Source organism: Azospirillum sp. TSO22-1 (assembly GCF_003116015.1).
Lineage (GTDB): Bacteria > Pseudomonadota > Alphaproteobacteria > Azospirillales > Azospirillaceae > Azospirillum.
Window position 1 is genome coordinate 1 of sequence record NZ_LGQZ01000010.1, and the last position, 53,578, is coordinate 53,578.

Here is a 53,578-nt window from a genome sequence, read left to right on the forward strand (position 1 = left end):
GGGTGGGGGGTGATGCTGCTGGCCTGGCTGCCCTGCCCGCCGATCTCGCGGATCGAGGCGGAGAGCTGTTCGGAGGCCGAGGCGACGGTCTGAGCGTTGCTCAGCGCCTGCGCGGCGGCGGCGGCGACGTCCTGCGCGTTGCTGCCGACTCGGGATGCCGACTCCGCCATCTGGCCGGAGTTGGCGTCCATCGCCTGGGTGTGCTGGGCGACGCGCTCGACGGCGTCGCGGCTCTCGCGCTCGACCGTCTCGGCCATCATCTCCAGCGCGCGGTGTTTCTGCTCCTCGGCCTCCTCGCGCTGGCGCTCCTGCTCGGCGCGCAGGCGCTCGGCCTCGGCCATGCCGTCGCGGAAGACGACCACGGCGCGCGCCATGTTGCCGATCTCGTCGCCGCGGCCGGTGCCGTCGATGGGGGCGTTCAGGTCGCCGCACGACAGCGCGTCCATCGCCCGCTTCAGCGTGCCCAGCGGCCGCAGCAGCCGGCGCAGCAAAAGGTAGCCCGGGAACGCCAGCACCACCGCGAAGCCGGCCACGCCCAGCGCCGCCAGCCGCATGTTGCCGTTGAAGCTCTGGAAGACGACGCTCTTCTTGATGCCGACGTAGAGGATGCCGACGACCTGTCCGTTGCGGTCCTTCAGCGGGTCGTAGGCGGCGAAGTAGTCTTCGCCGAGGATCTGCACGACGCCGCGGTACGGCACGCCCTGGCGGAGCACGGCGTCGTAGGCCGGGCCGGCGGCCAGCTTGGTGCCGATGGCGCGGCTGCCGTCGTCCTTCAGCACGTTGGTGGCGACGCGGGTGTCGCCCTGGAACAGGGTGGCGGTGCCGCCGGTGATCTGCTTGATGTTGTCGACGATCTCGTAATTCTCGTTCAGCACGGCGTCGCCGCGCTTCAGCTTGCCGTCGGCGATGGCGAAGTCGCCGCCCAGGCGGTTCAAGGCGCTCCAGGCGATCTGCATGGACAGCGTCTGCATGTCCACCGCCTGCCGCTCCAGGTCGCGGGCCAGCACCTGGCCGATGACGATCAGCACCGCGGCGCTGAGCAGCAGCATGCCGGCGAGGTTGAGGATCGTGACCTTGGTCGAGATGGAGATCCGGGAGATCAGCTGCATGATGGCGCCACACCGTTCCGCATATGCCCTATCGGCAGGGGAATACGGACCCTAACAGAACCATCGGTACGCGCATAGCTGGATTGCCGGTAAAATTCGCGTCAAATTGCTGCGAGACGAGCGTGAAAAGCGGGGGCCGGTGCAGGTCCGGCCCCCGCGCCGCGTGCGTTACTGCTTGACGGTGCCGCTGCCCTGGTTGCGGCTGCGGTTGTACGACACCGCGTTGTCGCCGTACTTGAATTCGGGCATTGCCTTGGCCTGGGCCTCGGTCACCTGCTTGGCGACCAGGCGGTCGCCCTCCATGCCGAGCAGGGTGTAGTCGATGGCGAAGCTCTTGCCGCCGATGCCGAGCAGGCCGCCGCGCTCGATCACCGCCAGTTGCGCCTTGCCGGTCTGCGGGTCGAGGATGATGTCTTCGACCGAGCCGATCTTATTGCCCTCGGCGCCGTAGACGTCCTTGCCCATCATGTGGTCGAGCGAGGCGGCGGTGCCCATACCCGCCTTGTCGCCGACGGCGTTCGGCGCCATGGACGGGTTCTGCTGCTGCTGGGTGATGCCCTGCTGGGTGGCGCTGTTCGGCTGCTGGGCGGGGTTCGTCTGCGCCATGGCGCCGGTGGCGGCCATCAGGGTGGCCACCGCGCCGAGGAGAAGCGTGCGCTTCATCGTCTGTCTCCTTTGGGGTGCGTGGAAACGCGTGCGGACGGCACCCCCGGCACCGCCCGTCGTCACCCCGCCAACCTTACGGAGACGGTAAAGGTTCCGCTCAGCGCGTCTCGTAGACCCGCATGCCGGCGCTGCCGCCGAACAGCACCACCTGGTACGGGTCCTTGGCGCCGGTCTCCATGCCCGGCGAGCCCTGCGGCATGCCCGGCACCGCCAGGCCCTTGGCGGCCGGGCGTTCGCGCAGCAGGCGGGCGACGCTGTCGGCCGGGACGTGGCCCTCCAGCACGTAGCCGTCCACCTCCGCCGTGTGGCAGGACTGCAGCCGCTCCGGCACGCCCAGGCGCGCCTTCACAGGGTCCACGTCGTCCACCACGTGCACGGTCACCGGGAAGCCGGCGTTGCGCATGTGGTCCACCCAGCCGCCGCAGCAGCCGCAGCTTGCCGCCTTCCACACCGTCACCGCCGGTGCGGCGTCGGCCGGGGAGGTCATCCCGCGCAGCAGCGCCAGCGCACCGCCGGCGGCCACCGTGCCCAGCAGGGCGGTCATCAGCGTCCGTCGCGACATCGTCATGGTCGTGCACCTCTCGAATGCTGGTGCGACGGTAATGGCCCGGCGTGGTGGCCGCCTTGATCAAGCTCAAGTACATCCCGTCCGAACGGGGGGTATGCTGCAACGCTGAAGCTAAGCCTATTGATATAGGCTGATTGTCTCGGTATCTCTGGACGGTTCCCCACGGGATTCCCTCTGCATGTGGCAGACCTACGGCCAAGCCCTGTTCTACGCGCTGGCGTTCTCCGGCGTCGCCTTCGGCATCGCCAGACTGGTGGTCGTCGTGGGCGAGCGGATGATCGAGCAGAAGCACGGCTCGCTGGGTGTGCGCGACATGCTGGTGCGCCGCGCCCGGCTGGAGCAGGGGCTGGAGGCGCGCCGCGAGGAACGCCGCAAGGAGATCAAGGCGGTCCACGACGCGACCAGCGAGGTGGCGCGCCGCCGCGGCCAGCTGGAGCGGCAGGTCGCCGACCTGCTGCGCAGCGGCGAGCGGGTGGTCCACCTGATCGGCGAGGAGGTCAAGGGCCTGCACTGTTTCCACGCCCAGGTGCTGAACAAGTACGTTGGCTCCGCCGCGCAGACCCAGCACGCCTTCATCGACGCCCGCTGGGCGCAGCCGCAGGACATGGAGATCTGGGCGCCGGCGCTGGCCGACGCGCGCAAGATGATCGAGGCGCGCTACCCGCCGGCCTTCGGCTACCACATCGTCTCGCTGTTCGAGGTGGGCACCCCGGCGGCCGGGGAGGGCAAGGCGGCATGATGGCGTTCGTCTTCGCCGGCATGGTCGGCGCCACCGCGATGGCCTTCGCCATGAGCCAGGCGACCAAGCGCCTGCGCGAGACCGCGGCGATGATCGACAAGGCGCAGGCGCGCCGGCAGCAGCAGGTCGAGCGCATCAAGCGCGCCGCCCGCCAGACCCTCGGCCTCCGGCGCGAGCTGACCGCCGCCAGGCGCCGCAAGACCGCCATGGAGTTCGCCTGCGAGGAGCTGGAAGAGCGGCTGCGCGCGCTGGGCGCGGTGGATCGGCGCATCTTCGTGCTCGACGACCGGCACACGCAGAACGACCTGGGCTGGCTGGTGAGGATCTCCAACGCTTCCTACGCCGAGAAGGTCAACGCCAACCTGGAGCGCCCGGCGCTCGACAGCTGGAAGCGGGGCCGGCGCTTTCTGGTGTGGGGTCTGGACGAGCACAAGGCGCGCGAGAAGGTGGCCGCCCGCTTCCCGCACGCGAAGGGCTTCACCATCCAGTCCATCGAGCCGCGGGCGGAGTAGGGCGGCAAAAAAAAACCGTCACGCTCCCGCCGTGTCCACTTTTTTGTCCACCTCTTGTCAACGATTTGGCCCGACCATCGTTATGAAGGGTCAAGGAGGTGTCCGCATGGATCTGCTTGTGTTCGGTGCGACGATGGGGCTGGCGCTCGCCGGCATGGTGGTGGCCGCCGGCTCGCGGAACCTGAAGCCGGTGCGCATCCGCACCCGGGACCGGCGGCGCGTTCGCCGCTGATCCTCACTGCTTCTTCCTCACCGCTTTTCCAGGTCGCGGAAGGCGCGGTTCAGTTCGTACTCCTTGGAGGCGACGTAGGCCTCCAGGCCGACGACGCGCTTCTCGACGTCGCGGAAGCGCTGCGCCAGCCCGGCGAGCGAGCGGTCGGGCTTGATGGCGACGGTACGCCAGAACTCCTCGTCCTCCTGCGAGCGGTACAGCCGCTCCGGCCGCGGCGGCAGCGCCAGCGCGGCGATGACGTAGGCGATCAGCACCGGCACGCTGAAGACGAACACCCCGATCACCACGGCCAGGCGGATCAGGAACGACTGGATCCCGAAATAGTCGGCGATGCCCGCGCACACGCCGGCGACGTAGCCGTTCCGCGGATTGCGGTACAGTCGGTGCGGGTTCGGTGAGTCAAATGGAGATGGCCCCGAATTTCGATTGTCTTGGGTCATGACGGCCCCTCCCTTCAGACCTTGGCGCGCCAGCCCGGCGCCTCGGCGTCGAGCACGCGTTCCAGCGTGTGGATGCGGGTTTCCAGACGGTTGGCGGTGTCCCACAGCTCGGCCAGCAGCCGTTCGTCCTGGGCGGACAGGCCGCGCTGGGTGCGCCATTTGGTGACGTAGTGGAAGACGATCCACACCGGGAGCACGACGGTGACGAGGAGGATCGACAGCACGAAGCCGAAGAAGCCCATGGCGGATTGAGCCTTTGGTTGGGTCGGTCGACGCAGATGTGAGGATGGTCGCGCCCGGAAAAAGAGGCCCCCACCCCGGTGAACAGCGGGGGATAACCAGGGAGGGGGCGAGGGATCCTTACGAGCCCTTGCGGGCCGCGACGCGGGCCTTCAGCGCGGCGAGTTCCTCGTCGAGCTTGTGGGTGGCCTCAAGCTCGGCGATCTCCTCGGCGACCGACTTGCGGCGGCCCAGGTCGTGCGCCTCGACGCGGCCTTCCAGCTCGTCCAGGTTCCGTTCCACCTGCTCGAAGCGTGACAATGCCTCGTTGATGCGGTCGTCGTTCAGGCGCTCGCGCACCTTGACGCGGTTGGCGGCGGTCTTGGTGCGCGCCACCAGCGCCTTCTCGCGGTTCTTGGCGTCGGTCAGCTTGGCCTGCAGACGGCCGATGTCGTCGTTGGCCTTGGCCAGCGCCGCCTCGACCTGGATCAGCTGCTCGGTCAGCGTGTCGACCTCCTCGGCGGCGCGGGTGCGCAGGCGCAGCGCCTCCTTGGCAAGGTCCTCGCGGTCGCGGCCCAGCGCGATCTCGGCCTTGCGCTCCCACTCGTCGCGCTCGCGGGTGAGATCGCCGACACGGCGCTCGATCTCCTTCTTCTCCGCGATGATCTTGACGGTGGAGGAGCGCACCTCGACCAGCGTGTCCTCCATTTCCTGGATGATCAGGCGGATCAGCTTCTCCGGCTCCTCGGCGCGGTCGAGCAGCGCGTTGATGTTGGACTGCACGATGTCCGTCAGGCGCGAAAAGATGCTCATGGGGATCGGTCCTTACCCGAGGATGGCGCCGGCGACGATGCCGGCGAAGAAGAACAGCCAGGACTCGGTCGGCCGGCTGCGCAGGTAGGCGCGCACCCGCGCCAGCGTGTCGGACCAGTCCGGGCGGCGATGGGTGCGATAACGGTCGGTGGTGTCGCTCATAGCGGTCTCCTTGACGTGCACCCTCCATCGCAACCGCCGTGCCAGACGCCGGACTCCAGGGATTCCTTGATCTGCGACGATGATGTGCTTAGCTGTATTGGCGAGATATTGGTTTATTCCACGAATTCATCGCCGATCTCACCATGATGCCCGTTAGCCCGCCGCCGCTGATCGGCCAGTCGCCGGCCTTCCAGGCCGCGCTGGCGCACGTCTCGCGGGTGGCGCCGCTGGAGCGGCCGGTGCTGGTGATCGGCGAGCGCGGCACCGGCAAGGAGCTGATCGCCGCCCGCCTGCACTACCTGTCGCGGCGCTGGGACCGGCCCTTCGTCAAGGTGAACTGCGCAGCACTCCCGGAGACGCTGCTGGATTCCGAGCTGTTCGGCCACGAGGCGGGGGCCTTCACCGGCGCCACCCGCCGCCACACCGGCCGGGTCGAGCAGGCGGACGGCGGCACCCTGTTCCTCGACGAACTGGCGACCTCCAGCGCCGCCGTTCAGGAAAAGCTGCTGCGCGCCGTCGAGTATGGCGAGATCGAGCGGGTCGGGGGCCGCACGCAGACGGTGGACGTGCGCGTGGTGGGCGCCACCAACGCCGACCTGCCGGCGCTGGCCGAGGCCGGCCGCTTCCGCGCCGATCTGCTGGACCGCCTCGCCTTCGACGTGGTGCATCTGCCGCCGCTGCGGTCGCGGCCGGAGGACATCCCGGTGCTGGCCGAGCATTTCGCGCTGGGCATGGTGCGCGAACTGGACCGGCCGCTGTTCCCCGGCTTCACGCCGCGGGCGCTGGACGACCTGCGCGGGCACGGTTGGCCCGGCAACGTGCGCGAGCTGCGCAACGCGGTGGAGCGCTCGGTGGCGGCGGCCGATCCCGACGCGCCGGTGGACGCCATCGTGCTGGATCCCTTCCGCCCGGCGTGGCGCCCGCCGCCGCCGGCCCCCGCGGCCGATCCGCCGGAGGATCCCGGCGGCCCGTTCCTGGAGCGCGTGACGGCGTTCGAGACGGCGATGCTCAAGGCGGCGCTGGAGCGCAACCGCTTCAACCAGCGCCGCACCGCCGACGACCTCGGCCTGAGCTACCACCAGCTGCGCGGCTACCTGCGCAAGTACGGGCTGGTCGGGTGAGAGGGCCGCGATCCCAAAATCCACGCGGTGACAGCGATAAACACGGAGACACAGAGACACGGAGGAACACAGAGGAAATCCGTCTCTGTGTTCCTCCGTGTCTCTGTGTCTCTGTGGTAAATCCTGGCGTCGCGAGGATTTCCCCCTCTCCCATCGAAGGAGAGGGGCTTGATGCTGTTACGCCGCGCGCCCGGACAGCCGCGTCAGCATGGTGCCCAGCGCCCGGATGGCGCGATCGTCCGGATCGCGGAAACGGACGTGCAGGCGGCCGGAGGAGATCGAGCAGACCTCGAAGCGCACCTCCAGCCCGAACTCCGCCACATACAGGATGCCGGTCTGGCCGACGTCGGTGCCGGCGAACCCGGCCAGGGTGGCGCCGCCCTCCGAGATGTCGCTGAGCGTGCCGCGCTGCTCGCCGGTCGCCGTGCGGACGGTGCAGGCGGTGTTGCAGCGGTAGCGCGCCGACATGCGGCGGTCGGTCTCCTTGGTCGAGGTGCGCACCACGCGCACCAGCACCTGGCGCAGCGTCTGGATGCCCTCGGACACCTCGTCGGAGGTGGAGTGCACGCCGACCGCCTGGCCGCGCGTCTCGTCGGCGTCGCGCGATACCGAGGAGATCAGCGAGGCCACCTCCTGCGCCGCGGCGCTGGTCTCGGCGACGTTGCGGCTGATTTCCTGGGTGGCGGCGGCCTGCTCCTCCATGGCGGCGGCGATGGAGGCGGAGATGTGGTCGATGTCGCCGATGGTGCGGCCGATGCCCGACACCGCGGCCACCGCGTCGCGGGTGGCGGCCTGGATCTCCTGGATCTGGCGGGTGATCTCCTCGGTCGAGCGCGCCGTCTGGTTGGCGAGGTTCTTCACCTCGCCGGCCACCACGGCGAAGCCCTTGCCGGCCTCGCCCGCCCGCGCCGCCTCGATGGTGGCGTTGAGCGCCAGCAGGTTGGTCTGCGCCGCGATGTCCTGGATCAGCCCGGCGACCTCGCCGATGCGGCCGACCGCGTCGGACAGCGAGACGATGGCCTGCTCCGACTGCTTGCTGTCGCCCACCGCCGACTTGGTGACCGAGCCGGCGTGCGCCACCTGGCCGGTGATCTCGCGGATCGAAGCGGCGAGCTGCTCGGTGGCGGCGGCGACCGCCTGGGCGTTGGCCAGCGCCTCCTCGGCCGCGGCGGCCACGCCCTGCGAGTGCTGGCTGACCCGGTCGGCGGAATTGGCCATGGTGTCGGCGCCCTGCGCCATGGCGCGGGTGCGCATCGCCACCTGTTCCACCGCGGCGCCGGCCTCCGTCTCGACGGTGTTGGCCATCTCCAGCAGCGCCTTGCGGCGGTCCTCGGCGGCCTGACGCTCGCGCTCGGCGCGTTCCTGGATCGAGTAGGCGATGGTTGCCTTCATGGTGCGCAGCAGCGCGCTCAGGCGGCGGAACTCCGGCGTGGCGGCGGTCTCCACCTCGTGCATCAGCTCGCCGCGGGCGACGTGGTCGAGATGGTCCTCGAAGCGGCGCAGCGGTGTGCGCACGGTGGCCACCAGCGCCGCCGCCAGCGCGCCGGCCAGCGCCAGCGCGCCGGCCGCCGCTCCGACCGCGGCCATGCCGTCCAGCGCCGAGGCGCCGGCCCAGGCCAGCAGCGTGCCCATCAGCGCGAAGGCGCCGACCGTCCGTCCGGCGACGCTGGCGCACAGGTCGTCCAGGCGGGCCCGGATGCCCTTCGACGCCACCACGCCCTCGCGCACCGTCAGGTTGCCGGCGCGCCCGGTGCGGAACAGCTCGTAGATCCGTTCGGCCTCGGCGATCTGGGCGCGCGACGGCTTGGAGCGGATGGAGATGTAGCCGGTGATCTGGCCGTTCTCGAGGGTCGGCGTGACGTTGGCGCGCACCCAGTAGTGGTCGCCGGACTTCGTGCGGTTCTTGACCAGCCCTTCCCAGGGCCGCCCGGCCTTGATGGTGGCCCACAGGTCGGCGAAGGCGCCGGCCGGCATGTGGGGGTGACGCAGGATGTTGTGCGGCGCGCCGATCAGCTCCTCCTCGGAGAAGCCGCTGATATCGACGAACGTCTTGTTGACGAAGGTGATCTTGCCCTTGGGATCGGTGCGCGACACGATCAGGTCGCCGTCACCCAGTTCCACTTCCCGGTTGGTGATGGGGCCGTTGTCGCGCACGCTGCAATCCTCCGCCGATGAGCCTGGCCGATGGTGATACCACCTATTCGTTAACGGAGACAGCTGAGCATTTGAGACAATTTGGCGCAGATTTCTGCGTGCGGCCCGAATCTTGACAACAACCCTATGTCTGCGCTGCCCTTTTCCCATCGGCAGCGGGGAGCGAGCGCCATGCCCGAAATGACGGCCGCCTGGGTGCGGCAATCCGCGCACGACCTGGAGCACGCCCACGCCGCGCTGGCGGCGGGGCACCATGACTGGGCCTGCCTCGCCGCCGCGGAGGCGGCGGGCAAGGCGATCAAGGCGGTGCTGGTGGCGCACGACGGCCGGGTCCTGGGACAGCAGAACCTGCTCCTGCTGCTCGGCCGGGTGCGGGACGAGGCGGGAATGGTGGTGTCCGAGGACCTGATGGAGGACGGACACATCCTGATGTCCGCGCTGGCCGTGCTGAGCGGCCAGTGCAGCTACGAAGGCGTGGCGCCGTTCGAGCTGGTCACGCGTACCCAGGCCGAGGGCGCGGTCGCGGCGGCGGAGCGGATCCGTGCGTGCATGGCGGCGGCACCCGCCGCGCCGGCGTCGTAGCTTCTTTCTGTCGGGAAGCTCTCGCTCACGCGCTCCTGTGGCCCGTCTCCAGGGCGTTGACCCGATCCTCGAGGGCCTTCAGGCGGTCGGCGAGGCTGTCGGCCGCCAGTTGCTCGCCGGCGAGCCAGGAGAGCAGGCGTGCCGCCGTGATCCCCCCCTCACGCAGGGCGCGCGCGGTCTCGCGCAGGGCGCGTCGTGTCTCTGGGCAGGCCGGGACCCTCAAGCTCATCGTCGGTGTAACACCCATGTAGCACACACCCTGCCTTCATCTTGCAGATCAGAACAAACCAAAACGTAGTGTCTGTGATACAGCGGGGCCAATTCAAAGACCTGAATACTAGTCTCGTGATACAGGCTGTGTTTCGCTGGCCGCACTTTGCAATGCTAGCTAACGTTACCGAAAATGGGAATCGGAATCAAACCGAAACCTTTTGATTGCGTTGTAAGAACGATTGCGCGGGATGGTGAAGGGGCTGGCATTGGACCTTCGCGGAAGCGTCCTTCAGTGCCGGATGCGGCGAGGTGTCTATGAACGATGGGCCGCCGGGGCGGGATTTTCTTGTCCTGCCCGACAGCACCTCTCCAGGCTCCGTCACGGCGGCCTTCGACGGGGGCTTGTCGCCGGCATCGACGCGTCTTGCCTTCCGCCCGCGAACACCACAGGGTAGCGGTTCTGATTCGCGGCGGGAGTGCGGGTGTTGGTGACGGACGTGGTGCCTGGAAAGGGTTTCAATGACCATCCTTGAGACCGACGTCGTGGTGATCGGCGCCGGCCCGGCCGGGCTGATGGCGGCCGAGGTGATCGCCGGCAGCGGCCGTTCCGTCGCCGTGTTCGAGCGCATGCCCTCGCCGGCGCGCAAGCTGCTGCTGGCCGGGCGCGGCGGGCTGAACCTGACGCATTCCGAACCGCTGGACTCCTTCGTCGGCCGCTACGGCGAGAGCGCCGGGTTCTTCGCGGACTGCCTCGCCGGCTTCACGCCGGACGACCTGCGCGCCTGGGCGGCGGGACTGGGAATCGAGACCTTCGTCGGCTCCAGCGGCCGGGTGTTTCCCACGGGGATGAAGGCGTCCACGCTGGTGCGCGCGTGGCTGCGCCGTCTGGCCGGGCTCGGCGTGACGCTGCACGCCCGGCACCGCTGGCTGGGCTGGGGCGAGGACGGCGCGCTGCGCGTCTCCGGGCCCGACGGCGCTCCCGTCGCCGTGACGGCCAGGGCGGTGGTGCTGGCGCTGGGCGGGGCGAGTTGGCCGCGCACCGGTTCCGACGGCGCCTGGACCGGGATCCTGCAGGCCTGCGGCATCGACGTGGCGCCGCTGCGCCCGTCCAACATGGGCGTCGAGGTGCCGTGGTCGGAGCACCTGCGCACCCGCTTCGCCGGCGAGCCGGTGAAGAGCGTCGCGCTGTCCTTCGGCGAGCGTCGGGTGAAGGGCGAGTTCGTCGTCACCGAGACCGGCATCGAGGGCGGCGCCGTCTACGCGCTCAGCGCGCCGATCCGCGATGCCATCGAGCGCGACGGCTGGGCGGCGCTGACCATCGACCTGATGCCGGAGCGCCGCGAGGAGGACCTGCGCAAGCGCCTGCGCGGGCGCGGGGCGGAATCGCTGTCCACCTTCCTGAAGAAGGCGCTGAACCTGACCGGCGTGCGCGCCGCCCTGCTGCGCGAGTTCGCGCCGGTGGCCGACCTGTCCGACCCTGCGGCGCTGGCCGGGCACATCAAGGCGCTTTCGGTGCCGCTGACCGCCGTGCGTCCCGTCGAGCGCGCCATCTCCTCGGCCGGCGGCGTGCGCTTCGACGCGGTGGACGACCGGCTGATGCTGACCGGCCTGCCGGGCGTCTTCGTCGCCGGCGAGATGCTGGACTGGGAGGCGCCGACCGGCGGCTACCTGCTGCAGGGCTGCTTCGCGACGGGGGTGAAGGCGGGGAAGGGCGTGGTGGACTGGCTGGGCGCAGCCTAATCCATCGTCTCCGCCATCGACCGGGTGTTCTTCACCAGGATCCGCAGCAGCGCCCGGATGAAGGGATCGGCCTTCTCCAGCTTCTCGCGGAAGGCCGCGGGCGGGATGACGAGGCAGACCGTGGTCTCGGCCGCGATGGCGTCGGCCATGCGCGGGCTGTTGTCGATCAGCGCCATCTCGCCGAAGATGCCGCCCGGCCTGACCGCGCCGAGCAACCGGCGGCTCGCCCCCTGGCCTCGGAAGATCTCCACCTTGCCGGACTGCACCACGTAGGCGCAGCCGGGCGGGTCGCCCTCGCGGAAGAGGAAGGCGCCCTCCTCGAAGCGGCGGGGCGGGAACGCCTTGGGTTCGAAGGCCGGCGGCGACACGCGCGCCCCCGTCACCGGGTGTGGCTGGGCAGGTCGGCGCGGACCACCGGCGCGCCGGGCGCCGAGGCGCCGCCGAGCAGCCGGTCGATCAGCCCGCCGATGCCGCCGCCCCCACCGCCACCGCCGGACGGTGCCGGCTTGCCGTGCGCCGGCTCGCCCGCCGGCAGCGGGGCGGCGGCGACGTAGGCCGGGCCGGCGACGCCGTCCATGCCGGGCAGCGGCCGCGGCGGCAGGCCGGCGTGGGCGTCGGCCATGAAGGCGTGCCACAGCTTGGCAGGCAGGCTGCCGCCGGTGACGCGCTTCATCTCGGCGTTGTTGTCGTTGCCCAGCCAGACGCCGGCCACCAGGTCGGCGGTGAAGCCCATGAACCAGGCGTCGTGGTAGTCCTGCGTGGTGCCGGTCTTGCCGGCCACCGGGCGGTCGAGCTTCGCCGACTTGCCGGTGCCGACTTCCACCACGCCGGTCATCATGCGGACCAGCTGTCCCACCTGCGCCGGATCGGCCACCGGGTCGGCGCCGCCGCCCTGGCGGCGGTAGAGCACGTTGCCCTGGCGGTCGGTGATCTCGGTGATGGCGTAGGGCAGCACCGGCACGCCGCGGTTGGCGAGGCCGGCGTAGGCGCGCGTCAGTTCCAGCAGCGTCACCTCGCTGGTGCCCAGCGCCAGCGACAGGTCGCGCCCGAGCGGCGAGCCGACGCCGAACGAGGCCGCCAGCTGCCGCACCCGGTCCACGCCGACCCGCTCGATCAGGCGGACGGTGCCGACGTTGGAGGAATGCGCGAGCGCGGTGGCCAGCGTGACGCTGCCGCGGAACTTGCCCTCGTAGTTGCTCGGCGCCCAGGTGCCGATGCGCAGCGGCGTGTCCTCGATGGTGCTGTCCGGGCTCCAGCCCTGCTGCAGGGCGGCGAGGTAGACGAACGGCTTGAAGGACGAGCCCGGCTGCCGGCGCGCCTGGGTGGCGCGGTTGAACTCGCTGGCGTCGTAGTCGCGGCCGCCGACCAGTGCGCGCACCGCGCCGTCCGGCGCCATGGCGACCACCGCGGCCTGCCCGACGTTCTGCTGCGCGCCGGGGCCGGTCAGGATCTCCTGCACCCGGTTCTCGGCGGCGCGCTGCATCTTGAGGTCCAACGTCGTCCTCACCACCACGTCGCCGTGCTCGGCGCCGATGAAGCCGTTGACCAGTTCGGTCACCCAGTCGGCGAAGTAGCGGCCGTCGCCGCCCGGCTTGCGCTTCGGCGCCGGCGGGGTGGACTTGGCGACCTCCAGTTCCTGCGCGGTGATGAAGCCGCCGTCCACCATGGCGCCCATCACCACCTTGGCGCGCTCCGCCGCCTCGTCGGGGTTGGCGCTGGGGGCGTAGCGCGACGGCGCCTTGAGCAGCCCGGCGATGATCGCCGCCTCGCGCACGTCCACCTGCGTCGCCGGCTTGCCGAAATAGGTGCGCGCCGCGGCGTCGACGCCGTAGGTGCCGGCCCCCAGGTAGACGCGGTTCAGGTAGGCGGTGAGGATCTGGTCCTTGCTGAAGCGGCGCTCCAGCCACAGCGCCAGCATCGCCTCCTGGATCTTGCGCCTGAGCGACTTCTCCGCCGTCAGGAACAGGTTCTTGGCGAGCTGCTGGGTGATGGTCGAGCCGCCCTGCACCGCCCGCCCGGACCGCCAATTGACGTAGACCGCGCGCGCCAGGCCGATCGGATCGATACCGAAATGGTAATAGAAGCGCCGGTCCTCGATCGCCAGCACGGCGTTGACGAGGTGCGGCGGCAGTTCCTTGACGGTCAGCACGGTGCCGTGCAGGTCGCCGAAGCGGGCGAACTCGGTACCGTCGCCGGCCAGCACGATGACCGCCGGCCGCCGCTCGGCCTGTGCCACGGCGCCGATGTCCGGCAGGTCGTAGGCGAAGTAGGCGAGCACAGCGCCCGCCGCCATGCCGCCCCAGATCCCCGCCACCACCGTCCAGGTGCCCAGCGTGCGCAGCCAGGAGCGCCGGCGCGCCGCCGGCTTCGGCTTCTGTGCCTTGGGGCGCGGCGGGGGCGGCGGCTGGTGGCCTCCGGAGGGGCGCTCCGGCTTCGGCCGCTTGGCGCGGCGGGTCAGCTTGAGCTTGGGGAGTTTCGGCAGCTTCGGCTTGGGCAGGCGGAGCGGCTTGTCCTCCTCGTGCGAGTGGACGGGACGCAATCCCGCAAACAGTTCGTCCGACCGGTTCGATGTCACGGCGCTGCCGCTGCCTTTCCGTCAACCCACCCCGGCGTGATATACGCCGCACCCGCGCTGCGCGAAAGAGGTGGGCTACCCCGTCCGAGTTTTGTCCCCGGAACGTGGCGAAACGGTGACGCTGTGGCTCGATCACCCCAGTTCGAAGGTCGTGATGCCGAACACCCGGCCGTCCGCCACCGGGCGCACCGGCGCGGTGTACATGCGCGCCGTCTCGAACACGGGCGCCAGGGCGCGCGACCGCGCGAGATCCACCGCCGCCGCGTTCGGCTCCGGCACGTCGAGGAAGACCGGACCGCCGCCGGCCGCCGCGGTCAGCGCGTCGAACAGCGTCTCGGCCGCCGGGCGGTCGTCGGCGAACAGCGGGCCGATCTTGTGGCCTTCGCGGCAGGGGCGGGCGACGCCGTAGCCGGCCAGCCGGCCGCCGCGCAGCAGGGCCAGCGCGTGGTGCCCCGGCGCGGTGGTCCAGGCGCGCAGGAACGCCGGCCGCTCCGCCGGGAAGCATCGGGAATCGTAGGCGGCGAGGTCGGCGAAGGGCACCTCCGCCACCGGCACCACCGCCGGGTCATGCCGTCCCGGCGCCACCGTGCCGCCGTAGCGGATGTTGCGGTGCGCCAGGACGAAGCCGGACTTGCGGTAGTTGTCCTGCTGCGCCACCACGCCGTCGAGCCCGACCGGCCGCGCGCCGGCGTGCGCCAGCCCTGCACGCCACGTCGCCATGCCCCAGCCGCGCCCGCGCCGGTCCGGCCGTACGATGTAGAGGCCGAGGAAGGCGAGGGCGTCGCCGTAGTTCACCACCGACACGGCGGAGACCGGCGCGCCGTCCTCAATGCCGACGAAGAAACCCGCCGGGTCCTGGGTGCGGAAGCACGCGGCGTCGCCGGTGCCGGGGTTCCAGCCCTCGGCGGCGGCCCAATCCACGATCAGCGCCACCTCGTCGGCCGTCGCCACCCGCACCGCCCGGTCCCCGCCCGCCATGCCGTCCTCCCTCCGGATGTCTGCCATACCAGGATATCTTACGTTAACCGGGGCGTGCTAGGCTGCGCCGGTCAGCCTTCCTGGAGCCGCATGTCCGCAGCCCCGCCCTTCGACGACCTGATCCTCGCGGTGGCGCGCCATCGCGACCGGGCGGCGTTCGACGCGCTGTACCGGCACTTCGCGCCGAAGATCGAGGCGTACGTGCTGAGGCTCGGCTCCGACCGCTCGGTGGCGGAGGAACTGGTGCAGGATGTCATGCTGACGCTGTGGCTGCGTGCCGAGACGTTCGACCCGGTGCAGGCCTCGGCGGCAACCTGGGTGTTCACCATCGTGCGCAACCGGCGCATCGACCGCATCCGCCGCGAGGCGCGCCCGGCGCCCGACCCGCACGACCCGGCCATGGCCACCCTGCCGCCGCCCTCGCCGGAGGAGGAGGCGCAGGTCGCCCTGGATGGACGTTTCGTGCGTGACGCAATGAAAAAGCTGTCGCCCGAACAAACCGAAGCGCTCCGGTTGTCGTATTATGAGGACAAATCGCACAGCGAGATTGCCGAGGAGAGGCGGATCCCGCTTGGCACGGTAAAAACCCGCCTGCGCGCGGCGCTCGCGCAACTCCGGCGGTCGGTGAAGGAGACGGCGTGAGCATGGGTCTGCCCGGCCACCATCCGCAGGACGATCTCCTGTTCGGCTACGCCGGTGGCGGGCTGCGGGAGGCGAGGTCCCTGCTGGTCGCCACGCACCTCGCCTATTGCCCGTCCTGCCGGGAGCGCGTCGCCGCGTTCGAGGCGCAGTGCGGCGCCTGGTTCGACGAGACTCCCTCCGTGTCCGCCGATGGCCACCTGGATGCCATCCTGGAGCGCCTGCACGGCCGGCTCGGCGCCGAGCCCCGGGCGTCCGTCCCGCCGCCGCGTCCGCGGCCGGCCACCGCCGAGGCGGTGCCGGAGCCGCTGCGCTCCTGGCTCGACGGCCCGGTGCGGGACCGCGTCTGGACCGCCATGGTGCCGGGCGTCTGGGTGTCGTCCTGGAGCCGGGGCACCGGCGGCAGCCTGGCCCGCCTGCTGCGCATGGCGCCGGGCGTGACGGTGCCGGCGCACCGGCACGAAGCGGCCGAGATGCTGCTGGTCCTGGAGGGTGCCTTCCGCGACGAGTACGGCCGGTTCCGCCTCGGCGACCTTATCCAGTACGAGCCCGGCTCCGACCACCACGCCACCGGGGACGAGGCGGGAGAGTGCATCTGCCTGCTCCTGGTGGAGGGAGAGGTCGTCTTTCTGGATGAACCGGGGCCGACGGCGTAGGCCGTCTTGAGCGGCGCGCGGCCGGGCCCACCTGTTGGGGGACCACTCGACCTAGGGAGGCCCCATGCGCACCGCCGTGCTGGCCGCCCTCGCCGCGACCCTGATGGGCTGCGCCGGGGCCGGCGCCACCGAACGGACCATCCGCACCGAGAAGGCGACGCTGCGCGTCACCACCGTCGCCGGTGGGCTGGAGCATCCCTGGGGCATGGCCTTCCTGCCCGGCGGCGGCATGCTGGTGACCGAGCGGCCGGGCCGGCTGCGGCTGGTCTCCGCGGCCGGCGCGGTGTCGGAACCGGTCGCCGGCGTGCCCAGGGTGGACGCGCGGGGGCAGGGCGGGCTGCTCGACGTCGCGCTCGATCCCGATTTCGGCCGCAACCGGTTGGTCTATCTGAGCTTTTCCGAGCCGGGGGAGGGCGGCAACTCCACCGCGGTGGCGCGCGGCGCGCTCAACGAGGACGGGCGGTCGCTGCGCGACGTCCGGGTGATCTTCTCGCAGAAGCCCAAGGTGCAGAGCCGGTTGCATTTCGGCTCGCGGCTGGTCTTCGACCGCGCCGGCAACCTCTTCGTGACGCTGGGCGAGCGCTCCGAGCCGCAGTTCCGCACCCGCGCCCAGGACCTGGATTCGCACTTCGGCAAGGTGGTGCGCATCCGCCCCGACGGCTCGGTGCCCAAGGACAACCCGTTCGTCGGCAAGGCCGGCGCGCTGCCGGAGATCTGGTCCTACGGCCACCGCAACATGCAGGGGGCGGCGCTGAACCCGGCGACCGGCGCCCTGTGGACCAGCGAGCACGGCCCGCGCGGCGGCGACGAGATCAACGTGCCGCAGCCAGGGAGGAACTACGGCTGGCCGGTGGTGAGCTACGGCGTCAACTACGACGGCACGCCGGTCGGCACCGGGCAGCAGAAGGCCCCGGGGATGGAGGACCCGATTTATCAGTGGACGCCGGTGATCGCCGCGTCGGGCATGGCGTTCTACACCGCCGACGCGGTGCCCGGCTGGAAGGGCAGCCTGTTCAACGGCGGGCTGGTGTGCCGCTGCGTGGTGCGGCTGGAGTTGGACGGCACGCGCGTGACGCACGAGGAGCGGCTGTTCGGCGAACTGGGCCAACGCATCCGCGACGTGCGGCAGGGACCGGACGGCGCGCTCTACCTGCTGACCGACGAGGACCGCGGGGAGCTGCTGAGGGTGGCGCCGGCGGGGCGGGGCTAGCGCCGCCGCGGCTTGATGACCGGCTCGCCTTCCTCGCCGGGATCCTTGTCCAGGTCGAGCATGCCGCGCAACTGCGCCAGCGTCTCCTCCAGCGACTTCTCCTGCGCCGTCTTCACCGGCGGCGGAGGCGGTTCCTCCGCCGGTTCGTCCTCGACGGCGGCGGCGCGGGCGCGCGGCTTCTTCTTCGGCTCCGGTTCCGGCTCCTCGGCGGCCTTCTCGACCAGCGCGCGCAACGCCGCGAGGCTTTCGTCGAGCGAGCCGTGCTCCGGCGGCGGGCGGCGGTAGGCAGCGAGGTCCAGAGGCTCCTCGTCCTCCGGCTCGTCCTCCTCCGGTTCCTCGTCCAGTTCGTCCGCCGGTTCCGGCGCGGCGCGGGCGTCGGGGTCGCGGATGGCGAAGGACAGGATCTCCTCGTCCGGGATGTCGTCGAGGTCTTCTGGCGGTTCCTCGTCTTCCGGCGGTTCCTCCAGCGCGTCGAGCGCCTCGTCCAGCGCTTCCGCCGTCTCGTCGTACAGCGGGTGCTCGCCCGCGAACTCGTCCGCCGCCTCCTCGTCCTGGGCGTCAGCTTCCGAGGTGAGGGCGCGCAGCGCGGCCAGCGTCTCGTCGAAGGGCGAATCGGCCGGAGCCGGGGGCGGTGGGGGAGGCGGCTCCTCTTCCTCCTCGTCCTTCCCGTCGTCGTCCGCGCGCGCGGCCACCAGCTTGGCGAACAGCTCGTCGAACTCGTCGGTTTCCGGTTCCTCGTGCGTCTCGACGATGGAGGGCGCCTGGGGAGGGGGCGGCGCCTCGTCCTCCTCGGGCTCCTCGACCATGGTGTCGAGCAGGTCGTCGCCCATCAGGTCTTGGACGTCGTCCTTGGGTTCTGAAGGCCTGGGGGCCGGGTCCCCGGGCTCCGGCTGGCCGCGCACCGAATCCAGCAGCCCCTGCAGCGCGCCCAGCGCGCCGCCGAAATCCTCCGGCGTCGCCGGGGCGGCGGAGAAGGCGGCCGACGCGTTCGGTGCCGGGCCGCTCTCGACGTCCTTGGAGTTGCAGCGCGAACAGCGGTAGTGCGGGGCGATCGACAGCACCGGGTAGTTGGGGCCGAACCGCCGCTCCAGATCCGGGCGCGCGAGCACCCCTTCGTGCCCGCAGCCGCGGCAGCGCATCTGGATGTCGACCTGGATGTCGCGTAGGAACAGCATGCGTGACATCGGGGCAGTATACGCACGTGCGCCGGCTTGCCCAGCCGAAACGGCCCGGGCGGAAAAGCGCAGGGCTCTGATTTGCCGCTGAAACGCGCGAAAAGGCGTGCTATAAGCGCTCGCGGCGGCCCCGTAGCTCATCCGGATAGAGCGACGGTTTCCTAAACCGTAGGCAGCTGGTTCGAGTCCAGCCGGGGTCACCACCCTTTCCCGTCCATCGGCCCGTTCGGGCACATCCGGAATCGCGTCGCGGCGTACGCCACCCACGCCGTTGCCCGCGGCGCCGGTCCGCGTACGCTTCACACCGTTGCCACGCGTACGAAGGGGGTGGGGATGACGCCGAGCGAACGGGCCCGACGACTGCGCCAGGCGCTGCAGGGCAGCTTCCGCATCGACCTGTTCTCGGTGGTCGCCGAGCGCACCTTCGAGCGCCTGATCGCCGAAGCGATCCAGGCCGCCGAGCACGATGCCGTCGCGGCGCTCCGCCGGCCTATTTCTCCTTCCGGGGTGGCTGGCCGACCGGATGCCCGGCCTCCTTCCATCCCTTGAAGCCGCCGCCCAGGTGGCAGATCGGCGCCAGTCCCATGGCGCGCAGCGTGTCGGTGGCCAGCGCCGAGCGCCAGCCGCTGGCGCAGTAGAAGACGAAGCGCTTGCCCGACGCGAACACCGGCTTGTGGTATGGGCTCTCCGGATCGACCCAGAACTCCAGCATGCCGCGCGGCGCGTGCAGCGCGCCTGGGACCATGCCGTCGCGCTCCAGTTCGCGCGGGTCGCGGATGTCGACGAAGACCACGTCGGGATCTTTGGACTCGAACCAGACGCGCGCCTGTTCCGCCGTCACCGTCTCGATGCGGGCGTTCGCCTCGGCCAGCAGATCCTTGTAGCCCTTCGTCAACGCCATGGGGGACTCCTCCGGTGGCTTCCTGATTGCCGTTCCCGTCCTTGTAACAGGGCCGGCCACCCCCTTCGATAACAAGAATTTGCCACAATTGCGCGCCGCGTCATGCCAACGCGCCTTGGACAGCCGGGGAAGCGCCGACCATTCTGGCGCCACGCCGCATCGTCCACCGGACCTGGTTAGGGGGCCATGATCCTGCGCACGCTGCTTCTCGCCGACGACGAGTCCGCCCTCGGCCGCACGCTGTGCGACGCGTTGCGCTCCTGGCGCATCGTCGTCACCATCGACCGCGCCAGCGCGGTGGTGGCTGTCAAGGCGCACCGGCCGACGGTCGCCCTGGTGCCGCTCGGCCCGGGCGGCGAGGGGACGGCGACGCTCGGCGCCATCCTGGCGGAGGCGCCGGCCTGCAAGGTGGTCATGCTCGACGGCGGAAGCGACCGCACGGCGGCGGCGCGCGCGGTGGCGCTGGGCGCCCATGACGTGGTGCCGCGGGCCGCCGAGCCCGCTGAACTCGCCGTGGTGATCGAGCGCGCCCATCACCGCAACGCGCTGGAGCAGGAGGGGCGCCGGCTGGCCGGCGACGCGCCGCCGACGCTGCGCGCCGTGCGCGACGCGGCCGAGCGCCGGGCGGTGCTCGACGCGCTGGCGCGGGTGGACGGCAACCTGTCGGCGGCGGCGCGCCTGCTCGAGGTCAGCCGGCCGACGCTCTACAACCTGCTGCGTCAGCACGGGATCCGCACGGCCTGACCGGGCATCGCCGCACTGTTTCGTATGCCCAATTGTTGCGCACGTGACAAGCGCCGGTTCCCCCTCTAAAACGGGAACGGGACCGTCCCCACATATGCGGCGTCCCGCGCTCCGCGGGCCCAACGACGAACGAGCCATGACCCACGACTCCCGTTCCCGACGCACCCGTGCCTTCGCCGCCATCGTGGTGGCGCTGGCCGTCGCCCTGTCGGCCAGCGGCGCCGACGCCCGTGCCGGCAGCTCCAGCTCCAGCGGCAGCCGGGGCTCGCGCACCTACTCCGCGCCTCCGGCCACCAGCACCGCGCCGAGCACCGCCGCCCCCATGGAGCGCTCGATGGCGCAGCCGACCGCGCCGCGCCCCTCGGCCCCGACGGGTGCACCGGCCCCGGCGCCGTCGCGCGGCTGGTTCGGCGGCGGCGGCTTCATGTCCGGCCTGATGGGCGGCCTGATCGGCGCCGGCATCGGCAGCCTGCTGTTCGGCGGCGGCTTCTTCAGCGGCCTGGGCAGCTTCGCCGGCATCCTCGGCTTCATCCTGCAGGTCGTCCTGGTCGTCGTCCTGGTCCGGCTGGCGATCCGCTTCTTCCGCAACCGCAGCGCCGGGCCGTCGCCGGCCTACGCCTCGGCGGCGGCCGAGCCGTTGCGCCGCGAGGGCAACCCGATGGGCGGCGGCCCGTTGGGCGGTGCTCCGCTTGGCGGTGGCGGCCTCGGCGGTGGTAGCGCGCGTCCGCGTGACGAGGTCGGCATCGGCCCGCAGGACTACCAGGAGTTCGAGCGCCTGCTGGTCTCCATCCAGACAGCCTATGCGGCCGAGGACCTCGCCGCGCTGCGCGGTATGGCGACGCCGGAGATGCTCTCGTACTTCTCCGAGGATCTCGCCGCCAACGCCAGCCGCGGCACGGCGAACCGCACCTCCGACGTCCGCCTGCTGCAGGGCGACCTGTCCGAGGCGTGGCGCGAGGGGAACACCGAGTACGCCACGGTCGCCATGCGCTTCTCGCTGATCGACGTGACGGTGGACCGCGCCACCGGCCGTGTCGTCGAGGGCGACCCCAGCCGCCCGACCGAGGCGGCCGAGCTGTGGACCTTCGTCCGCAGCCAGGGCGGCCGCTGGATCCTCTCGGCGATCCAGCAGACCCGCTGAGGGGTGATCCGATAAGGGAAAGGGGCGCCCGGGCGGCGCCCCTTTCTTTTTGCTCCTACGCCCTTTTCGCCTTCGCCAGGAAACGGTCCACGTCCGTCCGCAGCTGCTCCGCCTGCTGCGACAGCACGGAGGCGGCGGAGAACACCTGGCCCGCCGTCTCGCCGGCCTCGCCGGCCGCCTGGCGGACGCTGGCGATGCGGGCGGAGACCTCCTCGGTGCCCTGCGCCGCCTGCTGGACGTTGCGGGCGATCTCGTGCGAGGCCGCCGCCTGCTCCTCCACCGCCGAGGCGATGGTGCCGGCGATGCCGCTCATCTCCAGGATGGCGCCGCCGATCTCGGCGATGGCGGTCACCGCCTCCTGGGTGGCGTGCTGGATCGCCTCGATCTGCTCGCCGATGGAGGTGGTCGCGTGTGCGGTCTGGCTGGCCAACGCCTTCACCTCGCCGGCCACCACGGCGAAGCCCTTGCCCGCCTCGCCGGCCCGCGCCGCCTCGATGGTGGCGTTCAGCGCCAGCAGATTGGTCTGGTGCGCGATGTCGTTGATCAGCCGCACCACGTCGCCGACCTTCTGCGCCGCGTCGGTCAGGCCGCGCACGGTGACGTTGGCGCGCTCGGCGCGCTCGACGCCGGTGCGGGCGATGGTCGAGGTCAGGGTGATCTGGCGGCTGATCTCGCCGATCGAGCAGGACAGCTCCTCCGTCGCGGTCGCCACCGTCTGCACGTTGGCCGAGGCCTGCTCGCCCGCCGCGGCGACGGTGACCGCCTGCTCGCTGGTCTGGCTAGCGGTGCGCGACATGGTCTCGGCGCTGCAGCGCATGTCGCCGGCGGCGCTCGACACGCCGGTGACGATGCCGCCGATGCTGCGCTCGAACTCGCTGGTGTAGGCGGCGAACTCCTCGACTCGTGCCTCCATGCGCTCGGTCGCCTCGTTCAGCGTGCGCGCGGCGGTGCGGAAACTGCCGGGCAGCCCCTGCAGCAGCACCTTGCGGAAGTACTTGCCCTCGGCGACGTAGCGGGCCGAACCGCTGGCCTCGCGCACGAAGGCGTCGGTGATGTCCAGCAGGTTGTTGACGCTGCGCTGCAGGCGGCCGATGTCGCCGGGCTCGGGTGCCGTGAGAATGCGCACCTCCAGGTCGCCGGCCGCCACCGCCTCGCACACCGCCGCCGCGCGGCCGAGGGCGCGCGCCGTCCGCACCAGCTCGACCGCCGCCGCGGCGATCAGCGCCAGCATGACCAGATGTCCGGCCATCCCGGCGTTCAGCAGCCATGGCAGTGCCATGTCGGCCAGCACCGCCGCGGCGGCGAGCGCGGTCAACAGCAGGGCTTTAGAGAGCGAAGACAAATTCGTCATAGTCGACTCCCTTGCTGCGCAGGATGGACATCAGGCGGTCGGTGGAACGCTGCATGCCCTCGGTGGGGCTGGCAGCGGCGCGCTCCTCGTCCAGCAGCGTGCGGTAGAGCGTGCGGGCCGCCTCGACCTGGGGCGCCGCCGGTTTGCGGCGCATGGAGTGGTAGCCGACGATCCGGCCTCTGGCATCGGCGCTCGGCGTGACGTGCGCGAACACCCAGTAGTGATCGCCGTTGCTCGCCAGATTGAGCACGTAGGCGAACATCTCCTTACCGCCAGTCAACCTTTCCCACAAAAGCTTGAAGATGCAGCGTGGCATGTCCGGGTGCCGGATCAGGTTGTGCGGTTTGCCGAGCGCCTCGTCTATGTGAAGATGCGAGACACGAAGAAATATTTCATTGGCGTAGGTGATCAACCCCTTGGTATCTGTCTTTGTTACGATTATTTCATTTTCGGAGAATGGGCTCTCGTGGCCGGTCGGTTGGGTCTTTGGTCTGGCCATCGTCCGGCTCATTATCTGTGTTGTTCACATCAACAACGATAATGGCACAATTTAGATGGGTCCATTGAGCGTATGGCCGATCCGTCCGGGTTGTGCTCTGTACGTCCGCCTATGCTTAGGGGGCTATGCGCAATTACGAGCTGTGCAAGGCACGGTGAGTGCGTCGTTGAAACACGCGCTGAACCGATTACCCGCCGACGCGGGACGCTCTGGCATTTTTCTTGGACACTAGTATACTAGTGTGTGTGCCCGTCGCGGGCGTCCGCAGGGGCACTTCAAACCACAACACGGAGGAAGACATGCCCAGAACCGATCTGATTCCCGCCCGCCGGCGATTTCTCGCCTCGGCCGCCATCGCCATCGCGCTCGCGGTGCCGGCGGTCGTCACCCCGCTGGCCGGTGCCACCGCGCAGGACAGGCAGGGCGATGTGACCAAAGCGGTGGAGGCGCTGCGCGTGGCGATGCTCGCCGGCGACGGTCCGGCGCTGAAGGCGCTGACGATGGAGCCGCTGACCTACGGACACTCCAACGGCCGACTCGAGGACAAAGCCGCCTTTGTCGCCAGCCTGGAAGGAAAGAACGCGTTCAAGACGCTGGACCTGTCCGACCACGCGATCCAGGTGGTCGGCGACACGGCGATCGCCCGGCACACCTTCGACGCGGTGAACAACCTGCCGGATGGCAAGACCAGCACCGCCCACATCAAGGTGCTGCAGGTGTGGAAGAAGGACGGCGGCGCCTGGAAGCTGCTGGCGCGCCAGTCGGCTCCGCTGCCCACCTGAGCGCGGTTGCCGGTCGAGTGTTCATGGTCCGGGGGAGGCGTTGGAGCGGGTGAAGGGAATCGAACCCTCGTCGTAAGCTTGGGAAGCTTCTGCTCTACCATTGAGCTACACCCGCGCCGCCCCCCGTTTATAGGGAACCCCGCCGCCGGTTTCAACAGCCGGTTTCAGGCGGGCGCGTGAACCGGCAGGGCGTGCCACAGGCCGCCCGCCGGCAGCGCCTTAGGAGGGACGGGGACCATCGGGGCCGCCGCCTCCCCGCCGCCGATCCCGCCGTCGCCGTTCCAGCGCCCGACCATGCCGGACACGCCGTCCAGCGCGCCGGGCACCAGCTCCAGCCCGAGGAACCGGTTCAGGTCCACCGGGCCGGGGAACTGCAGGGCCTGCGTCAGGTCCCGCGTGAAGCCGAAGCGCTGGTAGTACGGCGCGTCACCGACCAGCAGCACCGTCCGGTGCCCGGCCGCCGCGGCCTTGTTCAGGGTCATCCGGATCAGCCGGCTGCCCAGGCCGCTGCCCTGCAGCGCCGGGTCCACCGCGATGGGGCCGAGCAGCAGCGCCGGCACCTTGCCCTCGCCGATGCTCACCGGCCAGTAGCGGATGGTGCCCTTCAGCACCTCGTTGCCCAGGTCGTCGTGGCCCAGCGCCACCAGGCACAGCTCAGGGATCGGCGCCACGCCGTCGCGCAGCCGGTAGGCGGTCTTCGACAGCCGGTCGGGACCGAAGGCGGTGTCGAGCAGCGACTCGATCGCGGCGGTGTGCCGCGGCAGTTCAGGGGTGATGATCATCGGCTGGAGTCTCCCGGCGGGAAGATGGGGAAGGTGCGGGTCGCGCCTTCGCCGGGAGGGAGGACCGGATCAGTTCCGGCAAAGCCCCTCGGCTTCCGCACGCGACCCAAGGACGACCGCACCCGCGATGCGCGGGGTGCTGATCCGTCGTCGGAGTCGTAGGGCGTACGGACGCCGCATGGCGCGAACTCTTCGGCCGTTGCAGAAGGATCCGCATATAACATCGGGCCAGGGACGGTGCAAGAGACTGGGACAGGGGGTACGCAAATGGTCTCCGGTGTGTCCCCGCTGCATCGGCCCGCACAGCGCCGGCGCGGACGGCGCCTCCCCTGGACACCACGGCAAACGCACACCTATTCTATGGCTAAGGATGCCGCCGTCGGCGCGGCGGGAGGTCAGGATGTACAGCAAGACGACGCGCTCCATCCGCATCACGGTCAACCCCATGTATCTCGAGGACCAGTCGGCCCCGACGGAGAACCACTTCGTCTGGGCCTACCACGTCCGCATCGAGAACGAGGGCAGCGAGACGGTGCAACTGCGCACCCGCTACTGGCGGATCACCGACAGCTTCGGCCGCGTGCAGGAGGTGCGCGGCCCCGGCGTGGTCGGCGAGCAGCCGGTGCTCGAGCCCGGCGAGGCGTTCGAGTACACCAGCGGCACGCCGCTGGCCGCCCCCTCCGGCATCATGGTCGGCAGCTACCAGATGGAGACCGGGCGCGGCGAGACCTTCGACGTCGCCATCCCCGCCTTCTCGCTCGACAGCCCGCACCAGCCGCGGCAGCTGAACTGATCCGCGCCGCGCACGGGTTGACTCTGCGCGCGCAAGGGTTACCTCCGCACGGGTGGCGGTGATCCGGCCGGGCAGGGCCCGCGTATCATGGCCACGCCCGCGCCAGAGAGAAGGACCGTCACCGTGACCGTTTCCCCGAAGACCCCCGAGGCCGACAACGTGCTGCGTGGCCCCGGCCATCCCCGTGCCGTCCGGCCCGAGGTGGCGCGCCCGACCCGCGCCGAAGCCGAGGAGGCGGTCCGCACGCTGATCCGCTGGGCCGGCGACGATCCGGCGCGCGAGGGGTTGCTTGGCACCCCCGACCGCGTCGTGCGCTCGTACGAGGAGTTCTTCGCCGGCTACGGCATCGACCCGGTCGAGATCCTGCAGCGCACCTTTGAAGAGATCGACGGCTACGACGAGATGGTCGTGCTGCGCGACATCCGCGTCGAATCCTACTGCGAGCACCACATGGTGCCGATCATCGGCAAGGCGCACGTCGCCTACCTGCCGCGCCGCCGCGTGGTCGGCATCTCCAAGCTGGCCCGCCTCGTCGAGGCCTACGCCAAGCGCCTGCAGATCCAGGAGAAGATGACCGCGCAGATCGCCAACACCATCGACGAGGTGCTGCAGCCCGAGGGGGTTGCCGTGGTGGTCGAGGCGGCGCACCAGTGCATGACCACGCGCGGCGTGCACAAGACCGGCGTCACCATGGTGACCAGCCGCATGCTCGGCGCCTTCCGCACCGACCCGTCGACCCGGCGCGAGTTCCTGTCGATGATCGGCAACCCGACCAGCCGGGCGATGGACTGATCCTTACGCGCCCAGCCACTCCCTGACCGTGCGGCGCTGCGCGCGGGCCACCGGCACGGTCAGCCCGCCGCGCAGGGTCAGCGTCAGGCCGGTGCCGCTGCGCGCCGCGCGCTCCACCGCGGTGCGCGCCACCCACCAGGAGCGGTGCACCCGCAACCCGTCCAGTGGCGCCAGTTCGGCCACCGCGTCGCGCATGCGCATCAGCAGGAGGTCGCTGCCGGCCGGGGTGTGGACGCGCAGATAATGGTCCTCGGTCTCCACCGCCAGCAGCTCGCGGCCGAGGTGCGGCGGGATGCGCGCCAGGAAGGGGCTGTCGGAGGGCGGCGTCGTGCCTTCCGGCGATTCGGGGGCCGGTGACGGCGCCGGCTCGCCGCGGCCCCGGCCGAAGACCAGCGCCGCCGGCACCGAGATCGCCACCGACAGCAGGGCCACGTAGCCGAAGAAGACCAGCGGCGACGGCATGACCCGCTCGAACGGGCCGAGCGCCTGCGCCGCGCGGTAGCTGACCAGCGAGCCCGGCACCGCGCCGGCCACGCCGGCGAGCGCCGCCAGCACCGGCGCGGGCCACGCCGCGGTCGCCGGGATGCGGCACAGCGCTTCGCCCAGCAGCACGACCAGCAGCCAGTTCCCCGCCACCAGCACCGTCCACAGCGGCACGCGGACGTATGCCGGCACGTGCTCGAACGACCCGAACGGGCCGAGCACGCCCAGCACCACGCCGAGCAGCACGGCGACCACAGCCTGCCGCCGGAGGGAAATGAGGAATGACCGTTCGCGCATCGTGAACGGCATTCTATGGACCGTTCGCGAAAAGGGAAGACGCCTCCCGAACCCGCGGTGGCGCTGCGGCGTCCTGTCCGTCAGCGTTCGGCCGCGATCCGAATCGACCGAGGAGTCCCCATGCTGCGCCCTGCCATCGTGAGTCTCGTCCTGCTGTTCACCATGCCCGCGACGGCGCTCGACCTGACAGTGGTCGTCGAGGGCGTCGATCCGGCCAAGGGGCCGCTGATGCTGGGCCTGTTCGACCGCGCCGATCTCTTCGACCGCGCCCCCGCCACCCAGAACCAAGCCACGGTCGGCCTGCGCGTCGAGCCCGGCGGCAGCCGCGTGTCGGTGGCGTTGACCGGCCTGCCGCCCGGCCGCTACGCCGCCGCGGTGTTCCAGGACAGCGACCGTAACGGCACGCTGGACGTCAACCTGCTGGGCATCCCGACCGAGCCCTACGGCTTTTCCGCGAAGGTCGGCCTCGGCCGGCCGTCCTTCGACGCCGCGTCGGCGGAGTCGGCGGCCGGCACGCTGCGCGTCCGCATCGGGGAGTGATGACCATGGACGACCGTTACGACGCGCTGGTGATCGGCTCCGGCATCGGCGGGCTGGCGGCGGCGGCGCTGCTGGCGCGCATCCGCGGCTGGCGGGTCTGCGTGCTGGAGCGGCACAGCACCGCCGGCGGCTTCACACACACCTTCCGCCGCCCCGGCGGCTGGGAGTGGGACGTCGGCGTGCACTACGTCGGCGAGATGGCCGAGGGCACGATGCCGCGCCGCCTGATGGACGCCGTCACCGGCGGCGCCGTGGCCTGGGAGCGCCTGCCCGAACTGTTCGACCGCGCCCGCTACCCCGGCCTGGAGTTCGCCTTCGGCGGCGACGAGGAGCGGCAGAAGGCCAGCCTCAAGGCGCTGTTCCCGGCGGAGAGCGCCGGCATCGACGCGTGGCACGGCGACCTGCGGCGCGGCGCGCGCTCCCTGGTGGCCGCGCTGATGGTGCCGGACTTGCCCGCCCCGGTCCGCTGGGCGCTGCGCAAGGCTGGTCTGCTGCCCGATTGGTCCGGTATCGAAACGACCGAGGAGCGGCTGGCGCGCCGCATCGGTGACCCGCGGCTGCGGGGGCTGCTGGCGTCGATGTGGGGCGACTACGGCGTGCCGCCGGGGCGGAGCGCCTTCCCGTTGCACGCGCTGATCGCCCGCCACTACGCGCACGGCGCCTGGTTTCCGCGTGGCGGCGGGGCGGTGTTGGCGCGCGGCGCCGAAGCGGTGATCGCCGAGGCCGGCGGCTGCATCCTGCGCCGCCACGCGGTGACGCGGATTCTTGTGGAAAATGGCCGCGCCGCGGGGGTGGAGGTGGCGACTCGCGCCGCCGGGCAGGACCGCACGCTGGTGCTGCGCGCGCCCGTGGTGATCTCCGACGCCGGGGCGCCCGCCACCTTCGGCCGATTGCTGCCGCCGGAACTGGGCGCCGAGGCGGCGCGGCGGCTGGAGCCGTTCCGCGCGCCGTGCAGTGTGGTGTCGCTCTACCTCGGCCTGACCGACAGCCCGGCGGGCGTCGGGCTGGGCGCCGAGAACCACTGGCTGTTCGACGGCTTCGACCACGACGCGGCGCTGACCGGTGCGGAGTGGGGCGAGACGGTGCGGCCGGCCGGCGCCTTCGTCTCGGTGCCCTCGCTGCGCGCCGGCGACGGCCGGCCGCACACCGCAGAGATCATCGCCGTCGTCCCCGCCGACGCCTTCGCCGCGTGGCGCGACCGGCCGTGGAAGGAGCGCGGCGCCGACTACGACGCGCTGAAGGAGCGCATCGCCGACGCCCTGCTGGCCCTGGTGGAGCGGCACCACCCCGGCTTCTCGGCCCTGGTCGCGTACCGCGAGGTCTCCACCCCGCTGTCGGTCGAGCATTTCACCGGCCACGCGGGCGGCGCCGTCTACGGCTTGGCCGGAACGGCGGAGCGCTACCGGACGCTTGGTCTGCTGGGGGCGCGGACGGCGGTGCCGGGGCTGCTGCTGACCGGGGCCGACGCCTACCTGCCCGGCGTGGTCGGCGCGGCGTTCGGCGGAGCCGCGGCGGCGGGCGCCGCGCTGGGGCGCTTCGGGGTGTTCACGGTGATGCGCTGGCTGCGCGCGGCCGAGGTCACGGCGGTCCCACCGGTATCGCAGACGCCATCGGCAGTGACGCCGTTTCCCAAGACGTCGGGCGGAGGGTGAGTGCGAACCCGTGCCGGTCCACAAAACCTCAAAAAAATTATGGATATGTGATTGCAAATAATTCTCATTCTCATTATGGTGGGTGGTGCAGCGAGACACCGGTCCGGTTCCGGGCCGATCGACCGACATCATCCGTCAAATGAGAGCCGCATCATGAACGTCACGATCATTTATGGTTCCGACGGTGGCGCGACCAAGGCCGTCGCATCGCGAATCGCCAAGAAGATCCAGGCGCGGACCGTCAACGTCGCCGCGGCGAAGGCCGCGGACTTCGAGGATTGCGATCTGCTGATCCTCGGCGCCCCCACTTACGGCGCCGGCGACCTGCAGTCGGACTGGGAAGCGAATTTGGACACCCTGAAGGCCGCCAACCTGAACGGTAAGAAGGTGGCGCTGTTCGGCACCGGCGATCAGGTGACCTACGCCGAATCCTTCGTCGATGCCATGGGCACCCTGTACGATCAGGTGGTGGCGCAGGGCGGCATCGTGGTCGGCTTCACCGACACCGACGGGTACGAGCACTCCGCCTCGACCGCCGAGCGTGACGGCCGGTTCGTCGGCCTCGCGCTCGACCAGGACAACCAGTCCTCCCAATCCGACAAGCGGATCACGGCATGGATCAGCCACCTGATGTGACCTCGCCGGCCATGCACGTCCTGGGGCACCACCTGTACGAATACGACAAGGGGGTGCGCCAAATGGTCCTGATGACGACGAGCGCCCGCGATGTCGATCTGGTGACCCGCCGGCTGACGGAGAGGTGCGTCGATTATTACGTCCAGGCGGTGAGCGCCTCGAAGTTCAACGTGTTCTTCGGGCGCCCCGCCTGGATCGAGACGGTCCGCAACGTCGTGCGCAAGCCGCTGAACCAGCTGTCGGCCGAGGAGGACTTCATGCTGGGAATCCTGCTGGGCTACGACAAGGAGAAGCAGTGCCTGCGCTTCCTCTCCATGACGAAAGCCGGCCGCCGGGCCGGCGCGGCGGCGGAACCGGTCTCCTGAACGAGCCGCGGCTCCTCAGCCCAGCGCCTTCAGCGCCGCCTCCACATCGGCGTGCATGGCGAACAGGCCGGTGAAGCCGCTGGTGTCGAACTCGCGGCGCACGGCGGGCGACAGGCCGGCCAGCACGATGCGGCTGCCGCCGGCGTGCGCCCGCTTCGACGACATCAGCAGCGAGCGCAGCCCGGCCGAGCCGACGCCGCTCACCCCGCCCATGTCGATGACGACGCGCACCTTGCCGGCGGCCACCGTCTGCGCGACGCGCTTTTCGAAGGCCGCGGCGGTGCCGCTGTCGATGCGCCCGGCGGGGCGCAGCACGACGACGCCGTTCCGGGTCTCTTCCTGGATGTCCATGTGACGATGATAGCACACGGCGCGCACCCCGCGTGACCCGAAGGGGGTAGGCTGCTATACCCTTACGCGGAAACGTGAAGAGGTTGGCCCGGTGCCGGACGATACGGCAAGCAAGACGGTGCTTCGCGGCGCGGCCGCCGCCGCGTCCGCGCGCCTGGAGCCCGCCCCCGCCCCCGTGCTGGCGGAATTGAGCGCCGGAGCGTTCCTGCGCGCCTCGTGGAACCCGCTGCTGGCGGCGTCGGCGCCCTTGCTCGACCTTGGTGGGCGGCTGCGCGACCTGCCCAGCCACCCCGACCCCAACGGCCTGCGCGAACGCCTGGTCGCCGAGATCCGCCGGTTCGAGCAGGCGGCCTCCGTCGCCGGCATCGCCCAGGAGGAGATCCGCGTCGGCCGCTTCGCGCTGTGCGCCACGCTGGACGACGTGGTGCTGGCCACGCCCTGGGGGCCGCGCTCGTCCTGGTCGCGCGACGGGCTGGTGGCGACCATCGAGCGCACCAACGGCGCCGCCGACCGCTTCTTCGACTTCCTGGAAGTCATGCTCACCCACCCGCACCTGCACCGGCGTGAGCTGGAGCTGTTCTACGCCTGCCTGTCGCTGGGCTTCGAGGGCAAGTTCCGCGACCGCCCGCGCGGCAGCCACGACCTCAACCACCTGCGCGACAACCTCTACCGCCTGCTGCGGCGCGAGCGCGTGCACGCCGACCGCACGCTCTCCCCGGCGTGGAAGGGCGTGGCGGAGCGGTTCCGGCCGCTGGGCGCCGTCGTCCCGCCCTGGGTGCTGGCCGCGCTGGTCGCCGCGGCGCTGACCGGGCTGTTCCTGGCCCTCGCCGGGCTGGTGACCGAGCGGGCGGACCCGGTGGTCGGCCGCCTCGCCGTGCTGCTGCCCGAGCGGCCCATCGAGATCACCCGCCTCGCCCCGCCGCCGCCGCCCGACGTCGGGCCGGCGCTGGTGACGCGCATCCGCCAGGCGCTGGCGCCGGAGATCGCCACCAACGACATTGAGGTGCTGCCCGCCGAGGACGGCGCGCTGATCGTGCGGGTGCGCGGCGGCAACCTGTTCCCGGCCGGCAGCGATACGCTGCGCGCCCGCTACCGCGCAGTGGTGGAGCGCATCGGCCAGACGCTCGGCCCCATCAACGGCCACCTCGTGGTGGTCGGCCACACCGACGACCTGCACGTGCGCAGCGTCCGCTTCGCCACCCCGCAGGCGCTCACCGAGGCGCAGGCGGAGGCCGTCCGCACCATCCTCGAACGCCATTTCGGTTCCGGCCGCCTGACGTCGGAAGGCCACGGCGGCTCCGAGCCGCTGGTGCCCAACACGTCCGCCACCAGCCGCGCCGCCAACCGGCGCGTCGACCTGCACTTCTACCCGAACTAGGCCCGCATGCCCGCCGCCCCCCAGCCGCATAAGCCAAAGCCGCAGAAGCCCCGCCGCACCGCCACCGCCCGCAGCCGCTGGCTGGTGACGTTGGCCGGTGCCGTGGCGGTGGCCGGCGTGGCGTGGGTGCTGGCGCCGCTGCTGGTGCTGGCCGGTCATCGGCCGCTGGAGGACGCTCTGCCGCGCCTGCTGCTGGGCGTGGTGGTGCTGGCGGCGTGGGCGCTGGCCAACCTGCGCATCGACCGGCGCGAGCGCGCCGCCAACGAGCGTCTCGTCGCCGCCCTGTCGGCCAGTGCCGACGATCCCGACGCGCAGGCCTCGGTCGAGGAGTTGGGCATCCTCCAGGACCGCGCGAAGGAGGCGCTGGAGCGGCTGCGCACCCTGCGCTTCGGCGCGCGCTGGGGCGGGCGCTACGTCTATCAGCTGCCGTGGTACCTGGTGATTGGCGCACCGGGGTCGGGCAAGACGACGGCGCTGTCCTCGGCCGGGCTGGGTTTCCCGGTGGACGGGCAGGCGCACGGCCTGCCGCTGACCGGCGTCGGCGGCACCCGGCACGGCGACTGGTGGTTCACCGAGCGCGCGGTGCTGATCGACACCGCCGGGCGCTACACCACGCAGGACAGCCGGCACGCCGTGGACTCCCGCGTCTGGACCGGCCTGCTGGACATCCTCAAGGAGCATCGGCCGCGCCAGCCGATCAACGGCGTCCTGATCACCGTCAGCCTCGCCGACCTCGCGTCGTGGAGCGACGCCGACCGCCGCGCCCACGCCCAGACCATCCACCGCCGCCTGACCGAGCTGCGCCGCCAGCTGGGCGTGCGCTTCCCGGTCTACGTGCTGTGCACCAAGGCGGACCTCGTCACCGGTTTCAACGGCTTCTTCGACACGCTGACGCCGGAGGAGCGCGCGCAGGTCTGGGGCATGACCTTCCCGGTCGGCGACGGCCCCAACGGCCTCGGCCCCGCCGGCTGGTTCCGCGACAGCTTCCTCGCTCTGCTGCGCCGCCTGGACGAGCGCCTGCTGGAGCGCCTGCACCAGGAGCCGGACGTCGAGCGGCGCAGCCTGAACTTCACCTTCCCCCTGCAGGTCGCCTCGCTGGAGGCACCGCTGGCCGACCTGCTGGAGACCGTCTTCACGCCTCACGACGGCGAGCCGCTGCTGCTGCTGCGCGGCGTCTATCTCAGCTCGGCCACTCAAGGCGGCGTGGCGGTGGACCGGCTGGCGGCGCCCTTCGCCGGCTTCGGCACCGGCCACCCGGGCGGCGCCGACGAGCACGCCGTCAAGCAGAGCTTCTTCCTGGAGCGCCTGTTCCGCGAGCTGATCTTCGCCGAGGCCAATCTGGCCGGCGTTGACGAGGTGCTGGAGCGCCGCCGCCGCCTGCGCGGCCTGGCGCTGGCCGGTGGCACGCTGGCGGCCGGGCTGGCGGTGGCGCTGTTCTGGGCGCGCAGCACCGCCGGCAACCTCGACCTGATCGCCCGCGTCGATGCCGCCGCGGTGAAGGCGGCGCAGGCGCTGGCGGTGCTGGACACGCCGCCGCGCTCGCTGGGCCGGGTGGATGACACCGACTTCGCGGCGATCCTGCCGGCGCTGGACGCGCTGCGCGCCATTCCCACCGGCTACGCCGACGCCCGTCCATGGCCGCCCGTGGAGTTGGCCGGCGGGCTGTACCAGGGCGACCGTCTCGGTCGCCTCGCCGATGGCGCCTACCGCCGGGCGCTGCGCAGCGTCTTCCTGTCGCGCATCGTGCTGCGATTGGAGGAGCAGCTGCGCACCAACTGGGCGCGCCCCGACCAGCTGCGCCTGTCCCTGCGTGCCTACCTGATGCTGGCGGGGCGCGAGCCGCTGGACCTCGCCTTCTTCAACGAGTGGATGGCGGCCGACTGGCAGCGCACGCTGCAAGGCCCGCCCAACGAGGCGCGCCGCCGCGCGCTGGGCGAGCATCTGGCCGCCTTGTTCGTCGTCGGCTTCGCCCCGGTGCCCGCCGACGACGCGCTGCTGGAGCGCGTGCAGGAGGTGCTCCGCCAAGCCCCCCGCCCGCAGGCGCCGGCATGACCTCCTTCGGCCCCGGCTTCCACGGCAAGGTCCCGGCCCGTGGCGACTTCGTGGGATCCGGCCTGCCGCGGTCGTTCGTCGAGCCGTTCGATTCCTGGCTGCAAACCGCGCTGGCGGCCAGCCGCGGCCGCATCGGGGCGGCGTGGGAGCGGCTGTTCGCCGCCAGCCCGGTGTGGCGCTTCGCGCTGGCGACCGGGGTGTGCGGCGAGGCGGCTGTTGCCGGCGTTCTGGTGCCGAGCTGCGACCGGGTGGGCCGGCTCTACCCCTTCGTGATCGCCGCGGCGCTGCCCGCCGACCTCGACCTCGCCAGCGTCCCCTACGCGCTCGCCCCCTGGTTCGCCCAGGCCGAGGAGCTGGCGCTGGAGGCCTGCCGCAGCGACGGCACCGACCCCGACCTGCTGCCCGGCGAGCTGACCTTCCTCGGCCGCCCGCCTGCGCTGTTCGCCGGGGTGAACCCGGTGCACCGCGCCCAGCTCGAGGCGATGGTGGGCGACCTCCCCGAGCGTCCCAGCCTGTGGTGGACGCGCGGGGCGCATTGGGTGATGCCCTCCATGGTCGCCTGCGAGGGCCTGCCGGAGGGCGACCGCTTCACCGCGTTCCTCGACAATGGCTGGGAGCAGTGGGGGTGGAGCGACCGGGATGAGGCGGAGGTGGGGTAGGGAGGCGATGCCGCGTGCCTAGAACCGCGGCAGCCCCGGTGCGTGATTCGTCGACACGGCCACGCCCTCGACCTCGATCAGCCATTCCGGCCGGCAGACGGCGCCGCGGACGATGAGGGTGGGCACCAGCGGCAGGCGCTCGGCGAGATAGGCCTCGACGCGCGGATGGTCGGCGGTGTCGCGCACATAGACGAGCAGATGAGTCATGTCGGCCAAGGCCGCAGCGCCCGGCTTGAGGATCGCTTCGACGTTTTCCAGCGCGCGGCCGAGCTGGGCGATGACGTCTCCGGGGTGCACCACCTGGCCGAGCTTGTCGATGCTTGCGGTGCCGGAGATGAAGGAATGCGCCCGGTCGGCGTAGGCGATGCGGGTGCCGCGCTCGAAGGTGACGTTGTAGTCCTTCGTCGGGCACATGTACTCGAAGTCGTTGAGGAACGACATCTGCTCCGGCGCCATGCCGAGCACCGAGTAGGCGTCCATCGACACCACGTCGTACTGGTGCGCGCACGCCCCCTCGATGCCGGTGCTGGCGATGTAGTGGGTATCGGCGGTGAGGCCCTGGCGGTCGAACACCGCGATCCGGCTCTTCACCATGCCGTGGTAGAAGACGTCGACATCCTTGACGTAGATCCAGGTGCGCACGCAGTGATCGCGCAGGGTGCCGCCCTGACCAGACAGCGTGCCCACCAGTTCGTCGAAGATGCCGCGGGTCTGCGCCTCGGCCGACACGGTCGGGTCGGCACTGCCCGCGCACAGGCGCGTGCTCCACAGGTGACCAAGACCATTCTGCTCCACGAGCACATGGTTGCGCGACAGGCGGCGCTTGACGAGCGCCGCACCGTCCACGTGGTAGGCGAGAAGCGCGATCTTGGAGCCCGGGAGCGGCTGCTGCTGCACCAGCGACACCGCGACCGGGCTGCCGGGGACGTCCTGGGTCAGCGGGCTGGCCTGCACCGCGGCGATCTGGTTCAGCACGTCGCTGACGAAGACGCGGCGGAACACCGCGGTCGCCGGGTCGAGGTTGAGCGCGCGCTGCGCCTCGGCGTAGCGGCGTTCAACGGTGCGGAGCTGATCGGCGAAGGACAGCTCGGCCGGCGCCTCGACCGTGATGTAATGCTCGGTCGTACCGGACGCGCCGGGGAAGCTGCGGACGGCGATGCCGGTGGTGGACATGTGCATGGCGGTGTGTTCCTGCTGCGCTCAGCCGATCGAGACCGGCTGCCCGGGGAAGCAGAGCTGGTCCTTGTCGCGCCAGCTCGGGTGCACGTAGTTGATTTCCAGCAGCCGGCGGATGCCGGTGATCCGGCGCTTCTCGAAGCCGTGCCAGGTGTTCTCGCCGGGAATGAAGATCGCCGCCGAATTGAACGCGGCCGAGGAGCGCCCGACCCAGCGCTTCCGCGCATCATAGATGTCGGTGCCCCAGTCGGCGGTGTCCGGCCCGGTGCACAGGTAGATCACCATGGAGCACAGCTTCTCCGGCACGTCGTGGTGCGGCTCCAGCCACGCGCCGTCGATGTCCTGGATGTACTCGATGCGCAAGTGGCTGCCTTCGGCCTGGAAGCCGCAGACGTCGCCGGCCAGCCGGGCGACCTCCGGGCGCTGCAGCGCCTCGGCCAGCCGCGCGGCGACCGGGAAGCGCGCCTGCATGTCCGGCGTGAAGAAGGAGCGCTTGGAGTTGTCGCGGTCGCGCACGCCGCCGCAGTCGTCGATCAGCAGCGGCAGGATCGGCAGGCTGATGATGCCCAGGCACACGCTTTCCGGCAGCACGTCCTGGAGATTCCAGTGCAGGTACGGGTCTTCGTGGCGCTGCGAGTCGAGCAGGGCGCGGCGGAAATGGCGCGCGATCCTCGCGGGCTCGGGATAGACCAGTGGGTCCATGGGTGCGGTCCTGTTGCTTGGGATCGGCCGGGCGGCGGTCACTTGGCGGCGCGCAGCTTGCGCGGCGCCAGCTCGATGATCTTGCGCAGCGGCGGGATCGACTTGGCGAAGGCGCTGACGCTGTGGCGCCAGTATTCCTTCCTCACGTACCACTCCGAATCCACCCAGCAGAGCTGGAGGCTGGCGCGTTGGCCCTTCTGGGGCAGGAAGCCGTGCCAGGAATGGTCGCAGACCCGGAACATCAGCATCTTGCCGAACTCCGGCGCGAACTCGAAGGCGCAGTCCTCGCGGTCGTTGCTGCGCAGCACCCGCAGGCGGCCGCGCTCGTACGGCCACTCGCGGCTGAAGCCGAGCAGCACGGTGACGATCTTGTGCTTGGAGTCCGGGTGCGCATAGCCCTCGTTGTAGTGGCCGGTGGTGGCGCCCATCATGACGATGCAGCGATGCCGGCTGCTGAGGTCCATGTCGAACTTGTTCTCGATCAGCCGCTCGAAGCGTGGGCTGAGGAGATCCTGGATCACCGCTCCGAATTTGGCGCCATAGCGCAGGCTGGGCAGGCCATAGCTGCCGCGGTGGGGAATCTGCGGGGCGTCGGCGAGCACCTCGTCCTTATGGCGAAGGCCGATCGCTTGATCGACGAACGCATAGTCGTAGGGATCGCGGCGCAGCTCCGATGCGGCGATGGCGCTTTCGTCCAGCATGGAGAATGGGAGATCCTTGTCCGGCATGCGATTTCCCCACGAATAATTTTTTTTCGACAGCTTGCGGACAATACAAGGTGAAGAGTTTCTGAGTTAAGAGGCTTTTTGGGGTTTTGTTTATAAAAATTACGATGGCAACAACAAGGCGTTTGATAAAGATCATTGAGATAGAATGATTATAAATTTTACTTTATGAAGTGGAGCATGGATGATGTGTCGGCATCCCGTTGCCTCGGAGTTTGCGTATGTTTTGGTGCGATCGCGCGGGTGCATGCGATCCACGGTGCCGACGCACCAGGGCTCCGCTGCGGCCGTGAAGGCTATCGGTGGTCTTTCGCTCCTGCCCTCAGCCCCCGCTGGTCGCCGTCATGACGACCGCCTCCACCCCAGGACCGGCGGGGGCGCGGTGCCGGGTGTATCAGCGGCCGATCTCAGCCACCGCCCAGATCATGTGCACGTTTTCGCCGTCGTTCGACAGCGGGAACAGGCCGTGGCCGAGCGTGCGGATGAACTGGTCGTGCCCGACATACTCGACGCTCGAGCGCACCGGCGCGCGGGTGAGGACGACCCGCTCGTGATCGGACCACAGCCGGCCGCCCGTCTCGATGTGTTCCAAATCCGAAAAGCAGCGGCCGCGGTAGTTGGCCTTGACGATGCGGTCGATCTCCGTGCCGAGGAGCCGGTAGCGGAAGTCGAGCGGGTCCCGCAGCACCTCGACCAGGATGGTCAGCGGCAACAGGCGGGGGATGTGCACCGGGTCCAGGTCCGTACGGGAGGGCATCAGCCTCGCTCCCCGCATGCGGTCCCAATGGGCCTGCGCCATGTCGATCGGACGGTCTTCCGGCACGATTCCGCTCTTCACCGTTGTCGGGCCCGATTGTATGACGGTCATGTTACCGGTGGATTTCAAGCCACCAGCCGCCATGCCATCCAGCCGAGCACCCCGGCGTTGACCGCCATGATCACCGGGGCGGCGCGCGCCATCGCGGTGCGCCAGGTGCGGCCGGCGAGGTGGCCGGCGAGGCCGACCGCCAGCAGGCTCGGCACCGTGCCCAGCGCGAACGCCGCCATGCCGAGCGCGCCGCTCAGCGCGCTGCCGCTCGCCGCCGCCACGGCGATGGCGCCGTACAGCAGTCCGCAGGGAATGAAGCCGAGCGCGACGCCGAGGCCGTAGCCGCGCCAGCCCGTCGGGTTGCCGAACAGCGGCCGGGCGACGCGCGACACGCGCTCGCCCCACCAGCGGCGCAGCCGCCCCTCACCCTGCGGCAGCCACGCCGACAGGCCCTTTACTGCATAGCCCAGGAAGAACAGCGCCGCGAACGCCAGCAGCGCCACCGACACCCAGCGCAGCCCCGGCAGCGCCCCGACATGCCCGGCCACCAGCGCCGCCACGGCGCCGAGCAGCGCGTAGGTGGTGGTGCGGCCGAGGTGATAAGGCAGCACCGCGGCGCCGGTCAGCCGGTGCAGCTCGCTCATCCGCGCCACTGGCACCTGCTCCAGGCGCGCGGTGACCTGCGCCAGCACGAAGGGGCCGCACATGCCGGCGCAGTGCGTGGTGCCGCCGACCAGCCCGGCGGTGAGCAGCGCCAGCAGCAGGCCGCCGTCGCGGTCGATCACCACCGTGCAGTGGTTGAGCCCGGCCTGGAGCAGCGAAAGCGCGGAGGAGACGTCCATGCGCGGATAGATAGGGTGCCCCAGCCCGCTTGCCTATGACCTGAATCAACAGGCTTTTCTGTTATACGTGCCCGCCGGTCTGCGGCACCTCGTGCACCTCGACGGGGTGGCTGGTGTGGCGGGCGAGGATCTCGCGCGCCAGCCGCTCGCGCCCGGCATCGCGCAGGCTGACCCACAGCAGGATGCCGCCCTTGCCCAGCTGGTCGCGCAACGGTTCCGCACGCCGGTCGGAGGTTCCGTCAACGTTGGATGGTGACGGCCGGCTGGGCGACGGCGCCGCGCGGCTCCGGCATGGAGGACAGGAACCACCACAGGCCGAAGCCGATCAGCACGGCCTTGACGGCGACGAACAGGGCGACGTGGCGGGCGAGAGGATTGCGCAGCATGGTCTGGTCTTCGGTGGCCGGCTTTGACTAATATGCGCCGACTGTTCGAGCGTTGAAAGGAGAGCGACGTGAAGCGACTGGTCCTGGCTGGCCTGCTGGCCTGCGGGCTCGCGGCGACGGCGCACGCGGAGATCAACATCCTGGCCGCCCCCGACCTGGTGAAGGCGGTGACCAGCAACGACCTGGGCCTCGCCCGCCAGCAGCTGATGCGCGGTGAGAACCCCAACGTCGCCGACATCGGCGGCCGCACGCCGCTGATCCATTCGATCGTCGCGGGCTTTCCGGACATGGCGAAGCTGCTGCTGGACGGCGGTGCCCGGCCGGACCGCGCCGACCGCACCGGCAACCCGCCGATGTACTTCGCCGCCGAGGGCGGCAACCTGGACATGGTCGAGCTGCTGCTCGCCAAGGGGGCCAAGCCGGACCAGGAGAACAAGCAGGGCGTCACGCCGCTGATGGTCGCCGCGCGCAGCGGCAAGGCCGACGTGGTGGAGCGCTTGCTGAAGGCCGGCGCGAAGCCCGACCGTTCCGACTTTACCGGCCGCGACGCGCTGAGCTGGGCGCAGGAGAGCCGCAACTCGCGCGTCGCCACCCTGCTGCGCCAAGCCAAGCGCTGACCGTCCCGCGATGGTCGGCACGCTGTTCGGAGGCTTCGGCGGTCCGGCCACGCCGGTCCTCCTGCTGATCGGCCTGCTGCTGGACGCGGCGGCCGGTCATTGGATCGGCCGTGTGCTGGGCGACCCGTCGGCGTTGTCGGCGCGCGTCTGCGGCCTGCTCGACCGCCGGATCAACCGGCCGGAGCGCGGCGACACCGCGCTGATGATGCGCGGCGCGGTCGTGGTGCTGGCGCTGCTGCTGGCGGCGCTGCTGCTCGGCCTCGCGGTCGAGTGGGCCGGCGGCCAGCCGCAGGGATGGATCCTCGAGCTGGTGGTGGTGCTGGCCTGCGTGCGCGGTCGCGCCGCCTGGGTGCGGGTGCGCGCCGTGCGCCGGGCTCTGGAGGACGGCGGCCTGGCCGCCGCGCGCATGGAGGTGGCGGCGATGACCCGCCGGCCGATCCAGGGCCTGGACGAGCACGGCGTCGTCCGCGCCGCCGTCGAGCATGCCGCAAAGGCCTTCGACCGCAGGGTGGTGGCACCCGCCTTCTGGTACCTGCTGCTCGGCGTGCCGGGGATGCTGGCCTGGGCCTTCATCGACGGCGCCGACCGCGCGCTCGGCCACCCCGGCGTGCGGCACGAGCGCTTCGGCCACACCGCGGCGCGGCTGGACGACGCGCTGAACGCCATTCCGGCGCGGCTGGCCGGCGTGCTGCTGGCGCTGGCCGCCCCTTTCCTCGGCACCGCCAGCGTGGGTGGCGCCTTCCGGACGCTCGGCCGCGACGCCGGCAAGCACCCGTCCTTCAACATGGGCTGGCCGGTGGCGGCGACCGCCGGCGCGCTCGACCTGGCGCTCGGTGGTCCGCACCGCGACGGCGGCGTCACCGTGGACGAGCCGTGGATCGGCCGCGGCAAGGCCCGCGCCACCGCCGCCGACATCGGCCGCGTGCTGGGGCTGACGGCGCTGGGCGACCTGCTGGTGGTGCTGGTGGCCGGGCTGCTGACGGTGGCGACGGCGCTGTAGGCGCTATTTGACGAGCATCTTCTCGATCAGCACGTCCTTGACCATGTCCTGCCCGGTCTCGGTCCGCACGGCGCGGGCCACCGACCGTTTGACGAGGCTGGCCGAACCGGGGCCGAGCAATTCTTCCGGCTCGTGCTGGCGGATGTCGTCGTAGAGGCGGTCGATGATGCGGCGGCTGTAGCGGTCGGCGACCTCGGCGCTGGCCCGGGGCTTCAGCTCCAGCGTCACCTTCAGGTCCATGGAGCGGGCGCCGCCGAGGTTCAGCTCCATCTCCGGCAGCGCGGCGAAGTTGCCCCTGGCGCCCATCATGGTGACGATGCGCTTCTGCTGGGTGGCGCGCTGGTACATGCTGGTGCCGGCCCAGCCGAGCGCCGCCAGGGTGGCCAGCACGGCGATCATGAACAGCACGAGCCGGGCGGCGGAGTGGTCGTGGTTGTGGGGGCGGCGGCGAGTGCGGGCCATGCGGCACCTCCCGGGCCTTGGTGGCCGGTCGAGGTCCAGCTTAGCCCCTTTCCGTTAAAGGATTATTCCCGTCGGGGCGCGTCGCGCAGCGCGTCGCGGATCTCCTCCAGCAGCACCTCCTGTCGGGGCGGCGGCTTGGGCTGGCTGCGCTGGAAGCGGTTGACCTGCTTTACGATGACGAACAGCGCCAGCGAGACGATGAGGAAGTTCAGCACGGCGTTGAGGAACTTGCCGTAGTTGATGGTCGCCGCCCCGGCCGCCTGCGCCGCGGCAAGGCTGTCGTACCGGCCGCCCGACAGGTTGATGAAGTGGCTGGAGAAGTCCAGCCCGCCGGTGAGCCAGCCGATGGGCGGCGTCAGCATGTCCTGCACCAGCGAGTTGACGACGCCGGTGAAGGCGGCGCCGATGATGATGCCGACCGCCAGTTCGACCACGTTGCCGCGGCTGATGAACGCCTTGAATTCCTCGATCATGCCCCACCTCCTGTCCGCAAGGAGGAAACGGTAGCGTGACGGTGGCAGATCCCGGCGCGCTCTTCCGAGGCGCACACAAAGAGGTGTAAGCTGCCGGGTGATGAAGCCGTTCTCCTGGTGCCGCCGCCTGCTGCCGGTCACAATCCTGCTCGCCGCCGCGGCTGCCGCCCAGGCCGGGGAGACATTCGACGCGGGCACGGCGTGGCGCGGCAATGTTGTCCGCGATGGCAACGGCAGATTGGAGAGCTGCGCGGCGATGCGCGAGTTCGACGATGACAGCGTGCTGTCCTTCGCGCTGACCCGCGAGCAGGACTTCTTCATGATCGTCAGCAATCCGCGCACCCGCGTGCCGCCGGGCGGTGTGTTCAGCGTGCGGTACATGGTGGACAACGGTGTCGTCTATCAGGCACCGGCCGAGGCGATGCGACAGAGCGTCGTCGTCGACCTGCCGGACGGCGCCGCGCTCAGGGAACTGCTGAGCAACGGCAACTGGCTGTACCTGAACGAACTCGGCGACGTCGGCTATTCCCTCCAGGGGGCAAAGCAGAGCCTGCGCGCCATGGCGGACTGCGTGGCGCGCCAACTGGCGGCGGAGAATGCGCCGGCCAGGGTGGAGCCGGCGATCGCGGCTGCTCCGGCCCCCGGTGGCGTCGTGGTGGAGTTGGACACCTATGACGTCGAGGAGCGGGCGCGCGCAGACTGGCTGCACATGAAGACGGTGATGGGAGGATTGCTCGACGGCCGCGAGCCGCTGTTCCTGACGCGCACGCGCAGCAAGGACGGCCGCACCTTCACCGTGCTGCACGTCGGCGGCTTCGCCGGCCGCGACGAGGCGGAACGTTTCTGCGCGGCGATGAAGGCCAGGAAGCGGGAGTGTTGGACGAAGCGATAACGTCTACGTCAAACTAAATATCGCTCCTTCCTTCCAATAATTGTCAGGATCGGTTCAAGGCGATTGTGGTATATCTCCGTTAATTCATTTATTTTGTTTGTATCATACAGGCATAAATTTATCTGACGATCCTCTATTATTTCTATTGATTGTTTATCTAGAAAAAAATTTTGCCCAGGTCCATCAATTCTATTTCGCATGATATGCTTCAATTCGCTTATATCAATGTGTGATGGGACCTCAGATCCAAACCCAATATATCGCCATATTTTCTCTATCCAAGAAGCGTAAGATTTGAATACTACGAAATCAACCTGATGATTTGCTGCAATTGCACAGCCCAACGCGTCGGTAGACATGGATTTGGAAGACGGGCGAGCAACATAACACACAGAGTCATCGCGACTCGCTTCAGCGCATTCCGATATATCGACGAGCTTAGGGTGGATACGCACACCCCGCGCGCCCAATGCCTTCATAACAATCTCCGAGTATATTTGTGACATCTCAACACCAATTCTCTGCTGCTCTTGAGCACTAAATCCCAATCGACGGGCTAAATCAATGAACATAAACGCGCCAGTTCCGCCGGCAACAATCCATAATTTTAGATTCGGAATTCTGGACAGTTCATTGCAGGCGTTATATAAATTATCCAAAGCAGTGGTGTCGATACCATAGTTTCTGTATTGCTTAAAGTCATAGATTTCTCCCTCCGCCTTTATCGATTCAAACGTATGATCATATAGCAGATTCCGTACTGGGGCAGACCCCATATCTTTGATCTGACCAAAGCCACCAATTTTAAGCACGATATGATTCCACCCACGGACTGAGAAAATTGGCACAAAACTCTCCGTGTGATTACATAATTTCCGAATTCACCATTGTCTCTGCGCAAAGGCTCCACATTTCACAAATTCACGCGTGCGAAACTCTTAGGGAAGCACAGGACGGCAATATTAAGCATTGCCTTTTCCATGATTTATTTCTATTAAGCCCTTCTCCGCTCGGCTAGCTTCATGAATTGTGTCGCCCCCAATCTTCGATCTTCTTCCTGGGGAGCGCTTTGCCGCGATAAGCCCCAGGTCAGATAGTATTTGTTTGCATACATCAGTCAAATCAAGGGACGATATCTCCTCCAACGAGAACCATCGTACATCTGCAACCTCGTCGTCCCCCGGCTTTATATCGCCAGTCGCTCCATCAGCGTAGAAAACATACCAGCGATGTTTGGTTACTTCATGCCGGCACGTGTCGTCGATCAAATCATGATACCTAATCAATGCCAGCTTTTCTGCGTCTATACCTATCTCTTCCTTTATCTCTCGTCGCATCGCATCCAAAGGGGTTTCGTTTTGATGCAAGTGTCCTGCAACAATACTGAATTTTCCTTGATAGTAAGGTTTGGCTTTCTTTATCAAAAGAAGTTTTCCGTTCTGGGTGAAAATGGCGCCAACTGACACATGAAATTTTCTTCCATTCTGCGCAATTTGCAAATATGGCTCGTCCTCATCCGCCAGTGATCGCTCAAGGTAAGGATAGTGATCATCGCAATATGGTGCGCCAACTCCTCTTTCATGAAACAAATTTACGTTAAATAGTTCTGTGAAAAAGTGACTATACATCCAATTCAATTTTTCAATGTAAATTTGATCCTGCAAAACGAGCTTAGAGTGCAGTTGTGCGCAAATTTTTCCAAAACGACTCCTATCAATACCGTGGAGAATCGCCCACCAATAAAACTCGATGAGAGAGCGATCTATCAAATGATAATATCCATCCCCTCTTATCTCAACTTCGCGTGCCTTCTCTTCCTTAAAATTCTCAAGATAGCGAACCAAATCCCTCAATATAGAGGTATCCCGTAACTCATAGCCGAAGCGATATAGGTTGTTGGCAAACCGAAGCCCACCAACTTTTATCTGCGCATAACCTCTGTTCTGCAGAAGCACTACTTTTATATCAGGATAGGCTTTGCTATACAGAGAAACACTGAGCTTATCCGGGTGTGCATCGCAATGAGCGCGCAACCAGCGGATGGCAGAAATTATCTTCAATATTCTGCGAAGGCGATCTCCTTCCATATCCTGATACAGAAACTGATCGCGTGGAATCGCGAAAGATGGCACCTCATATTCGATGGAAAGGCTCTCGAGTGAACTGTCCGATATGATAAGCGGGCTGACAAGGAAGAAATTTATCCTAGATATTCCATTTTTGTTTCTCTCGAATACCCCCCTAGACCCATCGGATACCTGCGATGTGGCGCTCAAATACCAAATTGCTTCTTGTTGCAATCCGTTTGCTTCGCTATCAAGCTGCAGTTCTCCTGCATCTTCAGGGAGCCGCACGCCAATGAATCCAGCGTGCTTTTCGATAATTTCGTCTGCCAGGGTAGAGCACCTCTCCCTTGGGAAGCCAAGCCCCATCAGCGACCGAATTAAAAGGATCTTCTGGTAGCTGCGGGCGTTTGAGGCCCTAAGCGCCAGTATACCAATGTCCTTTCTTTTCAGGTCAGGAGAAAAGGCGAGCTTTTTCCAGCACTTGCTGATTAGCAGAAGAAGCATCGCGGCTTCGATGCTGTCGGCTGCATCGACGCGGGTTGGGGTGATAATCCCAGGAAATGGCTCCCTGACACGCAGACCAACAAGAGATAACAATAGAGAGTCGCCTTTGAATAACCTTTCCAAATACGAATTGAGCTCGTCACTATTGCCCGTAAGTTCGGCGCCTTCAAATAAAGAAAGAATCTTTCGAAAACGCGCCCGTTTTGTAAAGAGATTTGCCGCAACACTGAACGCTGGAATCAGGAGGGATAAAACAGTGCCTAAAATGACAAGGAAAATATCCTTGTACGTTGGCGCGGCAACGGCAAGGTAAATCAAAGCGCCGCTTATCAACAGGCCAATCGCCAACGTGCGACTTGCTTGGACATTGCCCATAAAAACGCCCCACCAAATCACAAAAGCAGGAACAACAATGGACGAGCCCCCCCCCGCCGACGCGTGCCCATGTCACGAGGGCATCACGTCAAAGCAGGTAGATGATCCACCCTAGCATATCCGGCGAAGAGGCGCACGAGGGATATACCACCGCCAAGACGGTCCCGTGGCCGGGCAGGTGTAGCCGGCAGCCAAGCCGCTTGGCCATGACTATGGAAAAGTATGGTGCGTCGGCGTTTCGGCTCGACAGTACGAAGCCGTGAGAGGCGGTCAACCGATCGTGAGGAGCGCTGCGCGCCTGCCTTCGGAGCGCATGAGAAAGCGGCGCCTGATTATCGAGGGGGGCATCGGCCCCCTCTCGAGTCGGATGTCCTGTGGCGCCTTTACGCCACTTTGCCGTGGCAATGCTTGAACTTCTTGCCCGACCCGCAGGGGCACGGGGCGTTGCGCGGCGTGCTGGCCCAGGTGTCGTCGGTGGCCGCGGCGCCGGCGGAGCGGCGCATGCCCTCGGGCACGTCGTCCTCGCTGCCGCCAGCCATCGCCAGCGCCGGGTCCGTGCGGCTCTCGTGCATCTCCTGCATGCGCTGGGCGAACAGCTCCTCTTCGGTCGGCTGCAGGCGGATCTCGACGTGCATCAGCACGCTGGTCACCGATTCGCGCAGGTTCACCAGCATCGTCTCGAACAGCTCGAACGCTTCGCGCTTGTACTCGTTCAGCGGGTCCTTCTGCGCGTAGGCGCGCAGGCTGATGCCCTGGCGCAGATGGTCGAGTTGCAGCAGGTGGTCCTTCCATTCCTGGTCGAGGATCTGCAGCAGCAGGCTCTTCTCCACGTGGCGCATGGTCTCGGGGCCGTAGTTCGCGACCTTGGCCGCGTACTTGGAATCGGTTGCCTCGCGCACGCGCTCCTCGATCTCCGGCTCGGCGATGCCCTCTTCCTTGGCCCACGCGGCGACCGGCAGGTCGAGCCCGAAGACGCGCTTCACCTCCTCGTGCAGGCCGGACATGTCCCACTGCTCGGAGTAGGAATTAGCCGGGATCGCCGAGGAGACCATCGCGTTGACCACGAAGTGGCGCATCTCCCGGATGGTGTCGCCGATGTCCTCGGCGTCCATGATCTCGCGGCGCTGCTCGTAGATGACCTTGCGCTGGTCGTTCATCACGTTGTCGAACTTCAGCAGGTTCTTGCGCGTCTCGAAGTGGTGCGCCTCGACCTTCTGCTGCGCCTTCTCCAGCGCCTTGTTGATCCAGGGATGGATGATCGCCTCGCCCTCCTTCAGGCCGAGGCGCTGGAGCATGCTGTCCATGCGCTCCGACCCGAAGATGCGCATCAGGTCGTCTTCCAGCGACAGGAAGAACTTGGAGGCACCCGGATCGCCCTGGCGGCCGGAGCGGCCGCGCAGCTGGTTGTCGATGCGGCGGCTCTCGTGCCGCTCGGTGCCGACGACGTAGAGGCCGCCGGCCTGCTTCACCAGCTCGCGCGCCTTTTCGACCTCGGCCTTGATCTGCTCGATGCGCTGCGCGCGTTCGGTCTCGTCGGCGACCTGGGCCAGCTCGGTGCGGATCCGCATATCGACGTTGCCGCCCAGCTGGATGTCGGTGCCGCGGCCGGCCATGTTGGTGGCGACCGTGACGGCGCCGGGGCGGCCGGCCTGCGCCACGATGTAGGCTTCCTGCTCGTGGTGGCGGGCGTTCAGCACGTTGTGCGGGATGCCCTTCCGCTTGAGCAGCGCGGACAGCTCCTCCGACTTCTCGATCGACGTGGTGCCGACCAGCACGGGTTGCTGGCGCTGCCGGGCCTCCTCGATCAGGGCGACGATGGCGTCGTTCTTCTCCGTGGCCTTGCGGTAGACCTCGTCGTCGTGGTCCTTGCGGGAGACCGGCAGGTTGGTCGGGATGTCGACGACCTCCAGGCCGTAGATCTCGCCGAACTCGGCCGCCTCGGTCATCGCCGTGCCGGTCATGCCGGCCAGCTTCGGGTAGAGGCGGAAGTAGTTCTGGAAGGTGATCGAGGCGAGCGTCTGGTTCTCGCGCTGGATCTCCACGCGCTCCTTGGCCTCCAGCGCCTGGTGCAGGCCTTCCGAGTAGCGGCGGCCCTCCATCATGCGGCCGGTGAACTCGTCGATGATGACGACCTTGTCGTCCTTGACGATGTAGTCCTTGTCGCGGGTGAACAGGTGGTGCGCGCGCAGCGCCTGCTGGGCGTGGTGGACCAGCGCCACGTTCTGCAGGTCGTACATGCCGCCGGTCTTCAGCAGGTCGGACTCGCGAAGCAGCTCCTCCATGTGGATCTGGCCGGCCTCGGTGAAGCTGACGGCGCGGTGCTTCTCGTCCTTCTCGTAGTCGGCGGGCGTCAGCTGCGGGATCAGCCGGTCCACCGCCACGTACATCTCGGACGAATCCGTCGAGGGACCGGAGATGATCAGCGGCGTGCGCGCCTCGTCCACCAGGATCGAGTCGACCTCGTCCACGATGGCGAAGTTGAACTCCCGCTGGACGAGGTCCTCCAGCCGGAACTTCATGTTGTCGCGCAGATAGTCGAAGCCGAACTCGTTGTTGGTGCCGTAGGTGATGTCGGCGGCGTAGGCGGCGCGGCGTTCCTCGTCGTCCAGGCCGTGCACGATGCAGCCGACGCTCAGCCCGAGGAAGCGGTAGATGCGGCCCATCCACTCGCTGTCGCGCTGCGCCAGGTAGTCGTTCACGGTGACGACGTGGACGCCCTTGCCCTCGATCGCGTTGAGGTAGCAGGCAAGCGTGGCGACCAGCGTCTTGCCTTCGCCGGTGCGCATCTCCGAGATCTTGCCCTGGTGCAGCACCATGCCGCCCATCAGCTGCACGTCGAAGTGCCGCTGGCCGAGCGCGCGCTTGGCCGCCTCGCGCACGGTGGCGAAGGCGTCGGGCAGGATGTCGTCCAGCGTCTCGCCGTTGCCGAGCCGGCCGCGCAGCCAGTCGGTGCGCCCGCGCAACTCGTCGTCGGAGAGCGCCGCCACCTGCGGCTCCAGGGCGTTGATCTGCGCGACCGGCTTTTGCAGGGCCTTGACCACGCGCGTGTTGGCGGTGCCGAAGATCTTGCGGGCGAGAGCACCGAACATGAAAACCTCAGGTAAACGGACAGAGCAGGACCTGCTTCGAACGGCTGTCACATAGGACCGTTGCCGGGGCGTGTCAACGAGACCCGTCGGCCGGAATCCCTGCCACGAAGCGGCCACACCTTAGTGCAAGCCTCGGACTTCTCCAACGGAACTTTGGGGCGAAAGCGCGGCACGTCGGCGCAACCGACCTTGCCGAGCGGGGTTGAGCCATGCTTAATCGGTCCCAAATACCCGGGCGCGGGGTGCCGGCGGACGGCCCCGCGCCGACTCCTCGACCAAACTCCGCCCGGAAGGAATAGGGATTTCCATGGTGAACCGAGTGCTCCGCAGCGCGCTGCTGTCGTTCGCGGCCTGCGGCCTGGCCCTGGCCGCGCACGCCCAGACTCCCCCGGCGACCCCTCCGGCGCCGGCCGCGACGCAGGCCGCTCCCAACCCGGCCGTCGGCACCGATCCCGTGGTCGCCCGCGTCAACGAGCAGGAAGTCCGCCTCTCCGACCTGATGCGCCTGGTCAGCCAGCTGCCGCCGCAGGTGCAGCAGATGCCGCTCGACATGATCTACGGCGCGCTGGTGGACCAGCTGGTGAACCAGAAGCTGATCAGCGCCGCCGGCTACAAGGACGGCCTGGACAAGACCGACGAGACCAAGGCCGAGCTGAAGCAGGCCGAGGAGCGCATCGTGCAGCGCGCCTTCATCACCAAGTCGGTGCAGTCGCGCATCACGCCCGACAAGCTGGACGCGGCCTACAAGGACTATCTGAAGAACAACCCGCCGCAGGACGAGGTGAAGGCGTCGCACATCCTCGTCGAGAACGAGGCCGAGGCCAAGGACATCATCGCCCAGCTGGGCAAGGGCGGCGACTTCGCCAAGCTGGCCAAGGAGAAGTCGAAGGACACCGTGGCGGCGCAGCAGGGCGGCGACCTCGGTTACTTCACCAAGGAGACGATGGTCGAGCCGTTCGCCAACGCCGCCTTCGCCATGAAGCCCGGCGAGATCAGCAAGGAGCCGGTGAAGACCCAGTTCGGCTATCACGTCATCAAGGTCGAGGACAAGCGCAAGGCGCCGCAGCCGACCCTGGACGAGATGAAGCCGCAGCTGGAGAAGGAGATGTCCAAGGACATCGTCACCGCAGTGATCGACGACCTGCGCAAGGGCGCCAAGGTCGAGACCTTCCAGGTCGACGGCTCGCCGATGCCGAAGGAGGAGCCGGCTCCGGCCGCCAAGCCGGCGGAGCCGACGAAGAAGTAAGCGCCGGCCCTGCTGCCCCCACCCCGACCTCCCCCCGCTGGGCGGGGGGAGGAGCTTAAAAATCCCCTCCTCCGCCCAGCGGGGGAGGGTTAGGGTGGGGGCAAGTGTCCTCATCTTAAGAACTGCCCCACGGACCACCCCATGGCACTGCCCGTCTCCCCGCTCGCCCCGGCCTCGTTCCCGTCGCTGCCCGTCATTGCCGGCGTGCGCTTCGCCACGACCAACAGCGGCATCCGATACAAGGGGCGCGACGACGTCATGCTCGCCGTGCTCGATCCGGGCACCACGGCGGCCGGCGTCCTGACCCGTTCGAAGACCGCGTCGGCGCCCGTGGAGTGGTGCCGCATGGCGCTGGCGCACGGGCAGGCGCGCGCGGTGGTGGTCAACGCCGGCAACGCCAACGCCTTCACCGGCAAGGCCGGCGACGCCACCGTGCAGGCCACCGTCAAGGCCGCCGCGGCGCTGGCCGGCTGCGCCCCGGCCGAGGTCTACCTGTCCTCCACCGGCGTGATCGGCATCCCGCTGGCCGCCGACGCCATCGCCCGCGTGCTCCCCCCCATGGCCGACGGCCTGTCGGAGGGCGCGTGGGAGGGGGCCGCCCGCGCCATCATGACCACCGACACCTTCCCGAAGGGCTCGACCCGCACCGCGGTGCTGTCGGGCAGGACGGTGACCATCAACGGCTTCTGCAAGGGCTCGGGCATGATCGCGCCGGACATGGCGACGATGCTCGGCTACATCTTCACCGACGCGGCGGTCCCGGCGCCGGTGCTGCAGAAGCTGCTGTCGGAGATCAACGAGCGCTCCTTCAACAGCATCACCGTGGACGGCGACACCTCGACCTCCGACACCATGCTGCTGTTCGCCACGGGCAAGGCCGGCAACCCGCCTCCGGCGGTCGCCGAGGATCCGGAGCTGGCGGACTTCCGCCGGGCGCTGGAGGAGGTCTGCCTCGACCTCGCCCAGCAGATCGTGCGCGACGGCGAGGGCGCCACCAAGTTCGTCACCATCACCGTCAAGGGCGCCGACAGCGACGCCGCCGCCAAGCGCATCGCCCTGACCGTCGCCAACTCGCCGCTGGTGAAGACCGCCATCGCCGGCGAGGACGCCAACTGGGGCCGCATCGTCGCCGCGGTGGGCCGCGCCGGCGAGCGCGCCGACCGCGACAAGCTGAAGATCTCCATCGGCGGCGTGCTGATCTGCGCCGACGGCATGGAGGTGCCGGGCTACGACGAGGCGCCGGTCGCTGCGCACATGAAGGGCAAGGAGGTGGACGTCCTGGTCGACCTCGGCCTCGGCGGCAAGGGCACCTCCACCGTGTGGACCTGCGACCTGACGCACGGCTACATCGACATCAACGGCAGCTACCGGAGCTGACGGGCGTGGATCTCGACGAGCCGACCCCCTGCTTCAATCCCAACTCCACCCCGCCGGCCGGCACCAAGCGCGTGGTGCTGGTCGTCGCGGTGGCGCTGGTCGATGCCGACGGGCGCGTGCTGCTGGCACAGCGCCCGCCCGGCAAGACGCTGGCCGGCCTCTGGGAGTTTCCCGGCGGCAAGGTGCACGCCGACGAGACGCCGGAGGCCGCGCTGGTGCGCGAGCTGAAGGAGGAGCTGGACATCGACACGGCGGCCAGCTGCCTTGCCCCCTTCACCTTCGCCTCGCACACCTACGAGGACTTCCACCTGCTGATGCCGCTGTATATCTGCCGGGTGTGGAACGGCACGGTGCGGCCGCTGGAGGGGCAGAAGCTGGCCTGGGTCATCCCGAACCGCATAGGCGACTACCCCATGCCGCCGGCCGACGTGCCGCTGGTGGCGATGCTGCGGGACCTGCTGTAACGCGCCGCGGAAGGGACGTGCTCACCCCAGCGCCGCGTGCGCCAGGGTGCGCACGGCGATCCCCACGCAGGCGCCGCCCACGGCGGGCTTCCACACCGCGGCCACCCGCGGTTCGGCCGACGCCAGCACCGCCACGCCCGCCACGTCCAGCGGGTGGATCAGGAAGCCGGCGCTGCGGTTCAGCGCCTCCGCGCCGATCCGGCCGTGCCGCAGCAACTCGTCCACCACGCCCAGCATGGCCGAGCCGCCGGCCACGTATTTGGTCAGCGCCGGCAGGATCAGCGCCGTGTCGATGCCCAGCAGCCCCAGCCCCGGCGCCAGCAGCCGGGTCAACGCGTCCACCGCGCCGGAGTTGCGCAGAGCGGCCACCACCACCAGCGCCAGCACCATCATCGGCAGCGCGGTCAGCGTGATGCGGAAGGCCTCAGCGCCGGCGCGGTTGATGACGTCCAGCGTGCCCTTCGTGCCTTCCGCCTGGGCGTGGTGCGGGGAATCGTCGGTCAGCCGCTCGGCGGTGGACAGGCGGCGCCCGAAGCCGTGGTAGGTCGCCGCCGTCGCCACCAGCCCGCCGAGCAGCGAGAAGCCCAGCACCGGCCAGACGCGCAGCCCCAGCGCCGCCATGGGGAACACGGCGTTCGCCTGGGCCATGGCGAGCACCATGGCGAAGGCCGCCGCCAGATGCCGGTCGGAGGTGCCGCGCTGCTCCATCATGGCGAGCGTCGCCACCGGAGCGGCGAAGTTGACGAAATTGATCTGCAACGCGGCGAACACGCCGAGCCCGGTCAGCCCGATCGGCCGCAGCACCGGCGCCAGCCGCGCCACCAGCCAGTCCATCGCCCCCTTGGCTTCCAGCAGGCGCATGATGGACAGCATCACCACCATCACCGGCAGCAGCACGAAGAAGGACAGCTCGACCGCCGAGCGGCCGGCGGGGAGGATGACGTCGCCGATGGGGTTCATGGGGTCCGGATTCGCCGTTTCCGCATTCCTAGCGGCTGACGCCGGACGCGCAACCCCGCATCGTGGTCGCGCCGATGTTCCCCTCCCATGCGACATTGCCGCTTCACGAATCGGACATCCTGTGCCACATCATAGGCCTTGTATCGAGGCTGGGCTTACGGCCACCGGATTTAGCATCGGATGAGCGTGGACACGCTGTTCTCCAGAGACACCGACCCAGGTCAGGCCAACGGGGCGCTGGACGTCCTGCGCAGCGTGTTCGGCTACGACGCGTTCCGCGGCCAGCAGGCGGACATCATCAACCACGTGATCGCCGGGAACGACGCGCTGGTGCTGATGCCGACCGGCGGCGGCAAGTCGCTGTGCTACCAGATCCCGGCGCTGGTGCGGACGGGCGTCACCATCGTGGTGTCGCCGCTGATCGCGCTGATGCGCGACCAGGTGACGGCGCTGCGCCAGCTCGGCGTGCGGGCGGCGTTCCTCAACTCGTCGCTGGGCGCCGGCGAGGCGCGCGAGGTCGAGCGCGCCATGGTCAACGGCGACATCGACCTCGTCTACGTGGCGCCCGAGCGTCTGGTCACCGAGCGCTTCCTCGACCTGCTGGACCGCACCGAGCTGGCGCTGTTCGCGCTGGACGAGGCGCACTGCGTGTCGCAGTGGGGGCACGATTTCCGCCCCGAGTACCTGCAGCTGTCGGTGCTGCACGAGCGCCA

General features: G+C 69.1%; 61 protein-coding genes and 2 tRNA genes (1 of these 63 cut by a window edge). 30 read left to right on the forward strand and 33 right to left on the reverse strand.

All coding sequences use genetic code 11. From position 1 onward, the window contains the following. The 3 genes from TSO221_RS02545 to TSO221_RS02555 all read right to left on the reverse strand — a co-directional run. The coding region (locus tag TSO221_RS02545) for a cache domain-containing protein (RefSeq protein WP_146208680.1) at positions 1-1,109 on the reverse strand (1,109 nt) is incomplete at its 3' end. A 168-nt stretch (positions 1,110-1,277) separates the two neighbouring features. Next, positions 1,278-1,772 (reverse strand): PRC-barrel domain-containing protein, encoded by a 495-nt coding sequence (locus TSO221_RS02550; RefSeq protein WP_109116917.1) that lies wholly within the window; start codon positions 1,770-1,772, stop codon positions 1,278-1,280. A 100-nt stretch (positions 1,773-1,872) separates the two neighbouring features. Beyond that, the gene (locus TSO221_RS02555) at positions 1,873-2,343 is read right to left on the reverse strand and encodes a DUF411 domain-containing protein (protein WP_109116918.1); all 471 of its coding nucleotides are present in this window, start codon (positions 2,341-2,343) and stop codon (positions 1,873-1,875) included. A gap of 178 nt (positions 2,344-2,521) precedes the next feature. Between TSO221_RS02555 and TSO221_RS02560 the strand changes: the two genes are divergently transcribed. From TSO221_RS02560 to TSO221_RS36755, 3 genes are all read left to right on the forward strand, one after another. Next, positions 2,522-3,082, forward strand: a complete 561-nt coding sequence (locus TSO221_RS02560) for a hypothetical protein (RefSeq protein ID WP_109116919.1) — start codon at positions 2,522-2,524, stop codon at positions 3,080-3,082. Beyond that, positions 3,079-3,594, forward strand: coding sequence for a hypothetical protein (locus TSO221_RS02565; protein ID WP_109116920.1), 516 nt, complete (start codon positions 3,079-3,081; stop codon positions 3,592-3,594). Before TSO221_RS02560 ends, TSO221_RS02565 begins: the two co-directional genes overlap by 4 nt. 106 nt (positions 3,595-3,700) lie before the next feature. Continuing rightward, positions 3,701-3,826, forward strand: coding sequence for a hypothetical protein (locus TSO221_RS36755; RefSeq protein WP_282187700.1), 126 nt, complete (start codon positions 3,701-3,703; stop codon positions 3,824-3,826). A gap of 17 nt (positions 3,827-3,843) precedes the next feature. Here TSO221_RS36755 and pspC read toward each other — a convergent pair whose 3' ends face one another. The 4 genes from pspC to TSO221_RS35860 form a co-directional block, all read right to left on the reverse strand. Continuing rightward, positions 3,844-4,266, reverse strand: coding sequence for an envelope stress response membrane protein PspC (pspC, locus tag TSO221_RS02570; RefSeq protein ID WP_109116921.1), 423 nt, complete (start codon positions 4,264-4,266; stop codon positions 3,844-3,846). A 14-nt stretch (positions 4,267-4,280) separates the two neighbouring features. Continuing rightward, positions 4,281-4,508, reverse strand: a complete 228-nt coding sequence (gene pspB / locus TSO221_RS02575; RefSeq protein ID WP_109116922.1) for an envelope stress response membrane protein PspB — start codon at positions 4,506-4,508, stop codon at positions 4,281-4,283. 118 nt (positions 4,509-4,626) lie between these two features. Further along, positions 4,627-5,298 carry a phage shock protein PspA gene (pspA, locus tag TSO221_RS02580; protein WP_109116923.1) on the reverse strand — a complete coding sequence of 224 codons (672 nt, stop codon included), beginning with the start codon at positions 5,296-5,298 and terminating at the stop codon, positions 4,627-4,629. 12 nt (positions 5,299-5,310) lie between these two features. After that, positions 5,311-5,460, reverse strand: coding sequence for a hypothetical protein (locus tag TSO221_RS35860; protein WP_199229364.1), 150 nt, complete (start codon positions 5,458-5,460; stop codon positions 5,311-5,313). A gap of 146 nt (positions 5,461-5,606) precedes the next feature. Here TSO221_RS35860 and TSO221_RS02585 point away from each other — a divergent pair, with 146 nt between their 5' ends. Next, positions 5,607-6,581, forward strand: a complete 975-nt coding sequence (locus TSO221_RS02585; protein ID WP_109116978.1) for a sigma 54-interacting transcriptional regulator — start codon at positions 5,607-5,609, stop codon at positions 6,579-6,581. A gap of 177 nt (positions 6,582-6,758) precedes the next feature. On the opposite strand, the gene TSO221_RS02590 is transcribed toward TSO221_RS02585, so the two are convergent. Then, complete coding sequence (locus tag TSO221_RS02590; protein WP_158283972.1) at positions 6,759-8,735, reverse strand: methyl-accepting chemotaxis protein; 1,977 nt, start codon at positions 8,733-8,735, stop codon at positions 6,759-6,761. A gap of 171 nt (positions 8,736-8,906) precedes the next feature. Here TSO221_RS02590 and TSO221_RS02595 point away from each other — a divergent pair, with 171 nt between their 5' ends. After that, positions 8,907-9,317, forward strand: coding sequence for a HEPN domain-containing protein (locus TSO221_RS02595; protein WP_158283973.1), 411 nt, complete (start codon positions 8,907-8,909; stop codon positions 9,315-9,317). Positions 9,318-9,342: 25 nt separating this feature from the next. On the opposite strand, the gene TSO221_RS02600 is transcribed toward TSO221_RS02595, so the two are convergent. After that, positions 9,343-9,546, reverse strand: a complete 204-nt coding sequence (locus TSO221_RS02600) for a hypothetical protein (protein WP_109116925.1) — start codon at positions 9,544-9,546, stop codon at positions 9,343-9,345. A 503-nt stretch (positions 9,547-10,049) separates the two neighbouring features. Here TSO221_RS02600 and TSO221_RS02605 point away from each other — a divergent pair. Beyond that, on the forward strand, positions 10,050-11,270 hold the full coding sequence (locus TSO221_RS02605) for a TIGR03862 family flavoprotein (protein ID WP_109116926.1): 1,221 nt from the start codon (positions 10,050-10,052) through the stop codon (positions 11,268-11,270). On the opposite strand, the gene TSO221_RS02610 is transcribed toward TSO221_RS02605, so the two are convergent. From TSO221_RS02610 to TSO221_RS02620, 3 genes are all read right to left on the reverse strand, one after another. Then, on the reverse strand, positions 11,267-11,638 hold the full coding sequence (locus tag TSO221_RS02610) for a cyclic nucleotide-binding domain-containing protein (RefSeq protein ID WP_109116927.1): 372 nt from the start codon (positions 11,636-11,638) through the stop codon (positions 11,267-11,269). The genes TSO221_RS02605 and TSO221_RS02610 overlap by 4 nt on opposite strands. A gap of 11 nt (positions 11,639-11,649) precedes the next feature. Continuing rightward, complete coding sequence (locus TSO221_RS02615; RefSeq protein WP_109116928.1) at positions 11,650-13,845, reverse strand: penicillin-binding protein 1A; 2,196 nt, start codon at positions 13,843-13,845, stop codon at positions 11,650-11,652. A gap of 132 nt (positions 13,846-13,977) precedes the next feature. Further along, on the reverse strand, positions 13,978-14,823 hold the full coding sequence (locus TSO221_RS02620) for a GNAT family N-acetyltransferase (RefSeq protein WP_109116929.1): 846 nt from the start codon (positions 14,821-14,823) through the stop codon (positions 13,978-13,980). Between the two features lie 90 nt (positions 14,824-14,913). Between TSO221_RS02620 and TSO221_RS02625 the strand changes: the two genes are divergently transcribed. From TSO221_RS02625 to TSO221_RS02635, 3 genes are all read left to right on the forward strand, one after another. Further along, the gene (locus tag TSO221_RS02625) at positions 14,914-15,465 is read left to right on the forward strand and encodes a sigma-70 family RNA polymerase sigma factor (RefSeq protein WP_109116930.1); all 552 of its coding nucleotides are present in this window, start codon (positions 14,914-14,916) and stop codon (positions 15,463-15,465) included. Positions 15,466-15,467: 2 nt separating this feature from the next. Beyond that, a complete protein-coding gene (locus TSO221_RS02630) occupies positions 15,468-16,118 on the forward strand; it encodes a ChrR family anti-sigma-E factor (protein ID WP_109116931.1) in 651 nt (216 codons plus the stop codon). Between the two features lie 64 nt (positions 16,119-16,182). Then, complete coding sequence (locus TSO221_RS02635; protein WP_109116932.1) at positions 16,183-17,328, forward strand: PQQ-dependent sugar dehydrogenase; 1,146 nt, start codon at positions 16,183-16,185, stop codon at positions 17,326-17,328. On the opposite strand, the gene TSO221_RS02640 is transcribed toward TSO221_RS02635, so the two are convergent. Beyond that, the gene (locus TSO221_RS02640; protein ID WP_109116933.1) at positions 17,325-18,503 is read right to left on the reverse strand and encodes a hypothetical protein; all 1,179 of its coding nucleotides are present in this window, start codon (positions 18,501-18,503) and stop codon (positions 17,325-17,327) included. The two genes, TSO221_RS02635 and TSO221_RS02640, sit on opposite strands and share 4 nt — an antisense overlap. A 126-nt stretch (positions 18,504-18,629) precedes the next feature. Here TSO221_RS02640 and TSO221_RS02645 point away from each other — a divergent pair. Then, a tRNA-Arg gene (locus TSO221_RS02645) sits at positions 18,630-18,706 on the forward strand. A gap of 130 nt (positions 18,707-18,836) precedes the next feature. Beyond that, complete coding sequence (locus TSO221_RS34810; protein WP_146208682.1) at positions 18,837-19,052, forward strand: hypothetical protein; 216 nt, start codon at positions 18,837-18,839, stop codon at positions 19,050-19,052. Here TSO221_RS34810 and TSO221_RS02650 read toward each other — a convergent pair. After that, entirely contained in the window at positions 18,994-19,404 is a 411-nt protein-coding gene (locus tag TSO221_RS02650) for a rhodanese-like domain-containing protein (RefSeq protein ID WP_199229365.1), read from the reverse strand. The genes TSO221_RS34810 and TSO221_RS02650 overlap by 59 nt on opposite strands. A gap of 186 nt (positions 19,405-19,590) precedes the next feature. Here TSO221_RS02650 and TSO221_RS02655 point away from each other — a divergent pair, with 186 nt between their 5' ends. After that, positions 19,591-20,148, forward strand: coding sequence for a helix-turn-helix domain-containing protein (locus tag TSO221_RS02655; RefSeq protein WP_109116934.1), 558 nt, complete (start codon positions 19,591-19,593; stop codon positions 20,146-20,148). Between the two features lie 136 nt (positions 20,149-20,284). After that, complete coding sequence (locus tag TSO221_RS02660) at positions 20,285-21,289, forward strand: Tim44 domain-containing protein (protein ID WP_109116935.1); 1,005 nt, start codon at positions 20,285-20,287, stop codon at positions 21,287-21,289. A 55-nt stretch (positions 21,290-21,344) separates the two neighbouring features. On the opposite strand, the gene TSO221_RS02665 is transcribed toward TSO221_RS02660, so the two are convergent. Together TSO221_RS02665 and TSO221_RS02670 are read right to left on the reverse strand one after the other, a co-directional pair. Continuing rightward, entirely contained in the window at positions 21,345-22,640 is a 1,296-nt protein-coding gene (locus TSO221_RS02665; RefSeq protein ID WP_146208683.1) for a methyl-accepting chemotaxis protein, read from the reverse strand. After that, positions 22,615-23,151 (reverse strand): PAS domain-containing protein, encoded by a 537-nt coding sequence (locus TSO221_RS02670; protein WP_348770248.1) that lies wholly within the window; start codon positions 23,149-23,151, stop codon positions 22,615-22,617. The genes TSO221_RS02665 and TSO221_RS02670 overlap by 26 nt, the downstream gene beginning before the upstream one ends. A gap of 287 nt (positions 23,152-23,438) precedes the next feature. Here TSO221_RS02670 and TSO221_RS02675 point away from each other — a divergent pair, with 287 nt between their 5' ends. Further along, positions 23,439-23,921 carry a nuclear transport factor 2 family protein gene (locus TSO221_RS02675; protein WP_109116937.1) on the forward strand — a complete coding sequence of 161 codons (483 nt, stop codon included), beginning with the start codon at positions 23,439-23,441 and terminating at the stop codon, positions 23,919-23,921. A gap of 41 nt (positions 23,922-23,962) precedes the next feature. Here the strand turns inward: TSO221_RS02675 and TSO221_RS02680 are convergent. After that, positions 23,963-24,036 (reverse strand) — tRNA-Gly (locus TSO221_RS02680). Positions 24,037-24,085: 49 nt separating this feature from the next. Then, positions 24,086-24,703, reverse strand: a complete 618-nt coding sequence (locus TSO221_RS02685; RefSeq protein WP_109116938.1) for an N-acetyltransferase — start codon at positions 24,701-24,703, stop codon at positions 24,086-24,088. A gap of 400 nt (positions 24,704-25,103) precedes the next feature. Here TSO221_RS02685 and apaG point away from each other — a divergent pair, with 400 nt between their 5' ends. Beyond that, positions 25,104-25,496, forward strand: coding sequence for a Co2+/Mg2+ efflux protein ApaG (apaG, locus tag TSO221_RS02690; protein ID WP_109116939.1), 393 nt, complete (start codon positions 25,104-25,106; stop codon positions 25,494-25,496). Between the two features lie 159 nt (positions 25,497-25,655). Further along, the gene (gene folE / locus TSO221_RS02695) at positions 25,656-26,288 is read left to right on the forward strand and encodes a GTP cyclohydrolase I FolE (protein ID WP_199229368.1); all 633 of its coding nucleotides are present in this window, start codon (positions 25,656-25,658) and stop codon (positions 26,286-26,288) included. Between the two features lie 3 nt (positions 26,289-26,291). Here folE and TSO221_RS02700 read toward each other — a convergent pair whose 3' ends face one another. After that, a complete protein-coding gene (locus tag TSO221_RS02700) occupies positions 26,292-27,068 on the reverse strand; it encodes a LytTR family DNA-binding domain-containing protein (protein WP_146208684.1) in 777 nt (258 codons plus the stop codon). A gap of 120 nt (positions 27,069-27,188) precedes the next feature. On the opposite strand from TSO221_RS02700, the gene TSO221_RS02705 reads away from it, so the two are divergent. From TSO221_RS02705 to TSO221_RS02720, 4 genes are all read left to right on the forward strand, one after another. Beyond that, positions 27,189-27,608, forward strand: a complete 420-nt coding sequence (locus TSO221_RS02705; protein ID WP_199229366.1) for a DUF2141 domain-containing protein — start codon at positions 27,189-27,191, stop codon at positions 27,606-27,608. 5 nt (positions 27,609-27,613) lie between these two features. Beyond that, complete coding sequence (locus TSO221_RS02710; protein ID WP_158283974.1) at positions 27,614-29,260, forward strand: NAD(P)/FAD-dependent oxidoreductase; 1,647 nt, start codon at positions 27,614-27,616, stop codon at positions 29,258-29,260. Between the two features lie 153 nt (positions 29,261-29,413). Then, positions 29,414-29,896 carry a flavodoxin FldA gene (gene fldA / locus TSO221_RS02715; protein WP_109116942.1) on the forward strand — a complete coding sequence of 161 codons (483 nt, stop codon included), beginning with the start codon at positions 29,414-29,416 and terminating at the stop codon, positions 29,894-29,896. Further along, positions 29,875-30,261, forward strand: a complete 387-nt coding sequence (locus TSO221_RS02720) for a DUF2023 family protein (RefSeq protein WP_247877891.1) — start codon at positions 29,875-29,877, stop codon at positions 30,259-30,261. The genes fldA and TSO221_RS02720 overlap by 22 nt, the downstream gene beginning before the upstream one ends. 15 nt (positions 30,262-30,276) lie before the next feature. Here the strand turns inward: TSO221_RS02720 and TSO221_RS02725 are convergent, their stop codons facing one another. Next, the gene (locus TSO221_RS02725; protein WP_109116943.1) at positions 30,277-30,612 is read right to left on the reverse strand and encodes an STAS domain-containing protein; all 336 of its coding nucleotides are present in this window, start codon (positions 30,610-30,612) and stop codon (positions 30,277-30,279) included. Between the two features lie 91 nt (positions 30,613-30,703). Between TSO221_RS02725 and icmH the strand changes: the two genes are divergently transcribed. Genes icmH through tagF form a run of 3 tightly spaced genes read left to right on the forward strand, consistent with a single transcriptional unit; the run spans position 30,704 to position 34,701 of the window. Continuing rightward, entirely contained in the window at positions 30,704-31,990 is a 1,287-nt protein-coding gene (gene icmH, locus TSO221_RS02730) for a type IVB secretion system protein IcmH/DotU (protein WP_109116944.1), read from the forward strand. A 6-nt stretch (positions 31,991-31,996) separates the two neighbouring features. After that, complete coding sequence (gene tssM, locus TSO221_RS02735; RefSeq protein WP_109116945.1) at positions 31,997-34,042, forward strand: type VI secretion system membrane subunit TssM; 2,046 nt, start codon at positions 31,997-31,999, stop codon at positions 34,040-34,042. Next, entirely contained in the window at positions 34,039-34,701 is a 663-nt protein-coding gene (gene tagF / locus TSO221_RS02740) for a type VI secretion system-associated protein TagF (protein ID WP_109116946.1), read from the forward strand. The genes tssM and tagF overlap by 4 nt, the downstream gene beginning before the upstream one ends. Before the next feature lie 18 nt (positions 34,702-34,719). Here the strand turns inward: tagF and TSO221_RS02745 are convergent, their stop codons facing one another. The 7 genes from TSO221_RS02745 to TSO221_RS35865 all read right to left on the reverse strand — a co-directional run bounded on the left by TSO221_RS02745 (position 34,720) and on the right by TSO221_RS35865 (position 39,340). Then, on the reverse strand, positions 34,720-35,880 hold the full coding sequence (locus tag TSO221_RS02745) for a Rid family hydrolase (RefSeq protein WP_247877892.1): 1,161 nt from the start codon (positions 35,878-35,880) through the stop codon (positions 34,720-34,722). A gap of 21 nt (positions 35,881-35,901) precedes the next feature. Further along, positions 35,902-36,579 (reverse strand): hypothetical protein, encoded by a 678-nt coding sequence (locus TSO221_RS02750; RefSeq protein ID WP_109116947.1) that lies wholly within the window; start codon positions 36,577-36,579, stop codon positions 35,902-35,904. A 38-nt stretch (positions 36,580-36,617) separates the two neighbouring features. After that, positions 36,618-37,307 (reverse strand): 2OG-Fe(II) oxygenase, encoded by a 690-nt coding sequence (locus TSO221_RS02755; RefSeq protein WP_109116948.1) that lies wholly within the window; start codon positions 37,305-37,307, stop codon positions 36,618-36,620. Between the two features lie 391 nt (positions 37,308-37,698). Continuing rightward, entirely contained in the window at positions 37,699-38,205 is a 507-nt protein-coding gene (locus TSO221_RS02760) for a PAS domain-containing protein (protein WP_109116949.1), read from the reverse strand. Next, positions 38,187-38,954 (reverse strand): sulfite exporter TauE/SafE family protein, encoded by a 768-nt coding sequence (locus TSO221_RS02765; protein WP_109116950.1) that lies wholly within the window; start codon positions 38,952-38,954, stop codon positions 38,187-38,189. Before TSO221_RS02765 ends, TSO221_RS02760 begins: the two co-directional genes overlap by 19 nt. Positions 38,955-39,015: 61 nt before the next feature. Further along, positions 39,016-39,165, reverse strand: coding sequence for a hypothetical protein (locus TSO221_RS35265; RefSeq protein WP_158283976.1), 150 nt, complete (start codon positions 39,163-39,165; stop codon positions 39,016-39,018). A 28-nt stretch (positions 39,166-39,193) separates the two neighbouring features. Continuing rightward, positions 39,194-39,340 carry a hypothetical protein gene (locus TSO221_RS35865; RefSeq protein ID WP_199229367.1) on the reverse strand — a complete coding sequence of 49 codons (147 nt, stop codon included), beginning with the start codon at positions 39,338-39,340 and terminating at the stop codon, positions 39,194-39,196. A gap of 68 nt (positions 39,341-39,408) precedes the next feature. Here TSO221_RS35865 and TSO221_RS02770 point away from each other — a divergent pair, with 68 nt between their 5' ends. Beyond that, positions 39,409-39,957 (forward strand): ankyrin repeat domain-containing protein, encoded by a 549-nt coding sequence (locus TSO221_RS02770; RefSeq protein WP_109116951.1) that lies wholly within the window; start codon positions 39,409-39,411, stop codon positions 39,955-39,957. Positions 39,958-39,967: 10 nt separating this feature from the next. Then, positions 39,968-40,957: a CobD/CbiB family cobalamin biosynthesis protein gene (locus TSO221_RS02775; RefSeq protein ID WP_247877893.1), complete on the forward strand. Its 990-nt coding sequence runs from the start codon at positions 39,968-39,970 to the stop codon at positions 40,955-40,957. 3 nt (positions 40,958-40,960) lie between these two features. On the opposite strand, the gene TSO221_RS02780 is transcribed toward TSO221_RS02775, so the two are convergent. Continuing rightward, positions 40,961-41,419 carry a flagellar basal body-associated FliL family protein gene (locus tag TSO221_RS02780; RefSeq protein ID WP_109116952.1) on the reverse strand — a complete coding sequence of 153 codons (459 nt, stop codon included), beginning with the start codon at positions 41,417-41,419 and terminating at the stop codon, positions 40,961-40,963. A gap of 62 nt (positions 41,420-41,481) precedes the next feature. After that, positions 41,482-41,892, reverse strand: coding sequence for a large conductance mechanosensitive channel protein MscL (gene mscL, locus TSO221_RS02785; RefSeq protein ID WP_109116953.1), 411 nt, complete (start codon positions 41,890-41,892; stop codon positions 41,482-41,484). A gap of 100 nt (positions 41,893-41,992) precedes the next feature. On the opposite strand from mscL, the gene TSO221_RS02790 reads away from it, so the two are divergent. Continuing rightward, positions 41,993-42,784 (forward strand): SPOR domain-containing protein, encoded by a 792-nt coding sequence (locus TSO221_RS02790; RefSeq protein ID WP_109116954.1) that lies wholly within the window; start codon positions 41,993-41,995, stop codon positions 42,782-42,784. A gap of 8 nt (positions 42,785-42,792) precedes the next feature. On the opposite strand, the gene TSO221_RS34815 is transcribed toward TSO221_RS02790, so the two are convergent. The 3 genes from TSO221_RS34815 to secA form a co-directional block, all read right to left on the reverse strand. After that, positions 42,793-43,596, reverse strand: a complete 804-nt coding sequence (locus TSO221_RS34815) for a hypothetical protein (RefSeq protein ID WP_146208685.1) — start codon at positions 43,594-43,596, stop codon at positions 42,793-42,795. A gap of 150 nt (positions 43,597-43,746) precedes the next feature. Then, positions 43,747-45,702, reverse strand: a complete 1,956-nt coding sequence (locus TSO221_RS02795; RefSeq protein ID WP_158283977.1) for an NUDIX hydrolase — start codon at positions 45,700-45,702, stop codon at positions 43,747-43,749. 410 nt (positions 45,703-46,112) lie between these two features. Next, entirely contained in the window at positions 46,113-48,818 is a 2,706-nt protein-coding gene (gene secA / locus TSO221_RS02800) for a preprotein translocase subunit SecA (RefSeq protein ID WP_109116955.1), read from the reverse strand. 307 nt (positions 48,819-49,125) lie between these two features. Here secA and TSO221_RS02805 point away from each other — a divergent pair, with 307 nt between their 5' ends. From TSO221_RS02805 to TSO221_RS02815, 3 genes are all read left to right on the forward strand, one after another. Beyond that, positions 49,126-50,064 carry a peptidylprolyl isomerase gene (locus TSO221_RS02805; RefSeq protein ID WP_109116956.1) on the forward strand — a complete coding sequence of 313 codons (939 nt, stop codon included), beginning with the start codon at positions 49,126-49,128 and terminating at the stop codon, positions 50,062-50,064. 141 nt (positions 50,065-50,205) lie between these two features. Further along, positions 50,206-51,441 carry a bifunctional glutamate N-acetyltransferase/amino-acid acetyltransferase ArgJ gene (gene argJ / locus TSO221_RS02810; protein WP_109116957.1) on the forward strand — a complete coding sequence of 412 codons (1,236 nt, stop codon included), beginning with the start codon at positions 50,206-50,208 and terminating at the stop codon, positions 51,439-51,441. Positions 51,442-51,446: 5 nt separating this feature from the next. Further along, complete coding sequence (locus TSO221_RS02815; protein WP_109116958.1) at positions 51,447-51,905, forward strand: (deoxy)nucleoside triphosphate pyrophosphohydrolase; 459 nt, start codon at positions 51,447-51,449, stop codon at positions 51,903-51,905. A 21-nt stretch (positions 51,906-51,926) separates the two neighbouring features. On the opposite strand, the gene TSO221_RS02820 is transcribed toward TSO221_RS02815, so the two are convergent. Next, positions 51,927-52,865, reverse strand: a complete 939-nt coding sequence (locus tag TSO221_RS02820) for a nucleoside recognition domain-containing protein (protein ID WP_109116959.1) — start codon at positions 52,863-52,865, stop codon at positions 51,927-51,929. Positions 52,866-53,045: 180 nt separating this feature from the next. On the opposite strand from TSO221_RS02820, the gene recQ reads away from it, so the two are divergent. Then, positions 53,046-53,578, forward strand: the start of a protein-coding gene (recQ, locus tag TSO221_RS02825) for a DNA helicase RecQ (protein WP_109116960.1). The gene runs 1,369 nt beyond the window's last position; 533 of the gene's 1,902 nt are visible here — the first part of the coding sequence; it begins with the start codon at positions 53,046-53,048; the stop codon falls past the right edge of the window.

Coding starts and splice junctions, on each gene's coding strand:
- TSO221_RS02605 (WP_109116926.1), top strand. CDS start 10,050: ATGACCATCCTTGAGACCGACGTCGTGGTGATCGGCGCCGGCCCGGCC.
- TSO221_RS02625 (WP_109116930.1), top strand. CDS start 14,914: ATGTCCGCAGCCCCGCCCTTCGACGACCTGATCCTCGCGGTGGCGCGC.
- TSO221_RS02685 (WP_109116938.1), bottom strand. CDS start 24,703: ATGATCATCACCCCTGAACTGCCGCGGCACACCGCCGCGATCGAGTCG.
- TSO221_RS02760 (WP_109116949.1), bottom strand. CDS start 38,205: ATGGCGGCTGGTGGCTTGAAATCCACCGGTAACATGACCGTCATACAA.
- TSO221_RS02805 (WP_109116956.1), top strand. CDS start 49,126: ATGGTGAACCGAGTGCTCCGCAGCGCGCTGCTGTCGTTCGCGGCCTGC.
- TSO221_RS02775 (WP_247877893.1), top strand. CDS start 39,968: ATGGTCGGCACGCTGTTCGGAGGCTTCGGCGGTCCGGCCACGCCGGTC.
- TSO221_RS02655 (WP_109116934.1), top strand. CDS start 19,591: ATGATCCTGCGCACGCTGCTTCTCGCCGACGACGAGTCCGCCCTCGGC.
- secA (WP_109116955.1), bottom strand. CDS start 48,818: ATGTTCGGTGCTCTCGCCCGCAAGATCTTCGGCACCGCCAACACGCGC.
- pspC (WP_109116921.1), bottom strand. CDS start 4,266: ATGACCCAAGACAATCGAAATTCGGGGCCATCTCCATTTGACTCACCG.
- pspB (WP_109116922.1), bottom strand. CDS start 4,508: ATGGGCTTCTTCGGCTTCGTGCTGTCGATCCTCCTCGTCACCGTCGTG.
- TSO221_RS35865 (WP_199229367.1), bottom strand. CDS start 39,340: ATGCTGCGCAATCCTCTCGCCCGCCACGTCGCCCTGTTCGTCGCCGTC.
- pspA (WP_109116923.1), bottom strand. CDS start 5,298: ATGAGCATCTTTTCGCGCCTGACGGACATCGTGCAGTCCAACATCAAC.
- TSO221_RS36755 (WP_282187700.1), top strand. CDS start 3,701: ATGGATCTGCTTGTGTTCGGTGCGACGATGGGGCTGGCGCTCGCCGGC.
- TSO221_RS02600 (WP_109116925.1), bottom strand. CDS start 9,546: ATGAGCTTGAGGGTCCCGGCCTGCCCAGAGACACGACGCGCCCTGCGC.
- tssM (WP_109116945.1), top strand. CDS start 31,997: ATGCCCGCCGCCCCCCAGCCGCATAAGCCAAAGCCGCAGAAGCCCCGC.
- TSO221_RS02665 (WP_146208683.1), bottom strand. CDS start 22,640: ATGACGAATTTGTCTTCGCTCTCTAAAGCCCTGCTGTTGACCGCGCTC.
- mscL (WP_109116953.1), bottom strand. CDS start 41,892: ATGATCGAGGAATTCAAGGCGTTCATCAGCCGCGGCAACGTGGTCGAA.
- TSO221_RS02595 (WP_158283973.1), top strand. CDS start 8,907: ATGCCCGAAATGACGGCCGCCTGGGTGCGGCAATCCGCGCACGACCTG.
- TSO221_RS02670 (WP_348770248.1), bottom strand. CDS start 23,151: ATGAGCCGGACGATGGCCAGACCAAAGACCCAACCGACCGGCCACGAG.
- TSO221_RS02550 (WP_109116917.1), bottom strand. CDS start 1,772: ATGAAGCGCACGCTTCTCCTCGGCGCGGTGGCCACCCTGATGGCCGCC.
- TSO221_RS02675 (WP_109116937.1), top strand. CDS start 23,439: ATGCCCAGAACCGATCTGATTCCCGCCCGCCGGCGATTTCTCGCCTCG.
- TSO221_RS02790 (WP_109116954.1), top strand. CDS start 41,993: ATGAAGCCGTTCTCCTGGTGCCGCCGCCTGCTGCCGGTCACAATCCTG.
- TSO221_RS02745 (WP_247877892.1), bottom strand. CDS start 35,880: ATGCACATGTCCACCACCGGCATCGCCGTCCGCAGCTTCCCCGGCGCG.
- TSO221_RS02585 (WP_109116978.1), top strand. CDS start 5,607: ATGCCCGTTAGCCCGCCGCCGCTGATCGGCCAGTCGCCGGCCTTCCAG.
- TSO221_RS02725 (WP_109116943.1), bottom strand. CDS start 30,612: ATGGACATCCAGGAAGAGACCCGGAACGGCGTCGTCGTGCTGCGCCCC.
- TSO221_RS02650 (WP_199229365.1), bottom strand. CDS start 19,404: ATGGCGTTGACGAAGGGCTACAAGGATCTGCTGGCCGAGGCGAACGCC.
- fldA (WP_109116942.1), top strand. CDS start 29,414: ATGAACGTCACGATCATTTATGGTTCCGACGGTGGCGCGACCAAGGCC.
- TSO221_RS02710 (WP_158283974.1), top strand. CDS start 27,614: ATGGACGACCGTTACGACGCGCTGGTGATCGGCTCCGGCATCGGCGGG.
- TSO221_RS02720 (WP_247877891.1), top strand. CDS start 29,875: ATGGATCAGCCACCTGATGTGACCTCGCCGGCCATGCACGTCCTGGGG.
- TSO221_RS02555 (WP_109116918.1), bottom strand. CDS start 2,343: ATGACGATGTCGCGACGGACGCTGATGACCGCCCTGCTGGGCACGGTG.
- TSO221_RS02560 (WP_109116919.1), top strand. CDS start 2,522: ATGTGGCAGACCTACGGCCAAGCCCTGTTCTACGCGCTGGCGTTCTCC.
- argJ (WP_109116957.1), top strand. CDS start 50,206: ATGGCACTGCCCGTCTCCCCGCTCGCCCCGGCCTCGTTCCCGTCGCTG.
- TSO221_RS02640 (WP_109116933.1), bottom strand. CDS start 18,503: ATGCTGTTCCTACGCGACATCCAGGTCGACATCCAGATGCGCTGCCGC.
- TSO221_RS02705 (WP_199229366.1), top strand. CDS start 27,189: ATGCTGCGCCCTGCCATCGTGAGTCTCGTCCTGCTGTTCACCATGCCC.
- TSO221_RS02700 (WP_146208684.1), bottom strand. CDS start 27,068: ATGCGCGAACGGTCATTCCTCATTTCCCTCCGGCGGCAGGCTGTGGTC.
- TSO221_RS34810 (WP_146208682.1), top strand. CDS start 18,837: ATGACGCCGAGCGAACGGGCCCGACGACTGCGCCAGGCGCTGCAGGGC.
- TSO221_RS35860 (WP_199229364.1), bottom strand. CDS start 5,460: ATGAGCGACACCACCGACCGTTATCGCACCCATCGCCGCCCGGACTGG.
- TSO221_RS02780 (WP_109116952.1), bottom strand. CDS start 41,419: ATGGCCCGCACTCGCCGCCGCCCCCACAACCACGACCACTCCGCCGCC.
- TSO221_RS02630 (WP_109116931.1), top strand. CDS start 15,468: ATGGGTCTGCCCGGCCACCATCCGCAGGACGATCTCCTGTTCGGCTAC.
- apaG (WP_109116939.1), top strand. CDS start 25,104: ATGTACAGCAAGACGACGCGCTCCATCCGCATCACGGTCAACCCCATG.
- TSO221_RS02755 (WP_109116948.1), bottom strand. CDS start 37,307: ATGCCGGACAAGGATCTCCCATTCTCCATGCTGGACGAAAGCGCCATC.
- TSO221_RS02660 (WP_109116935.1), top strand. CDS start 20,285: ATGACCCACGACTCCCGTTCCCGACGCACCCGTGCCTTCGCCGCCATC.
- TSO221_RS02565 (WP_109116920.1), top strand. CDS start 3,079: ATGATGGCGTTCGTCTTCGCCGGCATGGTCGGCGCCACCGCGATGGCC.
- TSO221_RS02765 (WP_109116950.1), bottom strand. CDS start 38,954: ATGGACGTCTCCTCCGCGCTTTCGCTGCTCCAGGCCGGGCTCAACCAC.
- TSO221_RS02620 (WP_109116929.1), bottom strand. CDS start 14,823: ATGGCGGGCGGGGACCGGGCGGTGCGGGTGGCGACGGCCGACGAGGTG.
- TSO221_RS02635 (WP_109116932.1), top strand. CDS start 16,183: ATGCGCACCGCCGTGCTGGCCGCCCTCGCCGCGACCCTGATGGGCTGC.
- TSO221_RS02750 (WP_109116947.1), bottom strand. CDS start 36,579: ATGGACCCACTGGTCTATCCCGAGCCCGCGAGGATCGCGCGCCATTTC.
- tagF (WP_109116946.1), top strand. CDS start 34,039: ATGACCTCCTTCGGCCCCGGCTTCCACGGCAAGGTCCCGGCCCGTGGC.
- TSO221_RS02820 (WP_109116959.1), bottom strand. CDS start 52,865: ATGAACCCCATCGGCGACGTCATCCTCCCCGCCGGCCGCTCGGCGGTC.